Genomic DNA, 56,676 nt, shown 5'->3' on the forward strand with positions numbered 1-56,676 from the left:
TGCTGCGCGCCGAGGCCGACGCTCGCCGTGCCGAGCAGCGCCACGCGGCAGCCGCTTCGGACGCGCTCGGCACCGCCCTCGGGCTCCGCGACCGGGCCTTCGAGGAGGGGTTCCTCGAGCACGACGGAAGCCTGCCCTTCGACGACGTCGACGCCGTGACGCCGTTGCTCGCTCCCACCCAGGAGCGGCTCCGGGCGGTGGAGGCGCTGCTGCCGCTGGCCGAGGAGCGGCTTAGCCTGGAGCAGCGACTCTCCGAGCTGGAGGGTGAGAGCGTGTCCCTCGCCGATGCGCTCCGGCTCGCGGAGGCGGACGCAGCGCTGCTGCCCGAGCGCCGGGTGGCGCTGGCAGCCGCCATCGTCAGCGCTGCCGAACAGGGCGCCCAGGCCGCAGCGCTGACCGGCGAGGCCACCGCATGGGAGGCCCGGATCACGGCAGCCGAGCGGCTGATCCTGCGCAAGGCCGACCATGCCCGCGCCGAGGCCGCCGAGCGCACCGCCACCGAGGCGCTCTTCGCCGCCAAGGAGGTCTGGCTGGGCGCCCAGGAGTCGCGTCTGCACGGCATGGCCGCGGAGTTGGCTGCCGACCTCGCGGCCGGCCATGCCTGCCCCGTCTGCGGATCCGACGAGCATCCGCAGCATGCCGTCGCCGCCCCCGGCACCGCCACCTTGGCCGACGTGAAGGCGGCACGGAGCGCCGTCGACGACGCCGAGCTCGCCCGAACCACTGCGGAGAGCGAGCTGCGCAGCATCGGCGCCGAGGTCTCAGCCCTGACCCAGGCCGCCGGTGAGCAGAGCATCGAGGAGATGCGCACCGTCCTCGGCACTGTGGCGGCACGCCGGGTTGAGTCCGAGGCAGCGCTCGCCGAGCTGCCGGAGTTGCAGGCGGCACTCGAAGCGGTGGACGCCCAGCAGCGCGCAGCCGGCGAGCGCCTCGCCGCACTCCGCGAGGCCCAGGCCGCCACCGCCGCCACCCAGCGAGCCTTGAGCAGCCGCCGTGACGAGCTCGACTCCGCGCTCACCGAGCAGACCCTGGAGCGCCTCACCGCACACCAGCGGCTCGGTGAGGCGCTGCGCACCGCGCTCACCACCGTGGTCGGGCACCACCAACGACAGGCGGAGGCGCAGATCGCGCTCCGCGCCGCCCGTGCTGAGCTGTGGGAGGCACTGGCCGCACAGCAGTTCACCGACGCCGAGGCCGTCCGGTCGGCGGCACTCGACCTCGATCGGCTGCGCGCGCTGGAGCGGGCGATCTCCGAGCACGAGACGGCGCGCGCCGCAGCGGAGGCGACCCTGCAGCTGCCCGAGGTCCGGGCCGCGCTGGCCCAGCCGGAGCCCGACCTCGCCGCGCTCCTCGGCGCTGCCGAGCAGACGCAGGCCGCCGAGCAGGAGGCGATCCGCACCGACACCGCCGCCCGTCGTCGCACCGAGCGGGTCTCCCGCCTCGCTGCCGAGGTCCGCGCCGGCCTGCAGAAGCTGGCGCCACGCCGCGACGCCGCGCTCCTCGCCGCCGAGCTGGCGGCGCTCGTCGAGGGCAAGTCCGCCAACAACCACCTGAAGATGCGGCTCTCGGCCTACGTCCTGTCCTGGCGACTCGCCCAGGTGGTCGCGGCAGCCAACGAGCGCCTGGCGAGGATGAGCGACGGTCGCTACCTGCTGGAGCACACCGAGCAGCGTGGCGCGCAGGAGAGCCGTGGTGGTCTGAGCCTGGTCGTGCGCGACGCCTGGTCGGGCGAGGCGCGCGACCCGGCCACCCTCAGCGGCGGGGAGACGTTCATCGTCTCGCTGGCGCTCGCGCTCGGACTGGCCGACGTGGTGGCCGGGGAGGCGGGCGGCACCGAGCTCGACACCCTCTTCGTCGACGAGGGCTTCGGCAGCCTGGACTCCGAGACCCTCGACGACGTGATGGACACCCTCGACGCCCTGCGTGAAGGAGGCCGGGTGGTCGGGGTGGTCAGCCACGTCGATCAGATGCGCCAACGGATCCCCCGCCAGCTCCGGCTGACCAAGGGCCGCACCGGATCGCGCGTCGAGTCTCACTTCGCAGCCGTCTGATCTGAAAGAATCGCGGCGTGCCCCACGCCGCGGACCTCCTCCTCGCCCTCGGCACCGCGCTGCTGGTCTGCGGACTGCTCGCGCGCGTCGGCGGGCGCTACGGGCTGCCGACGATTCCGCTCTACATGCTGGCGGGCCTGGTCTTCGGTCCGAGCACGCCCGGCTTGGTGCTGGTCCCCCACCCGCACGACCTCGACCTGGTCGCGCGACTCGGCCTGGTCTTCCTGCTCTTCTACCTGGGGCTGGAGTTCACCCTGGAGAAGCTCACCAGCGGCGGACGGCGGCTGCTCACCGCGGCCAGCATCTACCTGGTGCTCAACGTCGGCGGCGGGCTGATCTACGGCTTCGCACTCGGCTGGGGCGTGGCGGACGCCTTCGTGATCGCCGGCATCGTCGGGATCTCCTCCACCGCGATCGTGACCAAGGTGATCGTCGAGAACCGGCGTCTGTCCAACCCGGAGACCAAGGTGATCTTGGGCATCGCGGTCCTCGAGGACATCTTCCTGGCCTTCTACCTGGCCCTGCTCCAGCCGGTGCTGGGCGGTGCCGACAACGCGGCGGATGCGGTGATCGGCATCGCCGGCGCGTTCACCTTCCTGGTCACGCTCTTCGCGATCGCCCGCTACGGCACCCGCCTGGTCTCCCGGCTGATCTCGGTGCCCGACGAGGAGATCGTGGTCGTCGTCTTCGTCGGCCTGGCGATCGCGATGGCCGGGCTGGCCGAGGTGCTGGGCGTCTCGGACGCGATCGGGGCGTTCATGGTAGGCCTGATCCTCGGCGCCACCACCCGCGCCGGCCGACTGCGCCAGCTCACCCATCCCCTGCGTGATGCCTTCGGCGCGATCTTCTTCTTCCACTTCGGGTTGAGCATCCTGCCCGAGGACATCCTCGGCGTGGCGCCCCAGGTGCTCGCGGCGGTGGTGATGACGGTGCTCCTCGCGACGACTGCCGGGGTGATCGCCGCGCGGCTGCACGGCTTCGGCCGCCAGGACGCGGCGGCGATCGGGTTCACCGTGCTCACCCGCGGCGAGTTCTCGCTGATCCTCGCCGCGCTGGCCACCGCTGCCGGCCTCGACCCCCGGATCGGCGCGCTGGCCGCCGGCTACGTGCTGCTGCTCGCGGTGATCGGCCCGATCGCGGCCGGGAAGCTGGAGTACAGCTCACGGTTGATCCCCAAGCGCCTGCTCGGCCGCCATGCCGACGCGGCCCCGCCGCCGTCGTTGGACCTCGACGTCGGCACCTCGAGCCTGTACCAGCTCGGCACCGAGCTGCTCCAGGTCCGGGTGACGCCTGGCTCGCAACTGCACGGGGTGCACATCGCCGAGCTCCGCCTGCCGCCGGGAACCACCCCCGCCCTGCTGGTGCGCGACGGCCAGACCAGCGCCCTGCAGCCGACCAGCCAGCTGCGGACCGGCGACGTCTTCTTGATCTTCACCCGACCCGAGCTGCAGGAGGAGGCCGAGCGGCGTCTGCGCGCCGTGCACCGCGCTGGCCGGCTGGCGGCGTGGAAGGGCGAGTCCGGCCGCTAGCCGAGCCGCTCGGTCACGCGCGGAACGCCGCCACCGCGGCGCGGGCGATCCCGTCGGCGTCCAGACCGTAGTGCCGGTAGAGGTCCAACGTCGGGTCCTTCGGCACCGTCTCGTCGGTGACCCCGTGGCGGGTCAGGCGATGCGGCAGTGCGGTCGTGGCCAGCACCCCGGCCACCGCGCGGCCCAGCCCGCCGTGCACCGAGTGCTCCTCGACGGTGAGGATCGCCGGGGTCCGGGCGGAGGCACGCAGCACCGCGGCGGCGTCGAGCGGCTTGATGGTGTGCATGTCCACCACGCCGGCCTCGATCCCCTGGGCCGCCAGCCGGTCGGCTGCGCGCAGGGCCGGTCCGACCATCGAGCCCGTGGCGATGATCGTGCCCTCGCGCCCTTCACGGTGCACGTGGGCTCGCCCGGCCACCAGCTCGACGCCGGGCGGGTAGACCGGTGCCGGCCAGTCGCCGCCGGTGCGCAGGTAGACCGGTCCGGGGTGGTCCTGGAGATCGCGCACCAGGGAGGCCAGGGCGCGCTCGTCGGCCGGCGCGAGAACGGTCATCGCGGGAACCCCGCGCATCACCGCCAGATCCTCCAACGCATGGTGGGAGCGGCCGGCGTAGCCGAGGGTGAGCCCGGCGTGGTGGCCGATCAGGCGGAGCGGAAGGTCTGCCGCCAGGGCGTCGGCCTGGTCTGTCTCGCAGACGCCGAGGGTCAGGCTGGCGGCGAAAGCCGCGACGTAGGGCAGGCGCCCGGCGCGGGCCAGCGCCGCGGCGGCCTCCAGGGCGTCCTGCTCGAAGGGCCCGCCGTGCACGCAGCTGGCGCCGGCGCGGCCGGCGAAGTGGTGCAGGCCCACCGCGTCGTGCAGGTCGGCGAACGCCACCGTGATCGGCCACCCGGCCTCACTGAGCGCGCCGAGCACGTCGCTCAGCGCGGCGCTGCCGGCCGCTTCGCGGGGTTCGTGCGGGTGCGGCAACGCCGCCGTGAACCCGCCGAGGTGGTGGTCGCGGTAGGTGTTCACGCAGTGCCGGACCGCGTATCGCTGGGTGGTCATCGGGTGCTCCTCTCGTGGTGCAGAACAGATGGGGGCTCGGTGGGCGTTGGGGTGCTGGGGATCCGGCGCGGCCACCAGAACCGGTCGCCCAGGATCTGGGCCGTCGCGGGCACCAGCAGCGTGCGGACCACCAGGGTGTCGAGCAGCACCCCGATGCAGATCACGGTGCCCAACTGGGCGAGCACCACCAGAGGCAGCACGCCGAGGGCGGCGAAGACGGCGGCCAGCAGGATGCCGGCACTGGTGATCACGCCCCCGGTGGCCGCGAGCGCGCGGATCATCCCCTTGCGCACCCCTGCCTGCTCGGTCTCCTCCCACGCGCGGGTGAGCAGGAAGATGCTGTAGTCGACGCCGAGCGCCACCAGGAAGAGGAAGGCGAAGAGGGCCACCGTGTTGTCCACGGCCGGGAAGTCGAAGACGCTGCGGAACAGGAGCCAGGACGCCCCCATGCTGGCGGCGTAGGTGCTGACCACGGCGGCGGCGAGGATCAGGCTTGCCACGACCGAGCGCAGCAGCAGGAGCAGGGCGATCCCGACCAGGACCAGGATCAGCGGCATCACCACGCGCTGGTCGCGCTGCGCGCCGTCCGCCTGGTCGATCGCCTCGGCCTCGTTGCCGATCACATAGGTGGTGGGCAGGTCCGCCAGCGCCTCGCGCAGCTCCTTGGTCGCCGTCTCGCTCTGGGCGCTGCCGGCCCGGGCGTCGAAGACGACCTCGATCCGGGTGGTGCCGTCGGTGGTCCCGAGCGGCCGTGCGGAGACGACGCGCTCGACCTGCTGGGCAGCCGCCGTCACCTCGGCAGGGTCCGCCTGGGTGACGATCGTGGTCGGGTTGGTGAGGCCGGCCGGGAACGACTCGCTGAGCCGGTCCGCCGCGGCGATCGCCTCGGGCTCGGTCACGAACAGGTCGGTCTTGTCCAGGCCGGTCTGCAGGCTGAGCGCGCCGGTGGCCAGCACTCCCAGGGCGAGGACGGTGCCGAGCGCCACCGTGCGTGGCCGAGCGCTGACCAGGGTGCCGATCCGGCGCCAGATGCTGGGGGCGTCCACCAGCTGGGTCTCGCCCACGCGAGGGCGCATCGGCCAGAAGATCCACCGGTCGAAGCAGACCAGGACCGCGGGGAGCACGACCAGGGCGAAGATCATCGCGACCACCACCCCGGCCGCGCAGGAGAGGCCGAGCCCGCGTGTGGTCGGCGTCAGTGAGAGCAGCAGGGTCAGCAGGCCCACGATCACCGTGGTCGCACTGGCCAGCACCGCCTCGGCCGTGCGGGGAAGGGCACGTGCCATCGCCTCGCGGCGGTCCGGGTGCGCCCGCAGCTCGTCGCGGTAGCGGGAGATCAACAGCAGCGCGTAGTTGGTCCCCGCCCCGAAGACCAGGACCGAGAGGATGCCCTGGGTCGTGCCGTCCCAGGGCAGGTCGACGGCGGCCAGCAGGTGGGTCGAGCCCACCGCCGCAACCCGGTCCGCGACCCCGACCACCAACAGCGGGATGATCCACAGCACCGGACTGCGGTAGGTGATCACCAGCAGCACCGCGACGACGAGCATGGTGACCAGGAGCAACCGCAGGTCGGCGCCCTCGAACACCTTGGAGATGTCGGCGCGGACCGCGGCCGGTCCGGTGACCTGCAGGGTGACACCGTCGAGCGCAAGCTCGTCCAGCTCGGTGCGCAGGTCGTAGACCACCTGATCGGGGTCGGTGACGCTTCGGTCGGGAACCGGCACGACTGCGACGGCGGCCGTGCCGTCCTCGCTGACGGTCAGCGGCCCCTGGTCGCCGGTGGCGATCGCGCCGAGGTCGAGCAGCGTCGGAGCCAGCTCGTCGAGGGTCGACGCTGGCAGCTGCTGATCGCTGGTGACGGCGACGATCGCGGTGCTCCCCTCTCGCTCCGGGAGGTGCTCCAGCAGCAGCGCGGCCTCTGCGCTCGCGGAGCCGTCGGGCAGGTTGTCCTGGGCGCGCGAATCGCGGTCCACCTCCCCCACCACGCCGAGCAGCAGCCCGCCCAGCATCAACGGCACCAGGGCGAAGAGCCAGGCGTAGCGACGCGACACGATCAGACGGGTGAGCACATCGGCGGGTCCGCGCGCGTGCCGACCGGCAACGGGCATGATCTCTCCTGGGTAGGTGGGGTGTGCCCTACGATATACGTAAGTAGGTTAGATATTAAGCAGGTGAGACACATTGAGTGAAGCCTCGGGGCTCCGCAACGCCCGGCTGTTGAGTCTGACGGTCGAGAAGGCGTGGCAGGCGCGCACCACCATCGGGCGTCATGCCCAGCTCGGTGGGCATGAGCTGAGCGCTCTGCAACTGCTCGCCGACCAGGTGATGGGGCCGGCCGAGCTGGCGCGGATCCTGACCGTCAGCACGGCGGCGGCGACCGGGATCGTCGACCGGCTCGCGGCACGCGACCTGGTCGAGCGTCGACCCGACGCGGAGGATCGGCGGCGCACCGCGATCCACCTCACCGCGCACGGCAGGGCCTCGCTGCTGCGCCACCTGACCCCGATGCTCGCCGCGATCCGCGGCCTGGAGGAAGGCTTCACCGAGGCCGAGTCCGCCGTCGTCACCCGCTACCTGGAGCGCGCGATCGACGCCTTCAGCCAGGTCGCGGAGCCGAACACGCCACCGGAATGAGGCGTTTTCTGTAACCTGTTCTAGGGCATGTCTCTCGAACGGTTGCCGTCGCGAGCGGCGTCCGAAGCGTGGCGTGGCAAGGCGGAGGAGGGAGGCGTGGCGGAGCCACGACGCCTGACGACAACGCAGTCCACGGCGCGCTTCGGGGGTCGCGTAGCAGGCAATCGCCGTTCGGGAGACGCGCCCTCGTTATCCGAATCGCTAGAGGAGATGTCGTGGGAGCCCCACTCCAGTTCGCCCGCCGTTTGATGGAGCTGCCCGCGGCACCGGTGCCGCCGGGAGAGATGATCGAGCTTCCCGGCCGTGGTGGGGCGACCTACGTGAGCGACAACCCGGGGCCGACGCCGGACGCACCGGTCGTCGTCCTGCTGCATGCCCTGGCGACCACCGGCCTGCTCACCTGGTACCCGGCGGTCGGCGAGCTCAGCAAGCGCTACCGGGTGATCACCCTCGACCAGCGCTCCCATGGTCGCGGCATCACCCAGGGCACCTTCAGTCTCTACGACTGCGCCGACGACGTCGCCGCACTGCTCGACGTCCTGGGACTGGAGAAGGCGCTGATCGCTGGCTACTCGATGGGCTCGATCGTGGCGCAGCGCGTCTGGCGCCAACACCGCGAGCGGGTCACCGGGCTGGTGCTCGCAGCCAGCACGGACCGGTTCATGACCACCACCACCGAGCGCCTCTTCCACCAGGCGACCGGCGCCGCGATGCTGGGCTTCCAGCGTCCGATCACCAACCGGATCGCCGACTTCGGCGCGCGCCGCACCGCTGCCGGCCTCGGGGGTGACGCCGACCTCTACGAGTGGGCACTGGAGGAGATGCGCCGCACCTCGCCGCTGGCGGTCGGCCAGGCGGTCGCCGCACTCGGCCGCCACCACTCCCGTCCGTGGGTGTCGCGCATCGACGTGCCGACCGCCGTCGTCATCCCGACCAAAGACCGAGTGATCCCGCCGCAGCGCCAGTTCGACCTGGCGGCCCGGATCCCCGGCGCGACCGTGCACGAGGTCGCCGCCGGACATGCCGCGGTGGTGCTGCAAGCAGACGAGTTCGTCCCCGTCTTCGCGCAGGCCCTCAACACCGTTCAGGCGCGCGTGCGCGCCTGAACGGTCGGGGTCACGCCCCGACGGTGCGCTCCTTCAGGTCGGCGAGCGCCGCCGGGAAGTACTGCACGAGCTGATGCGGGTCGGGCATCGACTCGCGGCACGCCATGATGCCCACGTTGATGTCGCCGGCGTGCGACATCACCGTCACGTTCACGCCGGCGCCATGGAAGACCGGCCCCAGCGGATAGAGGGCGTCGATCCTGGCCCCGTTGAAGTAGAGCGGCACCGGCGGCCCGGGCACGTTGGAGATGACCAGGTTGTGCACCACCGGGTGCCGCTCGGCCAGGCGCAGCCCGGCATAGGCGCGCACCGCCAGGCCGAAGGTCCGCGGGGCGGCGAACTCGGCCCAGTCCTGGAGCGCGTCGGCGCTGATCGCCTGGTGGTGCTCCTTGGCCTTGCGGTTCGCCTCCGACATCATCTTCAGCCGCTCGACCGGATCGGCGATGTCGGTGCCGAGCTTGGTGAACAGCGCCGAGACCTTGTTCGCTCCCCCGTTGCGAACAGAGGTCTCCCGCACCGAGACGGGGACCGTCGCCATCAGCGACACCTCCGGCAGCTCGCCGCGCTCCTCGAGGTAGCTGTGCAGCGCGCCGCCCGCGACGGTGAGCACCACGTCGTTGACGGTGGTCCCGGTGGCGGTCTTGATCGCCTTCACGTCGACCAGCGACATGTCCGCGAACCCGACGCTGCGGTGGCCGGTGATGGTGCCGTTGAACGAGGTGCGCGGTGCGGTGAAGGGCGCCGCCATCGCCTCGCCGCGGCGCGCGCGCTCCACGGTACGGGTGACCAGCTGGCCGGTGGGCGCCAGCAGCTTGGCCGCCTGCCAGGGCTTGGTGAGCGTCGAGACGACGGCACGCCCGACCAGCTCCAGATCGCCGGGGCGCCGCTGGGGCGTGCGCGGCTCCGCCTGGACCAGCGGCGGCGCATCGGCCTCGAGGCTGCACAGGTGCGAGATCAGGTTGGAGCCGGAGACGCCGTCGACGGTGGCGTGGTGCATCTTCGAGAAGACCACCACCTGGTCGTCGAGGTAGCCCTCGATCACGACCATCTCCCACAGCGGCCGGTTGCGGTCCATGGGCAGTCCTGCAAGATGGCCGGCCAGCTCGACGAGCTCGTCGTAGCCGCCGGGTGCGGGCAGCGCCATCCGGTGCACGTGGCGGTCGATGTCGAAGTGGTCGTCGTCCACCCAGACCGGGTGGTCGAGGCGCAGCGGGACCTTGCGCAGCTTGCGGGTGAAGTGCGCGACGTTGCCCACCCGCTCGTTGATCCGCTCCTTCATCTTGTCGAAGGAGTACCCGCCCGGCATGGTCGCCGGGTCCAGGACCAGCAGGGCGCAGACATGCATCAACTGCTCGGGAGTCTCCAGGTAGAGGAAGCTCGCATCGAGACCACTCAGGCGTTCCATGCGCGGGAGCATAGCGGAGAACTAGAACATGTTCTACTAGTGGAGATTGCAACGACTCCATTCCCGCGCCGCGGCTGGCTGGGGCCCCTACGATGACAGCGTGGGTTTCTTGCGACGCCAGATGATCACTGCCGCCCTGACCGCCAACGCCCTGCGCCCTGCGCGCGGTGTGAGATCCGGGATCCCGTCCTTCGCCGCCGGCTGGCTGACCACCGAGCTGGCCCCGCATCTGCTGACCGCCACCGCGGTGGACGCCGCGGTGAGCACCGCCCGGGGCCGGGGCAGTCGGCTGGGCTACCTGCTGGCCGGCGCCAGCGCGGTCGGGCTGGCGGCGCTGGTCCGGGAGAGCGGCCGGGCCCAGGGCCTGGTCGCCGGCGCGCTCGACGCGGACCTCGGCCCCGACTACCTGCAGGCACTCGAGACGCCGCCGTCCCCGGCCGACCTGGCCACCCCGTGGCGGCGCCTGGTCAACCCGTTCCGGATGCGCGAGCCCCGGGTGAAGGTGATCCGGGGCATCGCCTATGGACCGGCCGGACGGCGCAACGAGCTCGACCTGTACCTGCCGTCCGAAGGGCCGAGCACCGGAGCACCGGTGCTGCTCCAGGTGCACGGCGGCGCCTGGACGATCGGCAACAAGGAGCAGCAGGGCGTGCCCCTGATGCAGCACCTGGCAGCCAAGGGCTGGGTCTGCGTCGCGATCAACTACCGGCTCGCGCCGCGCGACCGCTTCCCCGCGCAGATCGTCGACGTGAAGCGGGCGATCGCCTGGATCCGGGAGAACATCGCCGACTACGGCGGCGATCCGGAGTACCTCGCCATCACCGGCGGCTCCGCCGGCGGCCATCTGACCGCGTTGGCGGCGCTCACCCCCGACGACCCCACCCTGCAGCCCGGCTGCGAGGACGCCGACACCACCGTCCAGGTCGCGGTGCCGCACTACGGCGTCTACGACATGGCCGGCGCGAGTGGGCTGAAGACCGCGATCGCGATGCGCGACGGCTTCCTCGCCAGGCGGGTCTTCCCGCGCAGCTGGGAGGACGACCCGGAGGCCTACGAGGCCGCCTCTCCCCTGCTGCGGATCACCCCGGACGCCCCCGACTTCTTCGTCATCCACGGCACCAACGACACACTGGTGTCCGTCGAGCAGGCGCGGCTCTTCGTCGAGCGGCTGCGGGAGACGTCGAAGCGCACCGTGGTCTTCGCCGAGCTACCGGGCACCCAGCACGCCTTCGACATCTTCCCGTCGATCCGCAGTGCGCACGTGGTGCGCGCCATCGACCGCTACCTGCACTGGCACTGGAACACCTGGCGCCAGCAGCGCTGAGGTCAGCGCGGCAGGCCGAGGATCCGCTCGCCTGCCACGTTGCGCAGCACCTGGGTGGTGCCGCCGGCGATCGACAGGCACCGGGTCAGCAGCGCCTCGTGCAGCGCGCCCTCTGCCTCCTCGCCGCCGAGCAGCACGGCGCCGCCCAGCAGCTGGACGACCAGGTCGGAGGCGTCCTGGCGGCTGCGCACGCCCAGCAGCTTGGAGACGCTCGACTCCGGGCCGGGGCCCTGCCCGGCCAGCGAGCGGAGCACCGTGCGCACCCCCAGCAGCGAGCAGACCGTAGCCAGCGCGACGGCATGGCCCACCTTGACCTGCTCGGTGAGCGAGGCGCCGTCGAGCAGTCCGACAGCCTGCTCGGTGCTGGCACCCAGGCGGTGGCCGGCCATCGCGACGCGCTCGTTGGCCAGGGTGGTGCGGGCCAGGCGCCAACCGCCGTCGACCTCGCCGACGACCATCTCGTCCGGCACGAAGACCTTGTCCAGGAAGACCTCGTTGAACAGCGCATCGCCGGTCATCTCGCGCAGCGGGCGGATGTCCAGGCCCTCACTGCGCATGTCGACGAGGAAGTAGGTGATCCCCTTGTGCTGCGGGGCCTCGGGGTTGGTCCGGGCCAGGCAGATGCCCCAGTGGGCGTCCTGCGCCAGCGAGGTCCAGACCTTCTGCCCGGTCAGCTCCCAGCCGCCGTCCACCTTGACGGCGCGGGTGCGCAGCGAGGCCAGGTCGGAGCCCGCCTCCGGCTCGGAGAAGAGCTGGCACCAGACGATCTCGCCGAGCAGGCTCGGGCGGACGAACTGCTCGCGCTGCGCGTCGTTGCCGTGCGCGATGATCGTCGGCACCGCCCATCCGGCGATCTTGAGGTCCGGGCGCGCCACGCCGGCCGCCGCCAGCTCCTGGTCGATCACGAGCTGCTCGACCGGCGAGGCGCCACGGCCCCACGGAGCGGGCCAGTGCGGCGTCAGCAGGCCGGACTCGACGAGCGCGGCTCGCTGGGCGTCGCCCTCGAGCGCCGCGACGCCGGCGACGGCTTCGGCGACGGCGGGGCGCACGGCTGCGTCCGCACCGTCGAAGTCGACGGCGACCTGGCGACGCACGCCACGACCGGCACGCTCGGCCAGCTGGACGGCGGCGGCGTCGCCGTCTCCGATCAGGGTGCGCAGGGTCATCGCCCGGCGCAGCCGCAGGTGCGCCTCGTGCTCGAAGGTGAAGCCGATGCCGCCGAGGACCTGGATGCAGTCGTGGGCGACTGAGACGGCGGCGTCGAAGACGGTGGCCGCCGCCGCATCGGTGCTGAAGGACCACTGCTCGTCGTCGCTGAGCGCGACCGAGGCGGCGTCCCAGGCAAGGGCGGTGATCGTCTCGACGCGCTCCAGCATCTCCGCGCAGAGGTGCTTGATCGCCTGGAAGGCGCCGATCTTGCGGCCGAACTGCTCGCGCACCCCGGCATAGTCGACGGCGGTGTCCAGGCACCAGCGGGCGATGCCGCTGGCCTCGGCCGCGGCGAGCGTGATCGCCATCCGGCGCACGGTCGCGGTGGCGAGCCCGGCCACCTGCTCGACGGCGTCGAGGTCGACCGCATCCAGGGTGGCAGTGCCGAAGCGGCGGCTCAGGTCGGGGCCGGCCTGGGTGGTCGTGGTGACGGCCGTAGCCGGCACCACGTACCAGGAGTCGTCGGTGGCGCCGAGCAGGAAGTGGGTCGCGCCCGGCGTGTCCCAGACCAGCGGCACGGTGCCGGAGAGCGATCCGGCATTGTTCAGCGTGGCGTCGAGGCCGACCGCGATCCGGGCCTCGCCGGCAGCCAGCTCCTGCGCTACCGAGGTGGAGCCGAGCAGGGTGGCGGCAAGCTGGGTGCCCAGGACGCCACCCGGGACCAGCGCGTACGCCATCGCCTCGAGCGCCACGGCGCTGTCGAGCACGGTGCCGTCACCGCCACCGGCGGACTCGGGCAGTGCGATCGCCTGCAGGCCCATCTCCGCAGCCGCGGCGTGCATCTCGTCGAAGGCCGCATCGGCGACGCCCTCGACGGCGCGGGCGGCCTCCGTCGGGTTCAGGCTGAGGCCCCATTTGCGCAGGCTCGCAGCCAGCTCGACGTGCTCTTCGGAGATGCCGATCGACACCGTGGACTCCTTATCGGGGCAGACCTGTAGAACGTGTTCCAATAGTGCCATGAACGTCGCCGCTGCACAGATGCCCTCCGACCTACTGGAACACGCCTTGGCAGCCAAGGGGTTCATGCCCGCGGACGAGGGTGACCTGTTGCACACCTATGCCCGCGCGCAGCTGCCGCTAGGCCCCGCGCTGGAGGTCGGCACCTACTGCGGGAAGTCGGCGATCTACCTCGGCGCCGCGGCCCGCGAGGTCGGCGGCACGGTCTTCACCGTCGACCACCACCGCGGCTCGGAGGAGAACCAGGCCGGGTGGGAGCATCACGACACCACGCTGGTGAACCCGGGCGACGGCCGGATGGACACCCTCGGCGTCTTCCGCCGCACCATCGCCGCCGCCGGCCTCGAGGACCAGGTGGTCGCCGTGGTGGGCACCTCCCCCACGGTCGGCGCGCATTGGCGCACGCCGCTCTCGCTGCTCTTCATCGACGGCGGCCACGGCGTCGAGCCGGCCCGCACCGACTTCGCGACCTGGCCGCGCTGGGTGGCTGCCGGTGGCGTGCTGGTGATCCACGACGTCTTCCCGGACCCGGCAGACGGCGGCCGCCCGCCGTACGAGGAGATCTATCTCCCCGCACTGGCGAGCGGCGCGTTCACCGAGATCGACGTGGTCGGCTCGATGCGGGTGCTGCGCCGTACCTCAGGAGAGGCTGGGGACCTCGTCGGCTGACGGGCAGTCGCAGGTCAGGCCGATCTCGGCGAAGGGCGCCGGCAGGGTGGCGCCCTTCATGATGTCGGCGCCACCGGTCAGCCCGGCCAGCTGGTCGTAGGCCAGGATCACCGCGGCGGCGGTGTAGCTGGAGTGCTCGACCGGCCAGTTGACGTCGTCGGGCCACACGTAGCCGGTCCAGTACCGGCCCTCGTCGGCGCGCAGGTGCTGCATGTCGGCGAAGAGTGCCAACGCCTGCTCCCGTCGTCCGGATGCGTCGAGCGCCATCACCAGCTCGCAGGTCTCCGCGCCGGTCACCCAGTCGTTCTTGCCGACGCAGCGGATGCCGAGGCCCTCGACCACGAAGCGGTCCCACTCGGCGTTGCCGAGCAGCTCGCGCGCCGCGTCGTCGCTCACGGCGCCGCCCAGCACCGGGTAGTACCAGTCCATCGACCACTCGGACTTGTCCAGGAACTCGCCGGCATGCTCGCGCACGGCGTGACCGAGACGTCCGCCGGCCAGCTCCCACTCCGGCTGCGGATCGCCGAGCAGCTCCGCGATCGCCACACCGGCCCGCAGGCTCTGGTAGATGCTGGAGGAGCAGGCCAGCAGGCCCTCCTCGTTGACCTTGCCCGGGCGTCCGTCGGTCCACTCCTGGGACCAGGCGATCCCTCCCCAGTCCAGCTGGAGGGAGACCACGAAGTCGAGGGCGCGGCGCACGGTCGGCCAGAAGCGCCGGACGAAGTCGAGGTCGCGCCGCACCAGCCAGTGGTGCCAGACGCCGACCGCGATGTAGGCCGACATGTTGGTCTCCGCGGAGTGGTCCTCGACCACGCCGCCGACGATCTTCATCGGCCAGGAGCCGTCGGCGCGCTGGGTGCTGCGGACCCACTCGTAGGCCCGCTCGGCGGCCGCGACCTCGCCGCCGACCAGCATCGCCATCGCGCCTTCGACGTGGTTCCAGACGTCGGTGTGCTCACCGGCGACCCACGGGATCGCGCCGTCGGCCTCCTGCATCGCGACGATGGAGGCGGCCGAGCGTGCGATGTCGGCCGGGCTCAGGACGTCCCGGACGTCGTCGACCGGCGCTGCGGGGCGCGAGCGTGGGGAGTCAGGCCGCATCAGGCTTGGTGAAGTACAGGACCATGCTCTTGCCGATCACCGGGTCGAGCACCTTGTCGGCCACCCGCAACGAGAGCGGGTTCTTCATGATCTGCCACTCCAGGAGCTTCTGGTAGCCCCGGGCCAGCGGGTGGTCGTTGTTCTCCACGCCGACCGCGCACTTGATCCACCAGTAGGGGGCGTGCAGGCCGTGCGCGTAGGACTTGCCGGTGAAGATCATCGCGTCGCCGTCGGTGCCGTCGTTGGGCCGGCCGGCCTTGGTGATCTTGTCGATCAGCTCGTGGTCGGTGTAGATCCGGATGTGGCCACCGGGCGCGTTGTGGTAGTCCGCAGAGAGCTTCCAGTTGATCACCTCGGGCAGCCAGCGCGGCACGGAGACCGCCAGCGTGCCGCCGGGGCGGAGCACCCGGACCATCTCCTTGATCGCGTCCACGTCGGCCCAGATGTGCTCCAGCACCTCCGCGCAGACGATCCGGTCGAACTCGCCGTCGGCGAACGGCAGCGAGAGCGCGTCGCCCTCCTTGACGTCGGCCTCGGCACCGGCCGGCACCTCGCCGGCCTCCTTCATCGCGGTGAAGAGGTCGCGGACGCCGGAGAGCTCGTCGGCGTCCTGGTCGAAGGCGATCACGTCGGCACCGCGGCGGTACATCTCGAAGGCGTGCCGGCCTGCGCCGCAGCCCATGTCGAGGACGCGCTCGCCCGGCCGCAGGCCGAGTCGGTCGAAGTCAACGGTCAGCATCAGTGCTCCTGGGTGTTCGTGGAGGCGGTCTTCGTGGACGCGGCTGCGTCGATGGTCTCGCGGTAGGCCTGGGCGACGGCGACCGCGACGGCGTGCCAGCTGAACCGCTCCAGCACCCGCTCCCGGCCGGCGCGACCCATCCGGGCCCGGCGCTCGGGGTCGTCGAGGAGGTCGGCGATGGCACTGCGCAGCTGCTCCACATTGCCCGGCTCGACCAGGTCGGCGCAGAGGCCGTCGGGACCGACCACCTCGGGGATGGCACCCGCCCTGCTGACCACCAGCGGGGTCTCGCAGGCCATCAGCTCGGCGGTGGGCAGCGAGAAGCCCTCGTAGAGCGAGGGGACGCACGCCAGCTCGGCCGAGCCCATGATCTCGACCAGCTCGGCGTCGCTGACACCGTGCACGAAGCGCACCGAGTCCTTGATCGCCAGCTTCTCGATCAGCTTCTCGGTACGGCCGCCCGGCTGCGGCTTGGTCACCATGACCAGCTCGATGTCACGCTCGGTGCGCAGCTTCGCGAACGCCTCCAGCAGCGTGTGCACGCCCTTGATCGCGGCGTCGGCGCTGGCCATCGCCACGATCCGGCCCGGAACCCGGGGCGCGGTCGGCGGCACGAACGCGTCGTCGACGCCCAGCGGGATCACCTGGATCACGCCGGGGGCCACCTGGAAGTCCGCCACGATGTCGCGGGCCGAGGACTCCGAGGGAGTGAGGATCCGGGTCGCCCGACGGGCGACCTTGCCCTGCATCCGCAGGAAGCCGTACCAGCGACGCAGGGTCAGCCTCTTGCGCCAGTTGGGCGCTGCGGCCAGGTCGACGCGGCGGTCGAAGGTGATCGGGTGGTGCAGCGTGGTGACCAGCGGGAAGCCGGCCTCCTGCAGGTCGACCATGCCGGTGCCGAGCACCTGGTTGTCATGGATGACGTCGAACTCGTCGCGGCGCTTCATCAGCAGCTTCGCGACCCGCTTGCTGAAGGTCTTCGGCTCCGGGAACCCGGCCACGCACATGGTGGCGAACTCCTCGACGTCGATCAGGTCGCGGAACTCACGCGGGTGCGGGACCCGGAACGGGTCGGGCTCGCGGTAGAGGTCCAGGCTGGGCACCTTGGTCAGGCCGACGCCGGGGTCGAGCTCGGGGTACGGCTGGCCGGAGAAGACCTCCACCTCGTGCCCCAGCGCGACCAGCTCACGGCTCAGATGGCGGATGTAGACACCCTGGCCACCGCAGTGCGGCTTGCTTCGATAGGACAGCAGCGCAACTCGCATGTCTGCGACCTTCCCTTCCTCCCCCGGGCCCGTGACCCAGGACACTGACGCATGACACGCCGTCCGGCTACCCACCAAAGTGGAACGTGTTCCTATTATGGACCACTAGCGGCTAGCCTAGGCAACAGCAGCAACGTGCGTCACCACTTCGTGATTGCACCAGGACATGTGACCTGCGCCACTCAGGCGCTCAGAGAAGGGAGGAGACCGAGATGAACGCGATCAACTCCCTGCCCGCTGACCAGGTCGGCTCCACGGCGCAGCGGGAGCGGCGACGCCGGATCCTTGCCGCCACGATCGAGCTGGCGACCCAGGGCGGCTTCGACGCCGTCCAGATGCGCGCGGTCTCCGAGCGTGCCGACGTCGCGCTCGGCACGCTGTACCGCTACTTCCCCTCGAAGATCCACCTGCTGGTCTCCGCGCTGGGCACCGAGTTCTCCAAGACGGCGACCTCGCTCGAGGGCCGGACCATCCCCGGCGACACGCCGGCCGAGCGGGTGCTCAACGTGCTGGGCCGCAACACCAAGGCGATGCAGCGCGACCCGCAGCTCACCGAGGCGCTGACCCGCGCGTTCATGTTCGCCGACGCCTCGGTCTCCAGCGAGATCCACAGCGTCGGCATGATGCTGACCGGCGTGCTGGTCCAGGCGATGAACGGCGACGACACCGTCGAGCCCAGCGAGGACCAGGTCGCCATCGCCAAGGTGATCGGCGACGTCTGGCTCTCGCTCCTGGTCGGCTGGGTCACCGGCCGCCACTCCGCGGACGACGTCAGCCGCTCGATGAGCGTCGCCGTCCACCTCCTCCTCCGCTAACCGAACCTGCAGTTGTTCACACCCGAACCTGCACTGGTTCGAAATCACTCGAGCCCGCAGTCGCGATAACGACTGCGGGTTCGGGTGTGAACAAGCGCAGGTTCGGGTGTGCCGCCGAAGGCGTGGGTGGCGGTGGCGCCGCCGTCGACGGCGATCTCGGCACCCGTGACGAAGCTGGACTCATCGCTGGCCAGGTAGACGTACAGCGGGGCGATGTCGCCGGGGTTGCCGACGCGCTTGAGCGCGACCTTGCTGGCGCCGTACTCCATGGCGGCGTCGCCGCCGTGGATGCGGGTCATCCCGGTGTCGATCATGCCCGGGTGGACCGAGTTCACCCGGATGCCCTTCGGGCCGAGCTCGAGCGCGGCCGCCTTGGTCATGCCGCGGATCGCGAACTTGGTCGCGGTGTAGCCCGCGCAGCTGGCCATGCCCGCCAGACCCTCGATCGAGGAGGCGTTGATGATGGAGCCGCCGCCGTTCTCGCGCATCACCTTCGCGACGGCCTTCATGCCGAGGAAGACGCCGAGCTGGTTCACCCGGAAGAGCAGCTCGTACTCCTCCTGGGGCTGCGTCTCGATCTCACCGAAGCGCAGGATGCCCGCGTTGTTGGCGAGCACGTTGACCGGCCCGAACTCCGCAACCGTGGTGGCGACGACGGCCTCCCACGACACGAGGTCGCTGACGTCGTGGCGCACGAAGAGCGCGCTCTCGCCGAGCTCGTCGGCGAGCTCCTTGCCCTGGATCTCTGCAACGTCGGCGATGACGACCTTCGCGCCCTCGCCCACGAACGCGCGCACGATCGCGGCGCCCTGTCCCTGCGCACCACCGGTAACGATGGCGACCTTGCCGGCCAGACGGCCCATGGTGGAACTTCCTCTCGTCAGACGGTCATCTGCATGATCGAGTCAGCAGCGAAGCACTTGTTCGGGTCGCGGTCGGCGAAGTAGCCGCCGAGCTGCTTGTCCAGGTCACCGAGCGACCAGGTATCGGCCGACGCGTCGAAGCGCTGCTCGACGACCGGGGCGGCGACCAGCGAGACCATGCCGCCGTAGACCACGAAGACCTGGCCGCTGATCCGCGACGCGGCCGGCGAGGCCAGGTAGGCCACGACCGGTGCGACGTGCTCGGGCGAGAACGGGTCCACGGTCTTCCCGGACTCGTCGGGGGCGAAGACCTGCTCGGTCATCGCGGTCCGTGCACGCGGGCAGATCGCGTTGGCGGTGACGCCGATCTTCGACAGGCCACGCGCGGCCGACAGGGTCAGCGCGGTGATGCCGGCCTTGGCGGCGGCGTAGTTGGCCTGACCCGGCGAACCGGAGAGGAACGCCTCCGAGGAGGTGTTGACCAGGCGGCCGTAGACCGGAGCACCGGTCTCCTTCGACTTGCCGCGCCAGTAGGCGGCGGCGTTGCGGGTCAGCAGGAAGTGACCACGCAGGTGGACCTTGATCACCAGGTCCCACTCCTCGTCGGAGAGGTTGAAGATCATCCGGTCGCGGGTGATGCCGGCGTTGTTGACCACGATGTCGAGGCCACCGAGCTCCAGCGCGGTGGAGACCATCGCGTCAGCGGTGCTGCGCTCCCCCACGTCGCCGGTCACGATCCGCACCTCGGCACCGAGGCTGCGCAGCTCGTCGGCTGCGTCGTCGGCTGCACCCGGCAGGTCGTTGAGCACGATGTTCGCGCCCGCACTGGCCAGGGCTCGCGCCTCGGCGCGTCCGAGGCCTGCTCCGGCGCCGGTCACCACGGCGACCTTGCCGCTGAGATCCAGATTCTCCTGGGTCATCTTGTCCTTCATCCCTCCACGATGGAGATCGCGGACTTCGGGCACGCCGCTGCGGCGCGCTGCACGCGATCACGGTTCTCGTCGGTGACGTCCTCGACCTTCACGACGAGGTAGTCGTCGTCGTCAAGCTCGAAGGCGTCCGGGGCCATCGCCTCGCACAACCCGTTGGACTCACACAGGTCGAAGTCAACCTTCACCTTCATGAATTCGTGCCTCTCTGCCCACTCACCGGGCTAATTCGTGGTCAGTCAGCTTCGCTGGAGTGACCGGGGAACACGTGCGCAGTGGGATCGATGACCACTGCTGCGTTGTTGACGGCGGTCGCCGCCTCGCCGAAGCCGACGGCGATCAGGCGCACCTTGCCGGGGTACTCGGTGATGTCACCGGCGGCGAAGACGCGCTCCAGGTTGGTGCGCATCGCGCTGTCGACGATGATGTGGCGCTTGTCGAGGGTGAGCCCCCACTCCTTCATCGGCCCGAGATCGGCGACGAAGCCGAGGGCCGCGATCACCGCCTGCGCCGGCAGCTCGCGCGTCTCGCCGCCGTCCAGGGCGAGCTCGACGGAGGTCACCGACGCGTCGCCGTGCACGGCGCTGAGCTGCGCCTTGGTGATGATCTCGACGCTCGAGGCCTGCACCTGGGCGACGGTGCGGGCGTGGGCGCGGAAGGCGTCGCGCCGGTGGACCAGGGTGACGCTGCGCGCGATCGGCTCGAGGTTCTGTGCCCAGTCGAACGCGGAGTCCCCGCCGCCGACGACCACCACGTCCTTGCCGCGGTAGGGCTCGAAGGAGGGCACGAAGAACTCGATGCCGCGGCCGACCCACTCCCCGCCCACCGGCAGCGGACGGGGTGCGAACTTGCCGATGCCGGCGGTGATCAGCACCGCCTTGGCCCGGACCACGGTGCCGTCGTCACACCCCACCTCGACGCCCTCGGCGTCGCTGACCAACGACGAGGCGGTGCGGCCGAGCAGGTACTCGGGCTTGGCCGTGTCGGCCTGGGTGACCAGGCCCTCGACCAGCTCGCGGCCCTTGACCGTGGGAAACCCGCCGACGTCCAGGATCGCCTTCTCCGGGTACATCGCGGTGATCTGGCCACCGAGCTCGGGAAGGGAGTCGATCACCGCAACCGACAACCCGCGGAACCCCGCGTAGTAGGCGGCGAACAGACCCGACGGTCCGGCACCGATGACAAGCAGATCAGTCTCGATCATCACGCGCTCCTGCCTTCTGCCACGCCCATTGTGGAACGTGTTCTAGTTTGGCACAGATCCGCGCCGTTGTGGCGCGGTCCGGGAGCTTCATCCTGCCTTGATCTCGTCGATCTTCCAGGCGTTATCGACACGGATCGCCGAGACGATCAGCCGGATCGGGTTGACCTCGGAGCTCGCGTTCGCGCCGGTCCCCTTGGCGACGAACTGGTTGGCGAACAGCAGGGCGGTCACCCGGTCGCTGGACGCGGAGATCACCGACTGTCCGACCGCCGTCATCTGGTACTCGGCGTTGTTGGCCTTGACCTTGCCCGCGGTCGCCGCGAACGTCTCCTGGTACTCCCCCTCGAGGAAGTCGTCGGTCATCAGCGCGGAGACGTCGTCGACATGGGTGTCGATGGTCTTGGCCGAGAAGGTGAAGATCTTGGTCACCGCCTTGGCGACCTCGTCCACCGACGAGGCCCACTCCACCGAGCCCACCGTCACCGGAAGCTCGCCCTCCTTCGGCAGCTCGAACTCGCCGGCACCGATGGTCGGCTCCCAGCGGTCGACGTCACCCTCGTCCGGCTCGCCCGCGAACCAGGTGACGGTGAGCGCGAGCAGCAGGACGACGGCAACGGCCAGCACGCTGCTGAGCACGACCGTGGTGCGCCGGTTGTCCAGCACGCCGGACTCCGTGGACTCACCGCGGGGCGCCCTGGGTGCCTTCGGAGGCTTGGGGGCCTTCGGGGGCTTCGTGGTCTCGACCTCGGCCGGCTCCTGCTCGGCCGTGGCCGGCGTCGGCCGCGCGCTCTGTCCCGCCACCCGGCGCACCGGACGCGGGCCGCTCGGCGTGGCACCGAGCCGACGGGGCTTCTTCGTGTCGCTCATCAGGGCACGAAGACCAGGTCGTTGGTCAGCCAGCGGCCGCCCTCCCAGACCAGCTTCAGCTGAAGTCGCTGGGCCTGGGCCTTCTTGCCGTTGCTGTCCTTGTTCTGCACGGTTCCCTCCATCGCGACCAGCACGGTCGCGTTGTCCTGGTCGGCAGCCACCACGCCAGCGGCGACGACGTCGCCGGTCTGCACCGTCTGGTACTTGGTGGTGAGCTTGACCAGGGCCTCCATGGTCTGCTTGTACTGCTCGGCGAAGTCGCCGGTCGCGCCGGCCAGAACCCGGTCGTTGTAGTCGTCGATCTCGCGGTAGTCCACGTTCATGAACGCCTTGGCCTGGTGGGTGCCGGCCAACAGCACGGCGCTGTGCAGGTCCTCACCGTCATGGTCGAGGAGGACACCCGCCGGGACGGCGTCGTCCGAGCCGGTCACGACGTTGCGAGCGCGGTCGACGACGCCGGTGGCGGACTGCTGCTGCAGGATCACCAGCAGCAGCGCCAGGCAGGCGGCGGCGACCACAAGCACGTAGAGCACGACGTTCAGCCGCGAGCGCGAGAGATTTGAGAAGTCAGGCATCTGTCAGTTCACCGGTCCTACCAGCATCCACTTCCACGAGTCGTCTCCGAGAACCGAGAGACTACGGGGCTGATTGATCCGCACGGGGTTGCCGTTCCGGTCGACGAGAGAGTCGCTGTAGCCGGTCGACGAGTCGTAGGTCCCGCGGTAGGCGCTGCCGCCCTTCCAGGCATGACGCGTGGGCGAGCGGTCCGACCCGCGCTGCAGCGCGTCGGCACGCTTGCACTGCGCCGGGAAGGTCGGGGTGTCGGTCAGATCGTGCGGCGAGCGCCATTCGCTGGCGGGCTTGTAGCCCGCACCCGTACAGGGCAACGGCGTCTGCGCCAGCTGGATGTTCGTGTGGCCCCAACCGTCGCCCGGGGTGCCGGTGAAGCCGGCTGCCACCGCCCGCGGGAACTCCACCAGGATCTGCTCGACGCCGGAGATGTTGGCCATGATCACGCCGTTCATGTCGATCATGTTGGCCAGCAGCACCGGGATGGTCGGCTGGAGGTCCTTGAGCAGTCCGTCGACCTCCTGCAACGCCGGCGGCGCCTGGCGCAGGGTGCGGCGGAGGTCCTTGTCGCTCTTCTTCAGGGACCCGGTGAGCGCGGCCAGGTCGTTGGCGAAGGAGGTGATGTTCTCGCCCTGCTTCTTCTGGGTGGCGAGCACCTTCTGTCCGGCGCGCAGCAGCCGGATCGTCTCGGCGGTGTGCGCAGTCGCCTCGTCGACGAACTGCACCCCGCCCTCGATCAGCTGGTTGAGCGGCGCATCGGTGTCGGCGAACATCGTGCCGACCTCCTCCAGCACCACCGAGGTGCTCTCCTTGTCGACCGAGCTGACGAACTCGTCGAGCTGGACCAGGAGGTCGTCCTCGCCGACCGGCAGCGAGGCGTTGTTGCCGGTGAAGCGGGTGCCCTCGGTGGCGTACGGGCCCGAGGAGCTGGGCGGCTCGAAGTCCAGGTACTGCTCGCCGACGGCGCTCAGGTTGTGCACGTAGATGGCGGAGTCCTTGGGCAGCTTGGTGCCCTCCTCGATCGCAAGCTCGAGGTCCAGGCCGTCCTCGGTCGGCGTCATCTTGGCGACCTTGCCGATCTTGACGCCGCGATAGGTCACCGAGGCGCCCTCGTAGAGACCGGCGGAGTCGGGCAGTGAGGCCTGCACGGTGAAGCCGCGCCCCAGCACCTTGTCCACCACGCCGAGATAGCTGGCGGTCACGTACACGATGCCGACGGCGCTGAGCACCACGAAGAGCATCAGCCGGATCTTCACTCCGCGGGTCATGACGGCAGCGTCCTTCCGTAGAGGTCAGTAGGAGCGGCGTCGGACTGCGACGGGTCCACCAGGCCCTGCTGGAGCTTGCCGACGCCGAGCAGGCCGTTGAGCACTCCCCCGGAGCTCCCGCGCGAGAGCGACTCCTGCTCGGAGCGGGAGAGCCCGAGCAGCGAGGTCAGGTCCGGCAGCGTGCGCACGATCAGGCAGACCGGGTTGTTGCGCAGACCGGCGCCCTCGCACAGCGCCTTGAGGTTCTTGACCAGGTCCAGGTCGGCGAGCACCGCCTGGCAGGCCTTGCCGAGCAGGTTGCCCGAGGCCAGGCACTTGCCGACCTTGTCCAGCACCTGGCCGGGGTTCAGCAGCGGCACGTCGCCGATGAAGTTCTCCAGGTTCACGTCGAGCTTGATCTGCGCGTTGGCGTAGTCGCCCTTCACGATCTCGCGTGCCTCGGCCGGGAACGGGAAGCTCAGCATCAGCGACAGCCCGCCCGGCAGCGCCTGGCCGGCATCGTTGAGATTGGCCAGGATCGGCTTGAGGTCGCCGAGGATCGCGACCAGGTCGTCCTTGGTGGCGCCGATCACCCGGGTCCCGACGCGGCCGAGCTTGTCGAGCTCGGTCAGCATCGCGACCAGGTTGTCCTGCTGCGAGCGCAGCACCTTCACCGCCGGAGCCATCGCGTCGATGGCGTCACCGATCGTCTCGCGCTCGGCGTTCAGCGTGGTGCTGAGCCGGTTCATCGCCTCCAGGGCGTTGATGATGTCAACCTTCTGGTCGTCGATCGTGCCGACCACCTCGTCGAGGGTCGAGAAGAGCTGCTTGAGGTCGTCCTGACGGCCGTCCATCACCGCGTTCAGCTCGTGGGTGATGGTGCCGAGCTGCGCGACTCCGCCACCGCTGAGCAGGAAGGAGAGTGCGCCGAGCACCTCCTCGACCTCAGGGTTGCGGCCGGTCTCGGAGAGCTCGATGTGCGCGCCGTCGCCGAGCCGCCCGACCGGCTCGGTGGCCGTCGGCGACTCCAGGGACACGTACTTCTCGCCGAGCAGGCTGGTCTGGCGGATCTCGGCGACCGCATTCGCGGGCAGCTCGATGTCGTCCCGCACCCGCATCTGCACCGACGCATGCCAGCCCTTGCGCTCGACGTCGAGCACCTCGCCGACGGTCACGTCGTCCACCATCACCGGCGACTTCGGGACGACGTTCATCACGTCCTCGAAGTCGGCGGTGATCTCGTAGGAGTGCTCCGCGTCGACGGGCGAGCCCGGCAGCGGCAGGTCGTAGGCGCCGTCGAAGTCACAGGCGCTCAGCGTGCCGGTGGCGACGACGAGTGCCGCGGCTCCGGCCAGGCCCTTCCACAGCTTGTTCCGCATCTCAGCTGCCTCCCATCAGGTCGGCCAGGGTGGCGGTGGTGTTCGCGTTGTACTCCTCGACGTCGGGACGCGCCTGCTTGCGGTTCGGCTTGGTCGGCTTCTCCCCGCCCGGGCCGCTGCGGCCGAGGACCGGCGAGGTCAGCGGGACCAGCAGGTTCTCGAAGAGGGTGCAGGCGGTGTTGGTCAACGCGTTGCTGATCTTGTCGCTCTGCGTGATCAGCGCGCACAGGAAGCGATCGAAGCGCGCGATGTTGCCGGCGAAGCTGAACCGGGAGTTCTGGCTGCCGGTGCGCACGTCGAAGCCCGCGTTCAGGTTGCCGATGGCGACCGGGCCCGCGTAGAGCGCCCGGTTGAGCTGCTCCTTCTCCGACGCCACCGCCTTGACCGCCTTGGTGAGGCGCTTGACGTTGGTGCTCAGGCCCTTGCGGTTGTCCGCGACGAAGGTCTTCACCGTGGTCACCGCGCCGGCTACCGCAGCGAGCGCGGCCTCCAGCTCCTGCCGCTCGTCGGCCAGGTCGGAGGAGACGCCGGCCAGGTCGGCGACGAACGCGTTGACCAGCTCGTCGTTGGCGGCCAGGGTCTCGGTGAACGAGGCCAGGTTGGTGACGGTCTCGAACAGGTCGCCGCTGCTGCTGCCGAAGGTCTCGGCGGCCTCGGCGAGGCTGCGGATCATCTTGTTGCCCTTGGCGCCCTTGCCCTCGAGCTGCTCGGCAGCCACCTCCAGCACCCGGTTCAGGGTGCCGTCCTTGTTGACGCCGTTCGGGCCGAGCGCCACCGAGAGGTCGCGCAGGCTGGAGTAGATGCGGTCCAGCTCGACCGGGACGCCGGTGTCCGGCAGGGCGATCTCCGCGCCGTCGGCAAGCGTAGGTCCGGACTCGTAGACCGGGGTGAGCTGGATGAAGCGGTCGGCGACCAGGGTGGGGGTGACGATCACGGCCTTGGCATCCGCCGGGATCTGGTAGTCGGCGTCGTACTCCATGGCGACCCGGACGGACTCGCCGTCCGGGGTGACCGAGGTGACCCGGCCGATCTTGACGCCGAGGATGCGGACCTCGGTCTCCGGGTAGATGCTGACCGCACGCGGGAAGTAGGCGGTGGCGGTCTTCGTCGGCTCCTCGCGGTCCAGGACGACGAAGGCGACCGCCACCAGGGCGAGCACCGCGACGGCGGCGAGGATCTTGGCGTTCACTTGGCGCAGCACGTTCAGCCTCCCGTCTGCAGGTCGGTGAACTCGCCGTTGGCGAGGTTCAACAGGTTGACCACGTAGGCGTCGAACCAGGGTCCGGTGCCGATCACATCGCCGAGGATGTCGGCGTACGGGCCGTAGGCGGCGATGGTGCGGCGCAGCTCCTTGTCCTTGCGGTTGAGCAGCGAGAGGACCTGGTCCAGCTCCTTCATCGCCGGCGCCATCTGGGCCTGGTTGTCGGTGGCGACGCCGCGCAGCTCATCGGCCATCACCCGGGCGCTGACCAGGAGCCGGTGCACGGCCTCCTTGCGGTTGCGCAGCTCGGCGAAGACGAGCTCGCCGCTGTGCATGATCTCGACCAGGTCGTCCTTGCGCTCGTCGAGCAGTCCGGTGAGATCGCTGGAGCTGGCCAGCAGCTTCTTCAGCTCCTCGTCACGTCCGGCCAGGGTCTGCGAGAGCCGGGTGATCCCGTCCATCGCACCCTCGAGCTCGGGGCCGGAGGCGTCGATGATCTCGGAGAGCGAGTCGAGCGCCGTGGTCAGGTCGTCGGTGTTGATCCGCTCGGTGGTGCCGGTGAGGTCCCCCAGCACGCCGACGATGTCATAGGCGGCCTCGGTGCGCTCGATCGGGATGGTGCCGTCCTTGGGGATCTGCCCCGGTCCGGCCGGGATCAGCTCCAGGTACTTCTCCCCCAGCAGGTTGAGCACCTTGACTGCGGCCCGCGACTCCTTGCCGAACTCGACGTCGCCGTCCACCTCGAACTCCACGACGACCTTGCCGTCGTCGACGCGCATCCCCTTGACGCTGCCGACGCGCATCCCGGCGACCTGCACCATGTTTCCCTTGCGCAGACCGGAGGCGTCACTGAACTCCGCCTCGTAGCTGGTGCCCTTCAGGCCCGGGAACTTGCCGAGGTTGAAGGCCGCCACGAAGGCGAGCAGGACGACGACGAGGCTGATCGCGCCGAGACGCTTGATCTGCCGATCGGTGTAGCCCAACATCACTGGCACCTCTTCGCCGTCGACTTGAGCGACACCTTGCTCAGCGCCTTCTGCAGCTCGTTGAGCACCGGGATGTCGGAGAGGATCGGCAGCTTGATGTTGAGTCCGACCGAGCAGAGGTAGTAGGCGTACCAGGAGCCCATGGTTCCGGTACGGGCCTGGTCCTCCATCGACTCGGGCAGGGTGTCCAGCAGATCCTCCAGGATCGCCTCGTTCTCGGGCCGGCTGAGCGTGGTGGCGACCTCGCGCAGCTCGCGGATGTCGTCCTTGAGCAGCGGACGGCCCTCCTTGAGCAGGTCGGCGATCACGTCGGTGAGGTCGGAGATGTTGTCGAGCGAGTTGCCGATCACCTTGCGGTCACGGGCGAGATCCTTCATCCAGCCCTTGAGGTCGACCACCATCGCCGACAGCTCGGTCGAACGCTCGTTGACCGTGTCGAGGGTCTGGCTGAGGTTCGTGATCACCTCACCGATCAGCTCGTCGCGATCGGCCAGAGTGTTGGTGAGCGAGGAGGTGTTCTCCAGCAGGCTGCGGATGGTGCCGCCCTCGCCCTGCATCACCCGGACGATGTTCATCGAGAGGTCGTTGACCTCCTCCGGCTGCAGCGCACTGAAGAGCGGCTTGAACCCGTTGAAGAGCACGTTGAGGTCCAGCGACGGCTCGGTCCGGTCGACCGGGATGGTCGCCTTCTCCTTGAGCCCTTCGGCGGCTGCGACATCGCTGCCCGGCTCGAGCGCGAGGTACCGCTCGCCGACCAGGTTCTTGAACCGGATCTCGGCGCGGGTGGCGGTGGTCATCGGCACGTCGGCCTTGACCCGGAAGGTCACCTTGGCCTGGCTGCGCTGGTAGTGCTCGACCTTCTTGACCTCGCCGACCGAGACGCCGGCGACGCGTACGTCGTCACCCTTCTCCAACGACGTCGCGCTGGTGAAGACGGCCTGGTAGATCCGGCCCTCGCCGAAGCCGAAGTTGCCCATGATGGCGGCCAGGAAGCCGGTCACCACCAGGCTGCAGACGGTGAAGATCGCCATCTTGATGGTGGCGTCACGGGTCACGCTCGCCCGGCTCATCCGGCCACCTCCGGTCCCTTGACCAGCGGGCCGTAGACGAGCGCTGAGAGTGCGCCGTAGTTGTCGATGGAGCGCCCGCTCTTGGCTGCCAGCACCGCGTTGACGGCGTACTGGTCGGCCTCGGTCCCGGTCATGTTGCTGGCCGAGCGCATGAACGACTCGCCACCGATGATGCTGAAGATGCTGGTCTTGTCGACGCTGTTGTTGTTGCCGTTGCGGATCTTGAACTCCCCGATCGGGAACTGCGGGTTCGGCAGTCCGTGGCAGAGCGGACCGCGGCCGATCTCGCCGTAGACCGGACGGTCCTCGGCCTTGTAGCCCTCCATCTGCAGCGAGCCGAGCTCGGCGTACTGCTTGACGCGCTGGCCCGAGAACATGTCCGCGAGGTAGGCGTCGTACTTGTCGAGGCCCTGGAAGAGACAGGGGAACTCGGGCGAGTAGACCGCCAGCAGGTCGAGGATCGGCTCACTCAGCTCGGTGGCGCGGATCAGGTTCTGCTCGTTGTCCACCAGGATCTTGCGCCCGGTCGCCGACACGCCCGTCAGGGTGACCAGGAAGGCCTCCAGGCTGTCCTTCTGGTCGACCAGGGTGTTGGCGGTGACGGTGAGGTTGCCAAGCGTGTCGAGCAGGTCCGGCGCGGCGTCGGCGTAGGTGCCGGCGACGTCGGCGAGCAGCGCGAGGTCCTTGCGCAGCGTGGGCAGCTCGCCCTTGATCGCACCGAGGTAGGTGCCGACCTTGTCCAGGGTGATGCCGAGTACCTCGCCCTTGCCGTCGAGGGCGCCGGCCAGTGCGCTGAGCGCGGCGTTGAGGCTGGCCGGGTCGATGGAGCGCAGCAGCGGGAAGAGGTCGGCGAGGATCTTGTTCAGCTCGACGTTGGTCTCCACCCGCGACGCCGGGATGACCTGGCCGTCCTGGATCTGGCCGCGCGGCGCGTCCGGACGCACCAGCGCCACGAACTTCTGGCCGAAGAGCGTCGTCGGCAGGATCTGGACGTCGACGTTCTCCGGGATCGCCTTGGCGGCCTCGGGCTCGATGCCGAGCTTGATCTCGGCCTCCTTGCCGTCCTGGGAGATCTCGCGAACCTGGCCCACCAGCACGCCGTTGATCCGCACGTCGCCGAACTTGGCGAGCTGCAGACCGGCGCGGTCGGCCTTGACGGTGACCATGGTGACCGGCTCGAAGACCTTCTGGTAGACCGCGATCGAGAACGCCAGCAGCCCGGCGAGCAGGGCGATGAAGAGCACGCCACAGATCAGCAGACGGCGGTGCTCCGCGGGGCTGCCGTGGTGCATGTTGATCAGCATCGTCAGATCACCCCGTGATCCGCACGGTCGTGGTGGAGCCCCAGATCGCGAAGCTGAGGAAGAAGTCGGCGACCACGACCCACACGATCGAGGTCCGGATCGCCCGGCCCACGGCGACGCCGACGCCGGCCGGGCCGCCGGAGGCGGAGTAGCCGTAGTAGCAGTGGATCAGGATGATCGAGACCGCCAGGAAGATCAGCTTGAAGAACGACCACAGGATGTCGATCGGCGGCAGGAACTGCAGGAAGTAGTGGTCGTAGGTGCCCGCGGACTGGCCGTACATCATCGTGGTGATCAGTCGCGGCGAGAGGTACGAGGCGGAGAGCGCCACTATGTAGAGCGGGATCACCGCGATGAAGGCGGCGATCATCCGGGTGGTGATCAGGAACGGGATCGACGGGATGCCCATCACCTCGAGGGCGTCGATCTCCTCGCTGATCCGCATCGCGCCGAGCCGCGCCGTGTAGCCGCAGCCGACCGTCGCAGCGAGCGCGATCGAGGAGATCAGCGGCGCGACCTCGCGGGTGTTGAAGTAGGCCGAGATGAACGCGCTGAACTTGGCGACGCCGATCTGGTTGAGCGAGGCGTAGCCCTGGATGCCGACCTCGGTCCCGGCGAAGAAGGCCAGGAAGGCGATCACACCGACGGTGCCGGCGATGACGCTCAGGCCGCCGACGCCCCAGGTGATCTCGGCCAGGGTGTTCCAGATCTCGCGGCGGTAGCGCTTGAGTGCACGCGGCGTCCACGAGAGCGCCTTGACGTAGAAGAGGAACTGGTCGCCGTACTCCTCCAGGCGATCACGCCTGGCCTTGACGAACGAAGAGCCCACTGCGGTGAGGGTAGCCATCACATCCCCGGGGGTGGCACGACTTGGAAGTAGACCAACGTGATCACGGCGTTGATCAGGAAGAGCAGCATGAAGGCGACGATCACCGACTCGTTGACGGCGCGGCCCACGCCGCTGGGGCCGCCGCCGGCGCTCAGGCCCTTGTAGGCGCCCACGATCGCCGCCAGCGCACCGAAGACCGCGGACTTGATCATCGCGATCCACAGGTCGGGCAGGGAGGCGAGCGCGGTGAAGCTGGAGAGGAAGGCGCCGGCGGAGCCGCCCTGGACGATCACCGTGAAGAAGTAGGCGCCGCTGATGCCGGCGGCGATGACCAGTCCGTTGATCAGGATGGCGACCACCACGCAGGCGACGACGCGCGGTGCGACCAGGCGCTCCAGCGGGTCGATGCCGAGCACCTCCATGGCGTCGATCTCCTCGCGGATCTTGCGCGCGCCGAGGTCGGAGCAGATCGCGGAGCCCGCGGCTCCGGCGATGATCAGGGCGGCCGCGATCGGTGCTGCCTCGCGGACGACGGCGAGCACCGCCGAGGCGCCGGCGAAGGACTGCGCGCCGAGCTGACCGGTGAGGTTTCCGACCTGGAGGGAGATCACCGCACCGAACGGGATCGAGACCAGCATCGCCGGGAGCAGGGTCACGCTGGTGATGAACCAGGCCTGCTCGATGAACTCGCGGAACTGGAACGGGCGCGTGAAGATCCGCTTGGTCACACCGATCACCATGGCGGTCATCTCGCCCGGTCCGCGGACCACAGAGGCAACGGAAAAGCCCATGCCCTCACCTCCCTCACCCTCAGAACCCACATACCGTCAGTCATGTGACTGGCGCCACGCAGATGTTAGAACGTGTTCTCGTTTTCCACAACGGAAAACGCCCTCTCCGTCCAAGAAAACGACGGAGAGGGCGGAAAGTGACGCGCGGGCAAGTTCGTGGTATCTAGCGGGTCGCCTCGATCATCTGGCGCAGCTCCTTCTTGAGCTCGGAGATCTCGTCGCGCAGCCGCGCCGCGACCTCGAACTGCAGCTCTGCGGCGGCGTTGTGCATCTGGGTGGTGAGCTCCTGGACCAGCTCGGCCAGATCGGACGACGGCATCCCGGCGACGTCCGGACCGGCCTGCTCCTTGAGCTTGCTCAGACCGGGCACCGGAGCGACCTTCTTGCCGCCCTTGCCCTTGCCCCAGGTGGCCAGCAGCTCCTCGGTGTTCTCGTCCTCACGGGCCAGCATGTCGGTGATGTCGGCGATCTTCTTGCGCAGCGGCTGCGGGTCGATGCCGTGCTCGGTGTTGTAGGCGATCTGCTTGGCCCGGCGGCGGTTGGTCTCGTCGAGTGCGGACTCCATCGACCGGGTGATCCTGTCGGCGTACATGATCACCTGGCCCGACACGTTGCGGGCGGCACGACCGATGGTCTGGATCAGGGACTTGTCGGAGCGCAGGAAGCCCTCCTTGTCGGCGTCCAGGATGGCGACCAGGGAGACCTCCGGCAGGTCGAGGCCCTCGCGGAGCAGGTTGATGCCGACCAGCACGTCGTACTCGCCCATCCGCAGCTCGCGGAGCAGCTCGATGCGGCGCAGCGTGTCGACCTCGGAGTGCAGGTACCGGGTGCGGATGCCGGCTTCGAGCAGGTAGTCGGTGAGGTCCTCGGACATCTTCTTGGTGAGCGTGGTGACCAGGACCCGCTCGTTGCGCTCGACCCGCTCGCGGATCTCGCCGATCAGGTCGTCGATCTGGCCCTTCGTCGGGCGCACCACGACCTCCGGGTCGACCAGGCCGGTCGGGCGGATGATCTGCTCGACCACGTCGCCCTGCACCTTGTCGAGCTCGTAGTCGCCCGGGGTCGCGGAGAGGTAGACGGTCTGATCGATCCGCTCCAGGAACTCCTCCCACCGCAACGGGCGGTTGTCCATCGCGCTGGGCAGCCGGAAGCCGTGGTCGACCAGGTTCCGCTTGCGGGACATGTCGCCCTCGTACATGCCGCCGATCTGCGGCACCGCGACGTGCGACTCGTCGACCACGAGGACGAAGTCCTCCGGGAAGTAGTCCAGCAGGGTGTTGGGAGCGCTGCCGCGGGAGCGGCCGTCCATGTGCATCGAGTAGTTCTCGATGCCCGAGCAGCTGCCCACCTGGCGCATCATCTCCACGTCGTAGGTGGTGCGCATCCGCAGCCGCTGCGCCTCCAGCAGCTTGCCCTGGCGCTCGAACTCATCGAGCCGCTCCGCGAGCTCCGCCTCGATGCCGGCGATGGCGCGCTCCATCCGCTCCGGGCCCGCGACGTAGTGGGTGGCCGGGAAGACGTGCAGCTCGGCGTCCTCGGTGAGCACCTCACCGGTCACCGGGTGCAGCGTCATCAACCGCTCGATCTCGTCGCCGAAGAACTCCACGCGGACCGCCAGCTCCTCGTAGACCGGGAAGATCTCCAGCGTGTCGCCGCGGACCCGGAAGGTGCCGCGGGTGAAGGAGAGGTCGTTGCGGGTGTACTGGATGTCGACCAGGCGACGCAGCACCTGGTCACGCTCGATCTCGTCGCCGACCCGCAGCCGGAGCATCCGGTCGACGTACTCCTGCGGAGTGCCCAGGCCGTAGATGCAGGAGACCGTGGAGACCACGATCACGTCCCGCCGAGTGAGCAGCGAGTTGGTGGCCGAGTGACGCAGCCGCTCGACCTCCTCGTTGATCGAGGAGTCCTTCTCGATGTAGGTGTCGGTCTGCGGGACGTACGCCTCGGGCTGGTAGTAGTCGTAGTAGCTGACGAAGTACTCGATGGCGTTGTTCGGGAAGAGCCCGCGCAGCTCGTTGGCGAACTGGGCGGCGAGCGTCTTGTTGGGCTGCAGCACCAGCATCGGGCGCTGCAGCTGCTCGGCGACCCAGGCGACCGTGGCGGTCTTTCCGGTACCGGTGGCACCGAGCAGGACGACGTCCTTGACGCCGTCCTTGAGCCGCTTGGAGATCTCAGCGATGGCAGCGGGCTGGTCGCCCGAGGGCTGGTACTCGGAGATGACGTCCAGAGGGGCCACGCGGCGCTCGAGATCGGTGACAGGTCGCATGTTGGCCAGCCTACGACTGTGGTCCGACACCACATGCTTGGATGGGCCCTGTGAGTAGCAGCCTGAACACCCGTGCCGGGATGCTCCGGTTCCTCCGCCGCGCCATCATCGCCTTCTTCGCGGTGCCGCTCTCGCTGGCTGCGGGGCTCACCCTGGTCGACAGCTACCGGCGTCGCAACCGCAAGCCGAAGCCGTTCCCGGTCGCCGAGCCCGAGACCGCGCACATCGGCGCCAGCGCGATCACCACCTACACCTACGGCCAGGACCTCTACGACGACATGCTCGCCGCGATCGCCGGCGCCCGTCGGCAGATCCTCTTCGAGACCTACATCTGGAAGGGCGACGAGGTCGGCGAGCAGTTCAAGGCGGCGCTGACCGAGGCCGCCGAGCGTGGCGTCGACGTGCACGTCATCTACGACTCCTTCGCCAACCTGGTGGTCAGCCCGCGGTTCAAGCGCTTCTCCCCCGCGATCAAGGTGCTCCGCTACCCGGTCTACGCCGCCGGCCTGCGCTTCTTCGACCTGCGCCGCTACGGTCGCGACCACCGCAAGCTGCTGGTCGTCGACGGCGAGGTCGGCTTCGTCGGCGGCTACAACATCGGCACCCCCTACGCCACCGAGTGGCGTGACACCCACGTCCGGATCACCGGTCCGGGCGTGTGGGACCTCAAGCGCGCCTTCGCGGACTTCTGGAACCTCAACCGACGCAAGCGGCTGCGGCGCAGCGAGCGCCCGCTGCTGCTCGACACCGCCTCCGACTGGGAGTCGCGGATCCGGCTGCACCGCAACGTGCCCCGGCTGTGGATGTTCCCGATCCGCGGCATGTACCTGGAGGCGATCAACCGGGCCACCCGCAACATCTGGCTCACCCACGCCTACTTCATCCCCGACCAGGACTTCGTGGACGCCGTCACCAGCGCCGCACGGCGCGGCGTCGACGTCCGACTGCTGCTGCCGCGCAAGTCCAACCACATCGTGGCCGACTGGATCTCCCGCGGCTACTTCGGCCAGCTGCTCGACGCCGGCGTCCGGATCTTCCGCTTCCGCGACGCGATGGTGCACGCCAAGACCGCGACCATCGACGGCAACTGGACGACGATCGGCACCGCCAACGTGGACCGGCTCAGCATGACCGGGAACTACGAGATCAACGTCGAGGTGATCGCGCCCCAGCTGGCCGAGGTGATGGAGCGGATCTTCGAGCTGGATCTCACCAACTGCGTCGAGCTGACCAGCGGAGAATGGGAATCGCGAGACATCTACCGCAGATTCACGGAGGCTGTTCTCTCACCGTTGCGTCCACTTCTCTAGGAGTCCGATGTTCCGCAGGCAGCGCACGCTACGAGGCAAGCACGTCTTCATCACCGGCGCTGCCAGCGGGATCGGCCGGGCCACCGCGCACCAGGCGGCGGAGGAGGGCGCCATCGTGCACCTGACCGACCTGCACGAGGCGCCGGTACAGGAGGTGGCCACGCAGATCCGCGCGGCAGGCGGTGAGGTCGGCCTGGTGGCCGCTGCCGACGTCAGCGATCTGGCAGCGGTCCAGGCCTTGGGGAAGGCGCTCGGCGAGGCCTACGGCTCGATGGACGTGGTCGCCAACATCGCGGGTATCTCCACCTGGGGCACGGTCTCCTCGTTGACGCCGGAGCACTGGCGTGCGCTGGTCGAGGTGAACCTGATGGGCCCGATCCACGTCATCGAGACGCTGGTGCCGCCGATGGTCGAGGCGGGCCGCGGCGGGCACCTGGTGAACGTCTCGTCTGCCGCCGGCATCATCGGCATGCCGTGGCATGCGGCCTACTCGGCCAGCAAGTTCGGCCTGCGCGGCGTCTCCGAGGTGCTCCGCTTCGATCTGCGCAAGCACGGGATCGGGGTCAGCCTGGTCTGCCCGGGCGGCGTGGACACCGGCCTGACCGACACCATCCAGATCGCCGGCGTGGACAAGGAGACGCCCTCCTTCGTCCGCGCGCACGCCCACTTCAAGAAGCGCGCGGTGACCCCGGAGGCCGCTGCCGACGCTCTGCTGGAGGGCGTGAAGCGCAACCGGTACTGGGTCTACACCTCGCGCGACATCCGGCTGATCCACTTCGTGCAGCGGCACTTCCACCCCGGCTACGTGCTGGCGATGCGGGTGATGAACTACGGCGCCAACCGCGCCCTGCCGGCGGTGGAGCGAGCCCGATGAGCCGGCCCCGGGTGACACCGGGTGCCCGCCGCGACACCGGGGTCCTGATCTCGCTCTTCGCGAAGGTCGCGGGCCGGGTCTCGCGCACCGAGCCGCCGGCCGTCTTCCTGACCCTGGGGCGCAGCCGCCGGATGTTCTGGGGCTGGCTGCACTTCGCCGGCACCCTGATGCCGGGCGGCAGGCTCGGCCGCCGTCGCACCGAGCTGGTGATCCTGCGGGTGGCGCACCGCCGCGACAACACCTACGAGTGGACCCAGCACGCCGGCCTGGCCCGCCGGGCCGGGCTGAGCGCCGCCGAGGTCGAGCAGGTCCGCGACGACGCCGCCAGCTGGCCCGCGCCCGAGGCACTGCTGCTCGAGGTCACCGACGAGCTGCTCGCCCACGACGACCTGAGCGACGCCACCTGGGCGCGCCTGCGCGCCACCTTCGACGAGCCCACCTGCATCGAGCTCCTGATGCTGATCGGCCACTACCGGATGCTGGCCACCACCCTCAGCACCCTGCGAGTCCAGCCCGATCGCCCCTCAATGTGACCTCAGCGCTCCAATTGGGGGCATTTTCGCGCGCTGAGGTCACATTGAGCTATTGGGTCAGGGGGCCGGGTGCGTGCTCGGCACTGCGCCAGGGCTCGCCGCTGCCGCAGCGACCGCTCAGCGCGGGCGCCTGGCGGTCGGTGTGCGTCGGGTTGCGCCGGGTGACGCCGTAGTCGCAGGTGCGCTGCCCGTTGAGGTTGGCCACCACGTTCATGTAGCCACCCCGCATCACGCTCGCGAAGCGGCCGATCCCGTACGGGGTGAGCGCTAGCGTCGCCTGCAGGTGCGGGCCGTGCAGCGCGAGCATCTTGGAGAGCTTGTTGATCTCCTCGAGGAACCCCGGCAGGTTGTCGTCCACCTTGGTCAACAGCGTGTTGACCGTCGCCAGGTCGCCCGGCAGCCGGGTCAGCATCCGGTGCACCGCCGGGTCCCAGGCCAGGTACCAGGTGCCGACCCGTGCCGCCAGCGTGGCGAAGCGGATCAGCACCGCTCGGTTGTCGGCGAAGATCTGCAACGTCGTGCGACCGTTGACCAGGACCCGCTCGATCTGCGGCATGGAGGTGTCGATGGTCTCCAGCAGCACCTCGGTGTTCTCCACCAGCCGATGCAGGTCCTCCCCGCTGCCCTCGAAGGCGGTGTTCACCTCGCGCAGCACCGTACGCACCTTCTCCGGGTCGACCTGACGCAACGCCCCCTGCAAGCCGCTGACCATCTTGGCGATCGAGACCGGCAGGTCGCCGGCCTGCGCCGCTACCCGGTCGCCGTCGGCGAGGTAGGGGCCACCGGCCGCCTCGGGCCGGAAGTCCAGGTACTGCTCGCCTACCGGCGAGAGGCTGCGCACCTTCGCCACCGAGTTGCGGGGCACCTTCTCCCCCGGGTCGAGCCGGACCGTGACCTCCACGCTCCCACTGCCGAGGTCGATCTTGGTGACCCGACCGACCTCGACCCCACGGTAGGTGGCGGCCGAGCCCTCGAAGAGTCCGCCGGTTCGCGGCATGGTCACCGTGATCTCCGGCCGCTCACGTCCCAGCGGGGCCTTGAGGACCCAGCTCATCAGCAGGGCGATGCAGAGGGCGAAGACCCCCGCCAGCACCACGGCCCCGGTCACCAGGGCCCGCAGCGAGGCGTGCGCGGCTGCCTTGTTCTTCATCGGCCCGCCTCCTGCTTGGCAGCGGTCAGAGCGTCCGCATCCAGCCGCAGGATCAGCAGCAGGTTCAGATAGTCGGTCGGCACGGCGTGGTCCAGGATCGGTGCCAGCTTGGTCACCTTCCGCAGCATCTCCTTGGCCTGCGCCTTGCTGGCGGTCAGCGTCGCGACCACCGGGCCGAGCTGGGTGAGGGTGGTGACCAGGTCTCCACGCAGCGCCCCGACGAGCTCGTCGACGTGACCGCTCATCCCCGCGACCTCGGTCAACAGCTCGGTCACCTTGCCGCTGTTGCGGCGCAGCACCTTCGCGGCCGGGCCGGCCAGGTCGATCGCGGCGTTGATCTCGTCCTCACGCTCGTTGAGCAGCCGCGAGGTGTCGGCCAGGGCGCGGAGCAGCCCGTCGAGGTCCGTACGGCCATCGTTCAGTGAGCGGACCAGGCGGTCGGCGCCACGGACGAACTCCTTGACCGTGCCGGTGCGGCCGTCCAGGGCCGTGTTGATCTCGTTGACGATGGTCTTGATCTGGCTGAGCGAGCCGCCGTTGACCAGCAGGGAGGCTGCGGCCAGGCCGTCCTCGACGGTCGGCGCGGCCCGGGTGTTCGCGGCGTCGATCACCGCGCCCTCGGTCAACGCCTGGTCGGCCTCGCCCCGCAGCACCTCGACGAAGAGCTCCCCCAGCGCCGTCGTCGGCCGGAGCCGGAAGGTGCTGTCCTCGGGCAGCGAGGTGGCGCCGTCGACGGCGAGCCGCACCTTCGCCTGGAAGCGCTCGGTGGTCACCTCCTCGACCCGGCCCACCTTGGCGCCGTCGATCTTGACGGCGGCACCCTCGGCCAGGTTCAGCGCGTCCGGGAAGAAGACGGTCACCTCATACCCGTCCTCGACGCCGGAAGAGACCGGGATGTTCTCGGCGTTCAGCATCGAGCACCCAGCCGTGACGAGCAGCAGGGCCAGAGCGATGCCCACCCCACGCCAGATCCTGCTCATCGTCCGCCACCTCCGAGCAGCGCCTCCAGCAGCTCCTGGAGGTCCAGGTCGGGTCCGATCGCATCACAGACCGCAGGCGGCAGCAGTCCGCAGAGGGCGTTGATCACCGTCGCCCCCGGAAGCGCATCCAGCATCGGAAGCTTCACATCGAGACGCCCCTTGTCGTTGACCGCACGGCCCAGGTTCTCCATCGCGACCGGCAGCACGCGCAGCGCCTCGGTGAACGAGTCCTCGTGCTTGCGGATCCGCTGGGAGAGGTCCTCGATCCGGTCGGCGGTGTCACCGAGATCGCTCTGGTTGCGCTTGGCGAAGACCCCGAGCAGTCGCACCGTCTCGGCGATGCTGTCAGCTGCGGCCTCCAGGTTGCCCTTCTCCGCGTCCACCAGCTCAGTCGCCTCGGCGACGTTCTTGATGAACGCGCGAGCGACGTCCTGGTTCTGCGCGATCTCCTGGGTGAGCAGGTCCAGATTGCCCAGCGCGGTGGTGAACGCGTCGCTGTGCTCGGCGAAGGCGCCCGTGCCGCTGACCAGGTTGCTCAGCGTCTCGCGGACCGTCTTCCCGTTGCCGTCGAAGAGCTCCGCGGTGTTGTCCAGGAGCCGCTTGATCGGCTTGCCGTCCTTGCCCTTGCCGTTGAGGCCCTCCGCGATCACGTCGAGCGCGCCGAGCACCTCGTCCCACTCCACCGGGGTCCGGGTGCGCGCCGCCGGGATCACCGCGCCGTCCGCCAGCTTCGGGCCGTCCGCGTAGACCGGCGTCAGCTCGACGTAGCGGTCGGTGGCCAGCGAGCGCGAGACCACCACCGCACCGGCGTCCTTCGGCACCTCGACGTCCTGATCCACCTCCAAGGTGACCTCGACGTGGCCGCCGACCGGCTTGATCTCGGTGACCTCGCCGACCTTCACCCCCAGCACCCCGACGTCGTTGCCGACGAAGAGGCCCGAGGAGTCATCGAGCTGGACGGTGACGGTGAAGGAGTCGTCGCCCATCAGCGAGCAGCCGCCGAGGGCCAGCAACCCGGCCAGCAGCGGGGCGCCGTAGCGGCACAGACGTCGCGTGATCACGTGCAGTTCCCTTCCTGCAGGCAGCGCAGACTGTCCGGTGTCGCCTCGGGCATGTACTGGTCGAGCCAGGTGCCGGAGCCGGTCGCATTGGCGAAGTAGCGGGCCATCGGACCGAGCAGGTCAGCGACCTCACCGAGCGTGCGGTGGTTCTTGGTGAGCACCTTGATGGTTCCGTTGATGCTCGCGAGCATCGGGCCGACCTTGCCCTTGTTCTCGGCCATCAGCCCGGAGAGCTCCTCGCCCACCGAGCGCAGGTCGCCGAGCAGGGCGTGCAGGTCGTCGCGGCGCTTGACCAGATTCGACAGCAGCACGTTCGACTGGCGCATGAGCACCGTGATGTCACCGGTGCTGTCGGCGAGCTGGTCGCTGAAGGTGCTGGTCGACTCCAGCAGCTGGCCTATCTCCTGCGAGCGCGAGGCGAGCACCTGGGACAGGTCGGAGATCCCTTGCAGCGCGGGCAGGAACTCCTCGCTGGTGACGTTCATCGTGTGCGCGACCTCGCTCAGCGCCTCGCTGATCAGGTCGACGTCGAGCTTCTCTGCCAGGGAGCCCGTCTCGTTGATCACGTCCTGGAGGTTGTACGGGACGCGGGTCTGCGCCAGCGGCACGGTGTCGTCGCGCAGCTCTCCGCTGCCCTGTGGGCTGACTAGGAGGAAGTGGGTGCCCAGCAGTGTGGCCACCTTCACCTCCGCCGTGGTCTCCTTGCCGAGCTGGACGTCGGAGTCGAGGGTGAACTCGATGCGGACCTTGCGGTCCTTGAGCTCGATCTTGCGGACCTCGCCGACCCCGACGCCGGCCACCTGGACCTCCTCGCCGACACGGAGTCCGGCGGTGTGCTCGAGCTCCGCGTAGTAGGTGTCCTGCCCGAAGGGGAAGGTGGAGGTGGCCGCGATCAGTCCGGCGAGCAACGCGACCACGGCAGCGCCGATGATCCCGATCCGCCGGTAGCTCTGCGGTGTCTTCTCGATCTTCATCGGCACGCCTTGGAGTGGGGACCGTCCGGGGATCCGATCCAGAGTGGACTGTCGCCGATCACCTGCAGACCGAGCGCGCAGTTGTAGACCTGGAGATGGCTTCCGTAGGACTGCGAGCGGACGAACGCGCCCAACAGCTCGGGCAGCACGTCGATCGACCGCTCGATCACCGGCGCACCGCGCAGGAACGTCTGTCCGAATGAGCTGATCGCGGCGATGTCGCGGGAGACCAGCGGTCGCAGGTCGTCGATCAGCTGCGTCGTCGAGGTCAGGTTGCCGCGGATGTCGCCCAGCGCGTCGAAGAACTCGTCACTGCCGTCGTTGAGCGAGCGCATCAGCTGGCGCAGCTCGACGACGGCGGTGTCGAACTCACTCGAGTTGGCGGCGAGGTTCTCGACGACCGGGGTCAGGTTGTCGACGACCTCGCCGAACACCTCGTCACGATCGGCGAGGAAGCCGGTCAGGTCGGCGGTCTCCGCGAGCAAGGACTCCACGGTGCCCGACTCGCCCTGCAGGACGCCGACGATGTTCTCGGCCAGGGAGTTCATGTCCTTCGGCGAGAGCACGTTGAAGAGCGGCTCGAAGCCGTTGAGCAACGCCGTCAAGTCGAAGCCCGGGCTGGTCCGGTCCAGGCCGATCACGTCACCGTCCTCGAGCCGCTCGCCGCCGGCGGCACCCGGCGTCAGCGCGAGGTACTTCTGGCCGAGCAGGTTCTGGTAGCGCATCGTCAGCTCGGTGGTGTCGGTGATCGGCTGCGAGGACTGGACGACGAACTCGACCCGGGCGATCCGGTTGTCCTTGACCTCGATGCCTTGCACCCGGCCCACCTTGACGCCGGAGATCCGGACGTCGTCTCCTGCACGCAGCCCACTCACGTTGGTGAACTCCGCCGACAGCGTGTGGGTGTCGCCCGGGACCCGGTTGGTCATCGTGTTGTAGAGCGCGATGAACAGCAGGATCGCGACCAGCGCGAAGAGCGCGAACTTGACCGCGATCGCCTTCAGACCGGCTTCCATTCCTCAGCACCCCTTCCCGCGGAGGCCGCCATAGGACGGGCAGTCCTGGCGTGTGTACTCCCGTTCGTCACGCAGGCGGACCAGCGCATCGACGCGCAGGTAGCGTCCGAAGCTCAGCGCCGGCGTGGCACCGTCGGCGAGGGCGATGACGGCGGCGAAGGTGCGCGGGATGTCGCCGCGGGCCAGGTACAGCGCGCTGACCACCCGGCGCAGGTAGGGAATGCCGAGCGCCAGCGCAGCCTGGTTGCGGGTGACCACGGAGTCGATCTCGCCGCTCGCCTCGACCAGGCCGGAGAGCACCTCGCGGAACTCCTCCTCCCGCTCGATCAGCATCTGCCCGGCCGCCATCGCGCCGTCGAGGGCCGTGAAGAGGTTGGGCGTCATCTGCGAGACCGTGCGGGCCACGGTCGTGGCCAGGCGCAGGTCCTCGCGGAAGATCGGCATCAGCGGGTCGATCCGAGCGACGGCGGAGTTCGCGGTATCGATCATCTCGCCGAGCTGCTCGCCCTTGCCGTCCAAGGTGGAGGCGAAGGTCTCCAGGGCCGTCGCCAGCTCGGCCGGCCCGAGCGCGTCGACGAGATCCTGGGTGTCCTCCAGCAGATCGCCCAGCTCGATCGTCGTCGAGGAGGTGTCCTGGGCCAGCACGGCGTCGGCGCGCACCTGCCCCTTCTCCTTCTTCGGCCGCAGCAGCTCCACGTAAGCAGCACCGAAGATGCTGATCGGCAGCACCCGCACGGTGACGTTGCTCGGGACCCGGTCGGCACGCTCCGGGTCCAGCGCCAGCGCGAGATCGACGCCCTCGTCGGTGCCCTCGATGCTGGTCACCTTGCCGACCACGACGCCGTCCAGCTTGACCTCGGCGCCGACCTCCAGCGCACCACCGGCGCTGTCGAGACGGGCCACCACCGGGACGACGGTGTCGAAGCGGCCGAAGGACTTGGCCAGGAGCAGCCCGATCACCACCAGGCACAGGAGCAGGATCACGCCGCCGCGCACGGCCTGGCTGCGGGGGCTCGGTGCGCCGCGCATCAGCCGGCCACCCGGAAGCCGGGGTCGGAGCCCCAGAAGACCAGGGTCATGATCATGTCCAGGATCACCACCGTGACGATGCTGGCGCGAATCGCGCGGCCGGTCGCCTCGCCGACGCCCTGAGGGCCGCTCCCGGCGCGGTAGCCGAACCAGCAGTGGATCAGGGAGACCGCGAGCGCGAAGACGAAGATCTTGACCAAGGAGTAGAAGACGTCACGGGCGTCGATGAACGAGTAGAAGTAGTGCTGGTAGGTGCCTTGCGACTGGTCGAAGAGGACGACCACCGCGAACTCCGAGGCGGCGTAGGCGCCGAGCAGCCCGATCAGGTACAGCGGCAGGATGGCGAGCATCGCGGCCAGCACCCGCGTGGTGACCAGGTAGCGCATCGGCTGCACCGCCATCACCTCGAGCGCATCGATCTCCTCCGAGATCCGCATCGAGCCGATCTGGGCGGTGAACCGGCAGCCGACCTGGCCGCCGAGGGCGAGCGCCGCCACCAGCGGGGCGAGCTCGCGGGTGTTGACGCCGGCCGAGACGAAGCCGGTCAGCGGCGCCAGCCCGAGCAGCTCGAGGCCGTTGAAGCCCTCGATGCCCAGCGACGTCCCTGCGGAGAGGGAGAGCAGGATCATCACGCCGACGGTGCCGCCACCGACCAGCAGCGCTCCGGTGCCCCAGCTGATGTCCGCGAGCTGGCGCAGCACCTCCTTGTAGTAGCGCTGCACGGTGAAGCGGATGCCGGCGAACGCCGTCCAGGTGAACCAGGCGAAGTCGCCGAAGCGTGCCAGGTTGTGGGTCAGGCCCGAGGTCGTCTTGGACATCGGCGTCACGCGATCCGACTCGGAGCGAGCATCACGTAGGCCTGGGTCAGTGCGACGTTGACCATCGCCAGGGCGATCACGCTGATCACCACGGCCTCGTTGACGGCGTCGGCCACGCCCTTCGGCCCGCCGCTGGCGTTGAGGCCCTTGTGGCAGGCGACGATGGTGGCGATGAAGCCGAAGATCAGCGCCTTGAAGCTGGCCAGGAAGAGGTCGGTCGGCTGGGCGAAGGAGACGAACGCCGCGATGTAGGTGCCCGAGCTCACCGCGCCGCCGCCCACGTTGAGCGTGTAGCCGGTGATGATCGAGGTGGCCGCGACCACGATGTTGAGGAAGAACGCCACCACCAGCGCGGCGGCCACGCGGGGCGCGACCAGCCGCTGGACCGGGTTGATCCCCATCACCTGGAGTGCGTCGACCTCCTCGCGGATGGTCCGCGCGCCGAGGTCGGAGGTGATCGCCGCGCCGACGGCGCCGGCGATCATGATCGAGGTGACCAGTGGCGCGCGCTGGCGCAGCACCCCGATGCCGTTGACCGCGCCGGAGAAGGACTCGGCGCCGATCTGGCCGGCCACGCCGCCGATCTGGATCGAGACGATGATCCCGAACGGGATCGCCACCAGGATCGTCGGCAGTACCGAGACCCGGCTCATGAACCAGGCCTGGAGCAGGAACTCGCTCCAGGAGAACCGGCGGGTGAGGATGTCGCGGATCGCGATGGTGATCGCCTCGACGCCGAGCACCATCATCGCGCCGGCTGTCTCCAACCCGGTGCGGCCGCGGCCGACGAGGTCGCTGGTGATCCGGGCTGGCAGGGACCTGCCGAGTCCAGGGGTCTGCGACGCCATGAAGTCTCGCTTCCAGTCGGGGCCGGACGGGAATGTGACACGCACTGTAAACGCAAGTTACGTGAGCGTGCTCACAATCGCCAATCCTTGGACCGACCGCGTGTCGGGCCCTGCCACCACAACGAGCATGCGTCGTTCGGGTGACGTCGCTCACGCCACGATCAACGCGGCAGGTGGCGTCGCGGCGCCATCCGCGGCCCACGCCGCGGGCGATGCAGACCTGCCAGCGCAAGCAGCACGACCACCCGCAGGCGATGTCCCGACCAGGGCTCCAACAGCTCGGCGAGCCGGGCATCGTCCACCGGCGAGCCGGTCAAGGCCCAGCCGACGTCCTTGGCCACGTGGTAGTCGCCGAAGCTCACCGCATCCGGGTCGCCGAGGGCCCGGCTGCGGACCTCGGCACTCGTCCAGACGCCGATCCCGGGCAGGCTGCGCAGGGCCCGGTCGAGCTCCGCACTCCCCCGGGCTGCGACCCGCTCCAGCGAGCCGGCCACCCGCGCCGCCTGGACCACCGGACGCGAGCGGGCGCCGTCGACCGGGAGCTTGAGCCACTCCCAGGACGCGATCGCGGCGATCTCCTCCGCGCTCGGCGGCAACCAGAGGTCGAGCTCGGCGACCGGCCCGGGCGCGGGGGTGCCGAACCGCCGCACCAGACGCCGATAGGCGCCGAACGCCTCCTGCCCGGTCACCTTCTGCTCAAGGATCGCCGGAACCAGCGCGTCGACGACGAGTCCGGTCCGCCCCAGTCGCCAGTGCGGATGGGCCCGCCAGGCCTGCTCCACCACCGGATGCCGCGCCTCGAAGCCCGTCCAGTCGTCCTCCGCGCCGAGCAGCGCCGGCACCGAGTCGAGCAGCCAGTCGGCACCCTCGCCCCAGGCCCGGGCGCTGACGACCCCACCCGGCGCGCGCTGTTCGAGACGCAGCGTGCCGGCCCCGACCGGCGTCCGCGCCGCACGCCACACGACCCCGTCGGCGTTGCGCAGGGTCGGATCGCCCGCGCCGCGTCGCAACGGCGCCAGCGCCGCGCCGATCACGCAGGGCCATGACGGCGTCCAGAGGCGTTCGGCGGGCGGGCTCACCCCTCCATGCTGCCAGCCGTAGTCAGCACGGCCGGCAGCCACGCGCGCCACGGGGTCGAACTGGCGTCAACACGGCGTGCAACACCGAGTTGCAAGATCGCTAGCATGGACCCATGAGCGAACCTGAGACCCCGCGCATCGACGGGCGCCGCTCGGCGGCCGCCACGCGTCGACGCAAGCGGGAGCGTGAGATCCTCGACGCCACCCGTGAGCTCTTCGACACCCGCAGTGTGCGCGACGTGCACATCGACGACATCGCCAAGGCGGTCGGCACGAACCGGGCGATCATCTACCGTCACTTCTCCGGCAAGGAGGAGCTGTTCGCGCTCACCCTGGTCGGGTACCTCGAGGAGCTGCACACCCAGATGGGCGCCCACACCGAGGAGTCGCCGCAGGAACGGCTGGCGCGGGTGGTGGAGACGTTCGTCGACTTCGGGGTGCAGTACCCGGCGTTCGTCGAGTGCGCCCAGGCGCTGATGCGGCAACCCGGGCCGCAGCTCTTCGACGAGATCAGCGAGTCGGCGCTGTTCCGCCTCGGACGCTCGATCGCGGCCTGCCTATCGTTGCTGAGCGGCATCCTCGACGAGGGCGTGGAGAGCGGGGTCTTCAAGATCACCGACACCGCGATGCTGGCCAACCACATGTACGCGACCGGGCTCGGCGCCCTCCAGCTAGCCCGGGTCGGGCTGTTCATCAAGGAGCTGGCACCTGGGATCCCGACCACCGAGAAGGTGTCGGTCTCCCAGGTGCGCAGCTACCTGGTCGATACCAGCCTGGCGCTGGCTCGCGGCTAGCTCAGGGGCGCTCGAGGATCGCCACGACGCCCTGACCACCGGCTGCGCAGATCGAGATCAGGCCACGGCCCGAGCCCTTCTCGGCGAGCAGCTTGGCCAGCACCGGCACGATCCGGCCACCGGTCGCAGCGAACGGGTGGGCGGCCGCCAACGACGAGCCGTTGACGTTCAGCTTCTCGCGGTCGATCGCACCGAGCGGCGCGTCCAGGCCGAGGCGCTCCTTGCAGAAGACCGGGGACTCCCAGGCCTTGAGCGTGGAGAGCACCTGGGAGGCGAAGGCCTCGTGGATCTCGTAGAAGTCGAAGTCCTGCAGGGTAAGGCCCTCGCGGGTCAGCATCTGCGCCACGGCGTAGGCGGGTGCCATCAGCAGGCCCTCGTCGCCGCCCACGTAGTCGACGGCGGCGGTCTCGTAGGCCGTCAGGTAGGCCAGCACCGGAAGACCACGCTCGGCGGCCCACTCCTCGGAGGCGAGCAGCACCACCGAGGCGCCGTCGCTGAGCGGCGTGGAGTTGCCGGCGGTCATCGTGGCCGCCTCGCCCTTGCCGAAGACCGGCTTGAGCTTGGCGAGCTTCTCGACGGTGGAGTCGGGACGCAGGTTGTTGTCCCGCTCGACGCCGCGGAACGGACTGATCAGGTCGTTCTGGAAGCCAGCCTCATAGGAGGCGGCCAGCTTCTGGTGGGAAGCGGCGGCCAGCTCGTCCTGCGCCTCGCGGGTGATCCCCCACTCCAGCGCGGTCAGCGCCTGGTGGTCGCCCATCGACAGGCCGGTGCGGGGCTCGGAGTTCTGCGGGATGGCGAGGCTGACGTCGCCGGGGCGGATCTTGGCCAGTGCGGCCAGGCGGGACTTGGTGTCGCGGGCCTGGTTGACCTTGATCAGCTTCTTGCGCAGCTTCTCGCCGACCGCGAGCGGAGCGTCCGACGTGGTGTCCGACCCGCCGGCCACGCCGACGTCGATCTGACCGAGGGCGATCTTGTTGGCCACCTGGATCACGGCCTGGAGGCCGGTGCCGCAGGCCTGCTGGATGTCGTAGGCAGGAGTGCGGGCCGAGAGCTTGCTGCCGAGCACGACCTCGCGCGCGAGGTTGAAGTCCCGGCTGTGCTTGAGGACGGCGCCGGCGGCGAACTCCCCGAGCTGCTCGCCCTCCAGGCCGAAGCGCGCCACCAGGCCGTCAAGGGCGGCGGTCAGCATCTCCTGGTTGGAGGCCTCCGCGTAGACGGTGTTGGAGCGCGCGAACGGAATCCGGTTGCCGCCGATGATCGCGACGCGGCGGGTGGTGGTCTGCATGATGGGCTCCTGGATCGGGTCGAAGCGGTTGCGTACGCCTATCCTTGCGGCGTTGTTACTGGTTGGTAAAGAATTGAGTCAGAGATCACGAAAAGTGGACTCCGAGTTACAACACTAGTTGCATAACATCAACGCGGCCGGCAGGCCGCATCCGTTCCAGCACCCGGCACAGCAGAGGACTTCCGATGACCGATCGTTACCAGGCCTTCACCAAGAACCCGATCGGCAAGATGCTGGTCAAGAACCTCGGCCTCCCGAACCCGACGCCGCTCGAGCGCTGGCAGGGCGGCTCCTCCCTTGTGAACGGAACCGTAGCCCTCGGCGGCAAGGCCCGGCTCAGCGACGCCGTCGCCAACGCGCTCGCCGGGCTCGGCATCAGCACGGACCTGGCCGCCACTGCGGAGGGTCGCTACAAGGGACTCGTCTTCGACGCCACCGGCCTCACCGAGAGTGCCGACCTGCTCGCGCTGCAGCAGTTCTTCACCCCGCTGCTGCGCAGCCTCGACCGCTGCGCCCGGGTGGTTGTGCTCGGCACTCCCCCGGAGCTGCTGAGCGGCGCCGAGCGGGTCGCGCAGCGCGCGCTGGAGGGCTTCACCCGGTCGCTGGGCAAGGAGATCGGCCGCGGAGCCACGGTGCAGCTGGTCTACGTGGCACCCGGTGCCGAGGCCTCGGTGACCTCGACCCTCGCCTTCCTGCTCTCGCCCAAGTCCGCCTACGTGTCGGGCCAGGTCGTGCGGATCGGCGTCACCGGCACCCAGGAGGCGCCGAGCGTCGACTGGCAGCAGCCGCTGGCCGGCAAGATCGCGATCGTGACCGGCGCGAGCCGCGGAATCGGCGAGCAGATCGCCCGGGTGCTGCACCGCGACGGCGCCACCATCCTCGGCATCGACGTCCCGCAGGCGGCCAGCGAGCTGCAGTCGGTGATGAAGGAGCTCGGCGGCGACAGCCTGACCCTCGACATCACCCACGCCGACGCCCCCCAGCGGATCGCGCACCACGTCGCGGAGAACCACGGCGGGGTGGACATCGTCGTGCACAACGCAGGCATCACCCGCGACAAGAAGCTCGCCAACATGGCCGAGGACCGTTGGTCCTCGGTGATCGCGGTCAACCTGACCGCGCCCGAGCGGATCACCCGCGCGCTGCTCGACGCAGGGGCGATCAACGCCAATGGCCGGATCGTCGGCGTCGCCTCGATCGCCGGGATCGCCGGCAACGTGGGCCAGACCAACTACGCCGCCTCCAAGGCCGGCGTGATCGGCTTCGTCGACTCCCTGGCCGAGGAGCTCACCGACGGCATCACCATCAACGCCGTGGCGCCGGGCTTCATCATCACCCAGATGACCGCCGCCGTGCCGTTCGCCACCCGTGAGGTCGGCCAGCGCCTCAACGCGATGAGCCAGGGCGGCCTGCCGGTCGACGTCGCCGAGACCATCGCCTGGTACGCCAGCCCCGCCTCCACCGCCGTCAACGGCAACGTGGTCCGGGTCTGCGGCCAGATGATGCTGGGCGCCTGAGATGGCCGAGACCCGCGTCCTGCAGGGCGCCGGTGCCGGTCTGGGCACCATGCTCAAGGCGGCGCTGCCCGCCGTTCCGGGCGTCAACCAGCTGCCCGGCGTCCGGAAGCAGGGTGGCGCGCTGCCGGAGCTGACGCTGCGCCGCGAGCAGGTCCGGATCGACGCCGGGCACGTCCGCGCCTACGCCGACGTCTGTGGCTTCGAGCACCGCGACGTGCTGCCACTGCCCTACCTGCACATGGTGGCGTTCCCGCTGCACATGGCGTTGATGACCGACCCGGCGTTCCCGTTCCCCGCGATCGGCACGGTGCACCTGGAGAACCGGATCGACCGGCTGGTGCCGCTGGCCGCCGATGCCGTGGTCGACGCGGAGGTGCGGGCCACCAACCTGCGTGCCCACGCCAAGGGCCGGATCTTCGACCTGGAGTCGAGGATCACCGCCGACGGCGAGACCGTGTGGTCGTCGGTCTCCACCTACCTGCGGCTCGGCCGCGGCGATGCGGAGAACGGCGAGCGGGGCACCGAGTTCGCGCCGGCACCGAGCGGCGCCGCGACCTGGCGGCTCGGTGCCGACCTCGGCCGGCGCTATGCGGCGGTCTCCGGTGACAGCAACCCGATCCACCTCTATCCGCTGACCGCCAAGGCGCTCGGCTTCCCGCGCCAGATCGCGCACGGCATGTGGACCAAGGCACGAGCGGTCGCGACCATCGAGAACCGGCTCCCGGACGCCGTCAGCGTGGCGGTGGGCTTCAAGAAGCCGATCCTGCTGCCCTCGACGGTGCGCTTCGGCTTCCGCTCGGGCAGCGAGGGTGTCGACTTCGGCGTCACCACCCTGAAGAACGGATCGCCGCACCTGCTCGGTCACACCCGAGCGCTGTGAGCGCGGTGGCTCAGGAGGTCTGACGCTTGCGGATCAGACCCTCCTGGGCCACGGTCGCGACCAGCTCGCCGTCCTGACTGAAGACCCGGGCCAGCACCAGACCGCGTCCGCCGCCGGCGGCCGGCGAGTGCTGGTCGTAGAGCCACCACTCGTCGGCGCGGAACGGGCGGTGGAACCAGATCGTGTGGTCGAGTGAGGCCACCTGCATGCCCCTGCTCGCCGTGGTCAGACCGTACGGCACCAGTGCCGCGCTGATCAGCGTCATGTCGCTGGCGTAGGTGAAGGCCGCGACGTGCTCGAGCGGGTCGTCGGAGAGCCGGCCCTCGGTCTTCACCCAGACCTGCGCCCGCGCCGGGCGGTCGCCGTCCTCGGAGACGCCGCCGACCTTGGTGTTGCCCAGGTAGCGGACGTCGAGCGCCGCCCACTCCTCCTCCCACTCGCCGAGCCCCTCGGTGGCGCCGCGGGAGCGCAGCACGTCGGGGAGGCTGAAGCCCTCCTCGGGCGGCCGGACGGCGGGCATCGTGTCCTGGTGCTCGAGACCCTCCTCGGGGACCTGGAAGTTCGCGGTGAGCATGTAGATCGGGCGGCCGTGCTGACGGCCCACCACGCGCCGGGTCGCGAAGGAGCGTCCGTCGCGCAGGTTCTCCACGTCGTAGATGATCGGCACGGCCGTGTCACCGGGGCGCAGGAAGTACGAGTGCAGCGAGTGCACGGTCTTGCCGGGGGTGGTGCGCGCCGCGGCGATCATCGCCTGGGCAGCGACCTGCCCGCCGAAGACGCGTTGCAGGGACGTGGACGGCTGACGGCCGCGGAACAGATTGACGTCGAGGTCCTCGATGTCGAGCAGCTCCTGCAGCTCACGGGTCGAACTGGGCAAGCCGGTGCCTCTCTATTCCTGGTTCTCGGGGCCGTCGAGGCCGGCGAGGAAGCGTTCGAACTCGGCGCCGATCTCGTCACCGCTGGGGAGATCCTCCTTGTCCGCAAGGAGGTTGAGGCCCGCGGACTCCGCATGCTGGAAGCGGTCGTACTGCGCCTCCAGCCCGGCGACGATCTCGCCGACCTCCGGATTGTCGCCGAGGTAGGTCTGGAACTTCTTGTGGTCGATCTTGGCGTCCACCAGGAGCGCGTAGGTGTTGAGGTTGAGACCGATCTCGTTGTCGATCTCACGCCCCAGCGCGATCGCGCCGTCGTTGAAGTCGAACTGCGCCAGGTAGTGCGGCACGTGCAGCACCAGGCCCTGCACCGGGATGCCGCGCTCCCCCAGCCGGATCGCCAGCATCGCGTGCACCGAGGCCGGCACCCGCAGCTCGCCCTTCCACATCGACAGGCCAGAGCGCAGCCCCTCCATGTTGGCGTGCCGGGTGACCATCAGCGGCCGCGTGTGCGGGGCGGCCATCGGCACCGAGTCGAGGGTGAGCACCTTGCTGACCCCGAGCGCCCCGATCAGCTCGCCCACCGCCTCGGCGAACGCCTCCCAGCGCATGTCCGGCTCCGGGCCGGTCATCAGCAGGAACGGCTCGTGGTCGCTGTCGTCCATCAACCGCACCACGATCCGCGGCGCCTCGTAGTCACGGTAGTGGTCCACCTCGAAGGTGATCGCCGGCCGCCGCGCGCGGTAGTCGTGGAAGGAGTCGATGTCGAAGGTGGCCACTACCGGGCCCGGGTCCTGGTCGACGAGATGGTCGGTCAACAGCGTGGCAGCGCGCCCCGCGTCGAGGAACCCATCGAGACCGATCACCAACGGCAGCGCATCATCCGGGTCCAGATCATCCGCCACGTCGTCGACGATGTGTACGTACCTCACACCGACTCACCCTCCTCCGCAGGCCCCGTGGCCTGCGCCGCGATAACCCTCACCGGGATGTCTTTGTTCCCGCCAGGCGACTGTGACGAACGCTATAGGCGAAGTAGACGACGATGCCCAGCGCCATCCAGATCCCGAAGCGCAGCCAGGTGCCCGCCGTCAGGTTGAGCATCAGGTAGAGGCAAAGCAGGACCGAGAGGGTCGCGACCACGCCGACGGCCGGTGTCCGGAAGGCACGGGGCAGATCGGGCCGGGTCCGCCGCAGCACGACCACGCCGATGCTGACCAGCACGAAGGCGAACAGCGTGCCGATGGAGACCAGGTGACCCAGCGTCTCGAAGCCGACGAAGCCACTCATCCCGGCGACCACCAGGCCCGCGCCGATGGTGGCGACGTAGGGCGTGCGGTAGGTCGGGTGGACCTTCGCCAGTGGTGCCGGCAGCAGACCGTCGCGGGCCATCGCGAAGGCGACGCGCGTCTGGCCCATCAACAGGATCAGCACCACCACGGTCAACCCGATGCAGGCGCCGACCGAGATCACGTCGCCCATCCAGGGCAGGCCCACCGACTCGAAGGCGGTGGCCAGGGGTGCCGCATCGGCCGGGTCGATGTCGGTGTAGTTCTGCATCCCGGTGACCACCAGGCTGACCGCCATGTAGAGACCGGTGACGATCGCCAGCGACCCGAGGATGCCGATCGGCACGTTGCGCTGCGGGTTGTAGGTCTCCTCCGCGGTGGTGGCGACGATGTCGAAGCCGAGGAAGGCGAAGAAGACCACGGCGGCTCCGGCCACGATCCCACCGACGCCGTAGACGGCCGGCTCCATCCCGAACAGCGAGGTGATCAGCGGTTGGTTCCAGAAGCTGTCGTCGCCGCTCGGCGCAGGCTGAGCGTCGGGGATGAACGGCGTGTAGTTGCCGAAGTCGATGTAGCGGGCGCCGACCAGGACGACCAGTCCGACGACGGCGAGCTTGATCGCCACGACGACCTGGTTGATCCGGCTGGAGAGCTTGATGCCGAGGACCAGGACCCAGGTGACCAGCAGCGCGATCAGCACGGCCGGCAGGTTGATCCAGCCGTTCTCCGCCGAGGCGAGGGAGGCAGGGACCTCCAGTGCCGTGCCCTCCAGCAGGTTCTGCAGGTAGCCGGAGAAGCCCACGCTGAGGGCGGAGGCGCCGACGGTGAACTCCAGGACGAGGTCCCAGCCGATGATCCAGGCGATCAGCTCGCCGAGGGTGGCGTAGCTGAAGGTGTAGGCGCTGCCGGCCACCGGGAGGGTCGAGGCGAACTCGGCATAGCAGAGTGCGGCCAGCGCGCAGGCGGCACCGGCCACCAGGAACGACAGGGCGATGGCGGGACCGGCGTTCTTGGCCGCCACCTGCCCGGTGTAGACGAAGATTCCGGCGCCGATGATGACGCCGACTCCGAAGATGATCAGGTCCCAGGGGCCGAGGTTGCGGCGCAGCTGGTGCTCGGGATCCTCGGTGTCCGCCAGCGACTGCTCCACGGACTTGGTGCGCAGGAACTCCATGGCATCCGAACCTAGCCGAAGCTACCCGAAGATCGACGTGATTCTGGTGCCCGTGGCGCGGGCCAGTTCGATTTCACCGATTCCGAGGACTCGGCGGATCACCTCGTCCTGATCGCTGCTGTGCGTGCCGTCCCCAGCACGCATCGCGTCGAAGAGCCGCCACAGCGTCGGCTCCCCGTAGGTGTCGGCGATGTACTCGCAGGCGAACCAGGCCACGCCGTAGTTGGCCGAGGACTCGATGCCGTTGAACTCGGGGTCGGCCGGCAGCGCGTCCAGGCCATGCGCGGCGGCGTCGACGGCGTCGCGGGAGATCAACCGGTCCTGCGGGGCGATCGGTCGCGCCGCGACGTACTCGGCGATGCCCTCGGAGAGCCAGGTGGGCACCCGGTCGTCGAGGCGGCCGAGCGCGACATGGACCAGCTCATGACGGATCAGCCGGCGGCGGGCGTCGTCGTGGCGGCTCACCATCCGCGGGTGCAACAGGAACCGGGTCCCGACGTAGGTCTCGGAGCCCGGAGAGACCGGCACCGGGAAGGCCACGCCGTCGAGCCGGTCCGGCTCCCCGCCCGGCAGATCCGCCAGGCCGGAGAGGAAGTCGGTGCCGGAGAGCCCGTAGACGACGACCCCGGTGCTCCACGGGACGGGCAGCTCGGGGCGGACCGCGGCGACGGCGTCCTCGACGTCCTCGACGATCCGGGCGCCGTCACCGGCGCTCTCGGTGTCGAAGATGCCCAGGACGTCGTCTCCGGGCACCACCTCGATCCGCTCGCTGTCCCACGGCTGCGGGTTGACCCCGTGCTCGGCCTCCCAGTCGGGGTCGTGGGTGGCGGCGAGGCGGAGCACGCCGTCGGCCTCGCGCCGGAACACGAACCGGGCGGGCACCCGCACCGGCCGCTCGTCGTAGCCGGCCAGCTGGATCAGCAGGGTGAGCTCGACCGGGATGCCGCGGGTGCCGAACTCGTCGACTTCCTCGGCACCGATGGAGGTGTTGTCGAGGCGGTAGCCGAACGTGGCCAGGGGCAGGTCCTGAAGGTTCGCGAAGTAGAGTCGCTCCGCGCGGCGCAGCGACGGGTCGTCGACGAGGCCCGCCACGAACGCGGACTCGTTGCCCCGCTTGATCGCCCGCACGCGAGCGCGCAGGGCCTTGCCGATCTCGGTCGACAACTCCTGCGCATGCTGACCGGTGACCTCGTCGGCCGGGTCGCTCCCAAGACCACAACCGGTGCCCAACCCGGCGATCAGGGCCAGGCTGGCGGCGACTCCCTCCCAGCGCCGCCTAGCGCCCCCGGTCCGCATCTACCAACGCCTGGAGATCGGTGGTGGCACTGAGATCGGCCACCATCTCGCGAGCCAGGGACTCTGCGCCCAGGCCGATCCGCTCCAGGATCACGCCGCGCTTGGCGTGGTCCAAGAACTCCTGGGGGATCCCTCGGATGTGCAACGGGGTGTGCACGCCGGCTTCGTTGAGGGTCTGCAGCAGCACGGACCCGCAGCCGCCCACGACTCCGTTGTCCTCGAGGCTCCAGACCCGCTTGTGCCGTCGGGCGAGCTCGATCACGGCCGGGCTCACCGGCTTCACCCAGCGCGGGTCCACGACCGTGACGCCGATGCCCTGGCTCCGCAGGGTGGCGGCCACCTCGACCGCGGTGCCTGCCATCGCACCGACCGCGACGATGAGCAGGTCCTCGGCACCCGCACGGACCAGGATGTCGACGCCGTCGAGGTGATCGACAGCGGGGATCTCGGCCGGCGGCGGGCCCTTCGGGAAGCGGACCACGGTGGGAGCGTCGTCCACCTGGACGGCCTCGTCGAGCAGCTCGTTGAGGCGTGGCACGTCACGCGGAGCCGCCAACCGGAGACCGGGCACGACCTGCAGCAGGGACATGTCCCACATGCCGTTGTGCGAGGCGCCGTCGTCACCGGTGATGCCGGAGCGGTCCAGGACGAAGGTGACGCCGCACTTGTGCAGGGCGACGTCCATCAGCACCTGGTCGAAGGCCCGGTTCAAGAAGGTGGCGTAGACCGCGAAGACGGGGTGCAGCCCGCCCATCGCCAGGCCGGCGGCCGAGGTGACCGCGTGCTGCTCGGCGATCCCCACGTCGAAGGTGCGCTGCGGGAACCGGGCCGCGAAGGCGTCCAGGCCGACCGGGTGCATCATCGCCGCGGTGATCGCGACGACGTCGGGACGTCGGTTGCCCAGCTCGACCATCGCCTCGGAGAAGTGGTCGGTCCAGATCTTGCCCTTGGGCTTCTCCGCGCCGGTCTGCACGTCGAACGGCCCTGGTGCATGGAACTGGTCGGCCTCGTGCCGCAGTGCGGGGTCGTAGCCCTGGCCCTTGCGGGTGATCGCGTGAACGATCACCGGGCCGCCGAACCGCTTGGCCTGGCCGAGTGCCTGCTCCATCGCCGCGCGATCGTGCCCGTCCACCGGACCGACGTACTTGAGGCCGAGATCCTCGAAGAGCCCCTGCGGGGCGAGGGCGTCCTTCATCCCCTTCTTGACCGCGTGCAGCGCCTCGTAGGCGGCCGGACCGACCCCGGGCACCGCGTTCAGCCGCCGCTTCACCTGCTCCAGCACGACCTCGTAGCGCGGGTTGGTGCGCAGCGAGGTGAGCGCGGTGGCCAGGCCGCCGATGGTCGGGGTGTAGGAGCGCTCGTTGTCGTTGACCACGATCACCAGGCGGCTGGACTTGGCGATCGCGATGTTGTTGAGGGCCTCCCAGGCCATGCCACCGGTCAGCGCGCCGTCGCCGATCACGGCGACGACATGGCGATCCTCGCCCTTGATCGCGTAGGCCTTGGCGAGGCCGTCGGCGTAGGACAGTGCCGTGGAGGCATGGGAGTTCTCCACGATGTCGTGCTCGGACTCGGCCTGGCTGGGGTAGCCCGACAGGCCCCCCTCGCGGCGCAGTGTGCCGAACTGCGCCGCTCGGCCGGTGAGCAACTTGTGCACGTAGGTCTGGTGGCCGGTGTCGAAGACGAGCCGGTCGCGGGGCGAGTCGAAGACGCGGTGGATGGCCATGGTGAGCTCCACGACGCCCAGGTTCGGCCCGAGGTGGCCGGAGTTGGTCGCCACCGTCCGGATCATCACGTCGCGGATCTCAGCGGCCAGCTCGTCGAGCTGCTCGGGGCTGAGATCGCGCAGGTCACGCGGCGCCGTGATCGACTCCAGGTAGCCCATGCAGAGAGTCCTCCACGTCTGATCCACGACCGCTCTTGCGGTCACCTGTCGAGTCTAGAGGATGATCTCCACTACCCGAGTGCATGGACGGCGATGGCCGGCTCGTGCAGGCTGCCCATCCAGACCTGGCCGCGATGCTCACGGACGCCGGTGACCATGTGGAAGTGCGGCGAGGCGAGGTCGAGGTCGTGGACCAGCGTGCCGGCGTCATCGAACGCCTGCACCCGGATCGTCCGCTTCGGGGCGGGCTGCACCGCCTCGGGAAGTCGGGTCACCGCGCGACGCAGCCACAGTGGCGCGCGCTGGAGGCGCTCCACCAGCGGGTCGACGGGCGAGGCGATGGTGACCCAGATCAGGCCGTCACTGCCGCGGGCGATGTTGTCGGGATAGCCGGGCAGGCCCTCAACCAGGTAATCGGTCTCGCCGCGGCGGGAGCCGGTGAGCCAGTGCCGCACGACGGTGCGTGCGCCGGTCTCGGCGACCGCCACGTAGCTCTCATCGGCGGCGAGAGCGACGCCGTTGGCGAAGGCGAGGCCGTCGAGCACGACCGAGACCACGCCGTCCGGGGCACGGCGCAGGAGGCGGCCGGTCCGGGTGTTCTGGACGAAGTCGTCCTTCCAGCGCTCGATCCCGTAGCGGGTTGAGGAGTCGGAG

Annotated in this window: 51 protein-coding genes (1 of these 51 running past the window's edge); 13 read left to right on the top strand and 38 right to left on the bottom strand. The window is 69.7% G+C overall.

What is annotated here, in order from left to right:
* Both ABD151_RS02360 and ABD151_RS02365 read left to right on the top strand, forming a co-directional pair.
* Positions 1-2,051, top strand: a 2,051-nt coding sequence (locus ABD151_RS02360; protein WP_343990941.1) for an SbcC/MukB-like Walker B domain-containing protein, incomplete at its 5' end; no start/stop codon positions are given.
* 17 nt (positions 2,052-2,068) lie between these two features.
* The gene (locus tag ABD151_RS02365) at positions 2,069-3,580 is read left to right on the top strand and encodes a cation:proton antiporter (RefSeq protein WP_343990943.1); all 1,512 of its coding nucleotides are present in this window, start codon (positions 2,069-2,071) and stop codon (positions 3,578-3,580) included.
* 13 nt (positions 3,581-3,593) lie between these two features.
* On the opposite strand, the gene ABD151_RS02370 is transcribed toward ABD151_RS02365, so the two are convergent.
* Together ABD151_RS02370 and ABD151_RS02375 are read right to left on the bottom strand one after the other, a co-directional pair.
* Complete coding sequence (locus ABD151_RS02370) at positions 3,594-4,625, bottom strand: transketolase family protein (protein ID WP_343990945.1); 1,032 nt, start codon at positions 4,623-4,625, stop codon at positions 3,594-3,596.
* Positions 4,622-6,733 carry an MMPL family transporter gene (locus ABD151_RS02375; RefSeq protein ID WP_343990947.1) on the bottom strand — a complete coding sequence of 704 codons (2,112 nt, stop codon included), beginning with the start codon at positions 6,731-6,733 and terminating at the stop codon, positions 4,622-4,624. The genes ABD151_RS02370 and ABD151_RS02375 overlap by 4 nt, the downstream gene beginning before the upstream one ends.
* Positions 6,734-6,806: 73 nt before the next feature.
* Here ABD151_RS02375 and ABD151_RS02380 point away from each other — a divergent pair, with 73 nt between their 5' ends.
* Both ABD151_RS02380 and ABD151_RS02385 read left to right on the top strand, forming a co-directional pair.
* Positions 6,807-7,259, top strand: coding sequence for a MarR family winged helix-turn-helix transcriptional regulator (locus ABD151_RS02380; RefSeq protein ID WP_343990949.1), 453 nt, complete (start codon positions 6,807-6,809; stop codon positions 7,257-7,259).
* Positions 7,260-7,474: 215 nt separating this feature from the next.
* Positions 7,475-8,365, top strand: a complete 891-nt coding sequence (locus tag ABD151_RS02385; protein ID WP_343990951.1) for an alpha/beta fold hydrolase — start codon at positions 7,475-7,477, stop codon at positions 8,363-8,365.
* Positions 8,366-8,375: 10 nt separating this feature from the next.
* Here the strand turns inward: ABD151_RS02385 and ABD151_RS02390 are convergent, their stop codons facing one another.
* Complete coding sequence (locus ABD151_RS02390; protein WP_343990953.1) at positions 8,376-9,770, bottom strand: WS/DGAT/MGAT family O-acyltransferase; 1,395 nt, start codon at positions 9,768-9,770, stop codon at positions 8,376-8,378.
* 100 nt (positions 9,771-9,870) lie between these two features.
* Between ABD151_RS02390 and ABD151_RS02395 the strand changes: the two genes are divergently transcribed.
* The gene (locus ABD151_RS02395) at positions 9,871-11,094 is read left to right on the top strand and encodes an alpha/beta hydrolase fold domain-containing protein (RefSeq protein ID WP_343990955.1); all 1,224 of its coding nucleotides are present in this window, start codon (positions 9,871-9,873) and stop codon (positions 11,092-11,094) included.
* Positions 11,095-11,096: 2 nt separating this feature from the next.
* On the opposite strand, the gene ABD151_RS02400 is transcribed toward ABD151_RS02395, so the two are convergent.
* On the bottom strand, positions 11,097-13,211 hold the full coding sequence (locus ABD151_RS02400) for an acyl-CoA dehydrogenase family protein (RefSeq protein ID WP_343990957.1): 2,115 nt from the start codon (positions 13,209-13,211) through the stop codon (positions 11,097-11,099).
* Positions 13,212-13,260: 49 nt separating this feature from the next.
* Between ABD151_RS02400 and ABD151_RS02405 the strand changes: the two genes are divergently transcribed.
* Complete coding sequence (locus tag ABD151_RS02405) at positions 13,261-13,929, top strand: class I SAM-dependent methyltransferase (protein WP_343990959.1); 669 nt, start codon at positions 13,261-13,263, stop codon at positions 13,927-13,929.
* Here the strand turns inward: ABD151_RS02405 and ABD151_RS02410 are convergent.
* From ABD151_RS02410 to ABD151_RS02420, 3 genes are read right to left on the bottom strand one after another with little or no spacing between them, the layout of a single operon-like run.
* The gene (locus tag ABD151_RS02410) at positions 13,900-15,030 is read right to left on the bottom strand and encodes a glucosidase family protein (RefSeq protein WP_343990961.1); all 1,131 of its coding nucleotides are present in this window, start codon (positions 15,028-15,030) and stop codon (positions 13,900-13,902) included. The two genes, ABD151_RS02405 and ABD151_RS02410, sit on opposite strands and share 30 nt — an antisense overlap.
* A complete protein-coding gene (locus tag ABD151_RS02415) occupies positions 15,020-15,769 on the bottom strand; it encodes a methyltransferase domain-containing protein (protein WP_343990963.1) in 750 nt (249 codons plus the stop codon). The genes ABD151_RS02410 and ABD151_RS02415 overlap by 11 nt, the downstream gene beginning before the upstream one ends.
* On the bottom strand, positions 15,769-17,034 hold the full coding sequence (locus ABD151_RS02420; protein WP_343990965.1) for a glycosyltransferase family 4 protein: 1,266 nt from the start codon (positions 17,032-17,034) through the stop codon (positions 15,769-15,771). The genes ABD151_RS02415 and ABD151_RS02420 overlap by 1 nt, the downstream gene beginning before the upstream one ends.
* Before the next feature lie 212 nt (positions 17,035-17,246).
* On the opposite strand from ABD151_RS02420, the gene ABD151_RS02425 reads away from it, so the two are divergent.
* Positions 17,247-17,849, top strand: a complete 603-nt coding sequence (locus ABD151_RS02425) for a TetR family transcriptional regulator (protein ID WP_343990967.1) — start codon at positions 17,247-17,249, stop codon at positions 17,847-17,849.
* A 44-nt stretch (positions 17,850-17,893) separates the two neighbouring features.
* Here ABD151_RS02425 and ABD151_RS02430 read toward each other — a convergent pair whose 3' ends face one another.
* The 15 genes from ABD151_RS02430 to uvrB all read right to left on the bottom strand — a co-directional run bounded on the left by ABD151_RS02430 (position 17,894) and on the right by uvrB (position 33,358).
* Positions 17,894-18,712 (bottom strand): glucose 1-dehydrogenase, encoded by an 819-nt coding sequence (locus ABD151_RS02430; protein ID WP_343990969.1) that lies wholly within the window; start codon positions 18,710-18,712, stop codon positions 17,894-17,896.
* Positions 18,713-18,729: 17 nt separating this feature from the next.
* Positions 18,730-19,644, bottom strand: a complete 915-nt coding sequence (locus tag ABD151_RS02435; protein ID WP_343990971.1) for a 3-oxoacyl-ACP reductase — start codon at positions 19,642-19,644, stop codon at positions 18,730-18,732.
* The gene (locus ABD151_RS02440; RefSeq protein ID WP_343990973.1) at positions 19,641-19,835 is read right to left on the bottom strand and encodes a ferredoxin; all 195 of its coding nucleotides are present in this window, start codon (positions 19,833-19,835) and stop codon (positions 19,641-19,643) included. The genes ABD151_RS02435 and ABD151_RS02440 overlap by 4 nt, the downstream gene beginning before the upstream one ends.
* Before the next feature lie 41 nt (positions 19,836-19,876).
* The gene (locus ABD151_RS02445; RefSeq protein ID WP_343990975.1) at positions 19,877-20,845 is read right to left on the bottom strand and encodes an NAD(P)/FAD-dependent oxidoreductase; all 969 of its coding nucleotides are present in this window, start codon (positions 20,843-20,845) and stop codon (positions 19,877-19,879) included.
* Between the two features lie 87 nt (positions 20,846-20,932).
* On the bottom strand, positions 20,933-21,712 hold the full coding sequence (locus ABD151_RS02450; protein WP_343990977.1) for a hypothetical protein: 780 nt from the start codon (positions 21,710-21,712) through the stop codon (positions 20,933-20,935).
* Positions 21,712-22,287: a hypothetical protein gene (locus ABD151_RS02455; protein WP_343990979.1), complete on the bottom strand. Its 576-nt coding sequence runs from the start codon at positions 22,285-22,287 to the stop codon at positions 21,712-21,714. The genes ABD151_RS02450 and ABD151_RS02455 overlap by 1 nt, the downstream gene beginning before the upstream one ends.
* Positions 22,288-22,290: 3 nt before the next feature.
* Entirely contained in the window at positions 22,291-23,550 is a 1,260-nt protein-coding gene (locus tag ABD151_RS02460) for an MlaD family protein (protein ID WP_343990980.1), read from the bottom strand.
* On the bottom strand, positions 23,547-24,908 hold the full coding sequence (locus ABD151_RS02465; protein WP_343990982.1) for an MCE family protein: 1,362 nt from the start codon (positions 24,906-24,908) through the stop codon (positions 23,547-23,549). The genes ABD151_RS02460 and ABD151_RS02465 overlap by 4 nt, the downstream gene beginning before the upstream one ends.
* Position 24,909: 1 nt before the next feature.
* Complete coding sequence (locus tag ABD151_RS02470) at positions 24,910-26,109, bottom strand: MCE family protein (RefSeq protein ID WP_343990984.1); 1,200 nt, start codon at positions 26,107-26,109, stop codon at positions 24,910-24,912.
* A 2-nt stretch (positions 26,110-26,111) separates the two neighbouring features.
* Positions 26,112-27,095: an MCE family protein gene (locus ABD151_RS02475; protein ID WP_343990986.1), complete on the bottom strand. Its 984-nt coding sequence runs from the start codon at positions 27,093-27,095 to the stop codon at positions 26,112-26,114.
* Positions 27,095-28,165, bottom strand: a complete 1,071-nt coding sequence (locus ABD151_RS02480; protein ID WP_343990987.1) for an MCE family protein — start codon at positions 28,163-28,165, stop codon at positions 27,095-27,097. The genes ABD151_RS02475 and ABD151_RS02480 overlap by 1 nt, the downstream gene beginning before the upstream one ends.
* A complete protein-coding gene (locus tag ABD151_RS02485; RefSeq protein WP_343990989.1) occupies positions 28,162-29,469 on the bottom strand; it encodes an MCE family protein in 1,308 nt (435 codons plus the stop codon). The genes ABD151_RS02480 and ABD151_RS02485 overlap by 4 nt, the downstream gene beginning before the upstream one ends.
* Before the next feature lie 7 nt (positions 29,470-29,476).
* Positions 29,477-30,316, bottom strand: coding sequence for an MlaE family ABC transporter permease (locus ABD151_RS02490; RefSeq protein WP_343990991.1), 840 nt, complete (start codon positions 30,314-30,316; stop codon positions 29,477-29,479).
* Positions 30,316-31,089 (bottom strand): MlaE family ABC transporter permease, encoded by a 774-nt coding sequence (locus ABD151_RS02495; RefSeq protein WP_415629836.1) that lies wholly within the window; start codon positions 31,087-31,089, stop codon positions 30,316-30,318. Before ABD151_RS02495 ends, ABD151_RS02490 begins: the two co-directional genes overlap by 1 nt.
* 163 nt (positions 31,090-31,252) lie before the next feature.
* Positions 31,253-33,358 carry an excinuclease ABC subunit UvrB gene (uvrB, locus tag ABD151_RS02500; protein ID WP_343990993.1) on the bottom strand — a complete coding sequence of 702 codons (2,106 nt, stop codon included), beginning with the start codon at positions 33,356-33,358 and terminating at the stop codon, positions 31,253-31,255.
* An 80-nt stretch (positions 33,359-33,438) separates the two neighbouring features.
* Between uvrB and ABD151_RS02505 the strand changes: the two genes are divergently transcribed.
* The 3 genes from ABD151_RS02505 to ABD151_RS02515 are packed head-to-tail and all read left to right on the top strand — an operon-like array spanning position 33,439 to position 36,075.
* Positions 33,439-34,668, top strand: a complete 1,230-nt coding sequence (locus ABD151_RS02505; protein ID WP_415629858.1) for a phospholipase D-like domain-containing protein — start codon at positions 33,439-33,441, stop codon at positions 34,666-34,668.
* Between the two features lie 7 nt (positions 34,669-34,675).
* The gene (locus tag ABD151_RS02510; protein ID WP_343990997.1) at positions 34,676-35,542 is read left to right on the top strand and encodes an SDR family oxidoreductase; all 867 of its coding nucleotides are present in this window, start codon (positions 34,676-34,678) and stop codon (positions 35,540-35,542) included.
* A complete protein-coding gene (locus ABD151_RS02515; RefSeq protein ID WP_343990999.1) occupies positions 35,539-36,075 on the top strand; it encodes a carboxymuconolactone decarboxylase family protein in 537 nt (178 codons plus the stop codon). The genes ABD151_RS02510 and ABD151_RS02515 overlap by 4 nt, the downstream gene beginning before the upstream one ends.
* Before the next feature lie 49 nt (positions 36,076-36,124).
* Here the strand turns inward: ABD151_RS02515 and ABD151_RS02520 are convergent, their stop codons facing one another.
* The 9 genes from ABD151_RS02520 to ABD151_RS02560 all read right to left on the bottom strand — a co-directional run bounded on the left by ABD151_RS02520 (position 36,125) and on the right by ABD151_RS02560 (position 45,030).
* Entirely contained in the window at positions 36,125-37,225 is a 1,101-nt protein-coding gene (locus tag ABD151_RS02520; protein WP_343991001.1) for an MlaD family protein, read from the bottom strand.
* Positions 37,222-38,205: an MCE family protein gene (locus ABD151_RS02525; protein ID WP_343991003.1), complete on the bottom strand. Its 984-nt coding sequence runs from the start codon at positions 38,203-38,205 to the stop codon at positions 37,222-37,224. Before ABD151_RS02525 ends, ABD151_RS02520 begins: the two co-directional genes overlap by 4 nt.
* Positions 38,202-39,266 carry an MCE family protein gene (locus tag ABD151_RS02530; RefSeq protein WP_343991005.1) on the bottom strand — a complete coding sequence of 355 codons (1,065 nt, stop codon included), beginning with the start codon at positions 39,264-39,266 and terminating at the stop codon, positions 38,202-38,204. The genes ABD151_RS02525 and ABD151_RS02530 overlap by 4 nt, the downstream gene beginning before the upstream one ends.
* Positions 39,263-40,240 carry an MCE family protein gene (locus ABD151_RS02535; protein ID WP_343991007.1) on the bottom strand — a complete coding sequence of 326 codons (978 nt, stop codon included), beginning with the start codon at positions 40,238-40,240 and terminating at the stop codon, positions 39,263-39,265. Before ABD151_RS02535 ends, ABD151_RS02530 begins: the two co-directional genes overlap by 4 nt.
* On the bottom strand, positions 40,237-41,256 hold the full coding sequence (locus tag ABD151_RS02540; protein WP_343991009.1) for an MlaD family protein: 1,020 nt from the start codon (positions 41,254-41,256) through the stop codon (positions 40,237-40,239). Before ABD151_RS02540 ends, ABD151_RS02535 begins: the two co-directional genes overlap by 4 nt.
* Before the next feature lie 3 nt (positions 41,257-41,259).
* A complete protein-coding gene (locus ABD151_RS02545; RefSeq protein ID WP_343991011.1) occupies positions 41,260-42,285 on the bottom strand; it encodes an MCE family protein in 1,026 nt (341 codons plus the stop codon).
* Positions 42,285-43,103 carry an MlaE family ABC transporter permease gene (locus tag ABD151_RS02550; RefSeq protein WP_343991013.1) on the bottom strand — a complete coding sequence of 273 codons (819 nt, stop codon included), beginning with the start codon at positions 43,101-43,103 and terminating at the stop codon, positions 42,285-42,287. Before ABD151_RS02550 ends, ABD151_RS02545 begins: the two co-directional genes overlap by 1 nt.
* A 5-nt stretch (positions 43,104-43,108) precedes the next feature.
* A complete protein-coding gene (locus ABD151_RS02555; protein WP_343991015.1) occupies positions 43,109-43,951 on the bottom strand; it encodes an MlaE family ABC transporter permease in 843 nt (280 codons plus the stop codon).
* Between the two features lie 161 nt (positions 43,952-44,112).
* Positions 44,113-45,030, bottom strand: a complete 918-nt coding sequence (locus ABD151_RS02560; RefSeq protein ID WP_343991017.1) for a DNA-3-methyladenine glycosylase family protein — start codon at positions 45,028-45,030, stop codon at positions 44,113-44,115.
* 113 nt (positions 45,031-45,143) lie between these two features.
* On the opposite strand from ABD151_RS02560, the gene ABD151_RS02565 reads away from it, so the two are divergent.
* Positions 45,144-45,824 carry a TetR/AcrR family transcriptional regulator gene (locus tag ABD151_RS02565; protein ID WP_343991019.1) on the top strand — a complete coding sequence of 227 codons (681 nt, stop codon included), beginning with the start codon at positions 45,144-45,146 and terminating at the stop codon, positions 45,822-45,824.
* A gap of 1 nt (position 45,825) precedes the next feature.
* On the opposite strand, the gene ABD151_RS02570 is transcribed toward ABD151_RS02565, so the two are convergent.
* A complete protein-coding gene (locus tag ABD151_RS02570) occupies positions 45,826-47,109 on the bottom strand; it encodes an acetyl-CoA C-acetyltransferase (protein WP_343991021.1) in 1,284 nt (427 codons plus the stop codon).
* A 185-nt stretch (positions 47,110-47,294) separates the two neighbouring features.
* On the opposite strand from ABD151_RS02570, the gene ABD151_RS02575 reads away from it, so the two are divergent.
* Both ABD151_RS02575 and ABD151_RS02580 read left to right on the top strand, forming a co-directional pair.
* On the top strand, positions 47,295-48,626 hold the full coding sequence (locus ABD151_RS02575; RefSeq protein ID WP_343991023.1) for a 3-oxoacyl-ACP reductase: 1,332 nt from the start codon (positions 47,295-47,297) through the stop codon (positions 48,624-48,626).
* A gap of 1 nt (position 48,627) precedes the next feature.
* Positions 48,628-49,506 (top strand): MaoC family dehydratase, encoded by an 879-nt coding sequence (locus ABD151_RS02580; protein ID WP_343991025.1) that lies wholly within the window; start codon positions 48,628-48,630, stop codon positions 49,504-49,506.
* 10 nt (positions 49,507-49,516) lie between these two features.
* Here ABD151_RS02580 and ABD151_RS02585 read toward each other — a convergent pair whose 3' ends face one another.
* From ABD151_RS02585 to ABD151_RS02610, 6 genes are all read right to left on the bottom strand, one after another.
* Complete coding sequence (locus ABD151_RS02585) at positions 49,517-50,383, bottom strand: acyl-CoA thioesterase (RefSeq protein ID WP_343991027.1); 867 nt, start codon at positions 50,381-50,383, stop codon at positions 49,517-49,519.
* Between the two features lie 12 nt (positions 50,384-50,395).
* Complete coding sequence (locus tag ABD151_RS02590) at positions 50,396-51,310, bottom strand: PAC2 family protein (RefSeq protein WP_343991029.1); 915 nt, start codon at positions 51,308-51,310, stop codon at positions 50,396-50,398.
* 49 nt (positions 51,311-51,359) lie between these two features.
* Positions 51,360-52,841 (bottom strand): amino acid permease, encoded by a 1,482-nt coding sequence (locus ABD151_RS02595; protein WP_343991031.1) that lies wholly within the window; start codon positions 52,839-52,841, stop codon positions 51,360-51,362.
* A 21-nt stretch (positions 52,842-52,862) separates the two neighbouring features.
* Entirely contained in the window at positions 52,863-54,137 is a 1,275-nt protein-coding gene (locus ABD151_RS02600; RefSeq protein ID WP_343991033.1) for a hypothetical protein, read from the bottom strand.
* Positions 54,118-56,022: a 1-deoxy-D-xylulose-5-phosphate synthase gene (gene dxs, locus ABD151_RS02605; protein WP_343991035.1), complete on the bottom strand. Its 1,905-nt coding sequence runs from the start codon at positions 56,020-56,022 to the stop codon at positions 54,118-54,120. Before dxs ends, ABD151_RS02600 begins: the two co-directional genes overlap by 20 nt.
* A gap of 71 nt (positions 56,023-56,093) precedes the next feature.
* Positions 56,094-56,676 carry the 3' portion of an SMP-30/gluconolactonase/LRE family protein gene (locus tag ABD151_RS02610; RefSeq protein ID WP_343991037.1) on the bottom strand. The gene runs 344 nt beyond the window's last position, so only the last 583 of its 927 coding nucleotides appear in the window; its start codon lies beyond the right edge, outside the window; it ends in the stop codon at positions 56,094-56,096.

This window comes from Nocardioides dubius, assembly GCF_039528155.1.
Taxonomy (GTDB): Bacteria; Actinomycetota; Actinomycetes; order Propionibacteriales; family Nocardioidaceae; genus Nocardioides; species Nocardioides dubius.

Coding starts and splice junctions, on each gene's coding strand:
- ABD151_RS02370 (WP_343990945.1), bottom strand. CDS start 4,625: ATGACCACCCAGCGATACGCGGTCCGGCACTGCGTGAACACCTACCGC.
- ABD151_RS02375 (WP_343990947.1), bottom strand. CDS start 6,733: ATGCCCGTTGCCGGTCGGCACGCGCGCGGACCCGCCGATGTGCTCACC.
- ABD151_RS02390 (WP_343990953.1), bottom strand. CDS start 9,770: ATGGAACGCCTGAGTGGTCTCGATGCGAGCTTCCTCTACCTGGAGACT.
- ABD151_RS02405 (WP_343990959.1), top strand. CDS start 13,261: ATGAACGTCGCCGCTGCACAGATGCCCTCCGACCTACTGGAACACGCC.
- ABD151_RS02410 (WP_343990961.1), bottom strand. CDS start 15,030: ATGCGGCCTGACTCCCCACGCTCGCGCCCCGCAGCGCCGGTCGACGAC.
- ABD151_RS02415 (WP_343990963.1), bottom strand. CDS start 15,769: ATGCTGACCGTTGACTTCGACCGACTCGGCCTGCGGCCGGGCGAGCGC.
- ABD151_RS02420 (WP_343990965.1), bottom strand. CDS start 17,034: ATGCGAGTTGCGCTGCTGTCCTATCGAAGCAAGCCGCACTGCGGTGGC.
- ABD151_RS02425 (WP_343990967.1), top strand. CDS start 17,247: ATGAACGCGATCAACTCCCTGCCCGCTGACCAGGTCGGCTCCACGGCG.
- ABD151_RS02430 (WP_343990969.1), bottom strand. CDS start 18,712: ATGGGCCGTCTGGCCGGCAAGGTCGCCATCGTTACCGGTGGTGCGCAG.
- ABD151_RS02435 (WP_343990971.1), bottom strand. CDS start 19,644: ATGAAGGACAAGATGACCCAGGAGAATCTGGATCTCAGCGGCAAGGTC.
- ABD151_RS02440 (WP_343990973.1), bottom strand. CDS start 19,835: ATGAAGGTGAAGGTTGACTTCGACCTGTGTGAGTCCAACGGGTTGTGC.
- ABD151_RS02445 (WP_343990975.1), bottom strand. CDS start 20,845: ATGATCGAGACTGATCTGCTTGTCATCGGTGCCGGACCGTCGGGTCTG.
- ABD151_RS02450 (WP_343990977.1), bottom strand. CDS start 21,712: ATGAGCGACACGAAGAAGCCCCGTCGGCTCGGTGCCACGCCGAGCGGC.
- ABD151_RS02455 (WP_343990979.1), bottom strand. CDS start 22,287: ATGCCTGACTTCTCAAATCTCTCGCGCTCGCGGCTGAACGTCGTGCTC.
- ABD151_RS02460 (WP_343990980.1), bottom strand. CDS start 23,550: ATGACCCGCGGAGTGAAGATCCGGCTGATGCTCTTCGTGGTGCTCAGC.
- ABD151_RS02465 (WP_343990982.1), bottom strand. CDS start 24,908: ATGCGGAACAAGCTGTGGAAGGGCCTGGCCGGAGCCGCGGCACTCGTC.
- ABD151_RS02475 (WP_343990986.1), bottom strand. CDS start 27,095: ATGTTGGGCTACACCGATCGGCAGATCAAGCGTCTCGGCGCGATCAGC.
- ABD151_RS02480 (WP_343990987.1), bottom strand. CDS start 28,165: ATGAGCCGGGCGAGCGTGACCCGTGACGCCACCATCAAGATGGCGATC.
- ABD151_RS02485 (WP_343990989.1), bottom strand. CDS start 29,469: ATGCTGATCAACATGCACCACGGCAGCCCCGCGGAGCACCGCCGTCTG.
- ABD151_RS02490 (WP_343990991.1), bottom strand. CDS start 30,316: ATGGCTACCCTCACCGCAGTGGGCTCTTCGTTCGTCAAGGCCAGGCGT.
- ABD151_RS02495 (WP_415629836.1), bottom strand. CDS start 31,089: ATGGGCTTTTCCGTTGCCTCTGTGGTCCGCGGACCGGGCGAGATGACC.
- uvrB (WP_343990993.1), bottom strand. CDS start 33,358: ATGCGACCTGTCACCGATCTCGAGCGCCGCGTGGCCCCTCTGGACGTC.
- ABD151_RS02505 (WP_415629858.1), top strand. CDS start 33,439: ATGCTCCGGTTCCTCCGCCGCGCCATCATCGCCTTCTTCGCGGTGCCG.
- ABD151_RS02510 (WP_343990997.1), top strand. CDS start 34,676: ATGTTCCGCAGGCAGCGCACGCTACGAGGCAAGCACGTCTTCATCACC.
- ABD151_RS02515 (WP_343990999.1), top strand. CDS start 35,539: ATGAGCCGGCCCCGGGTGACACCGGGTGCCCGCCGCGACACCGGGGTC.
- ABD151_RS02520 (WP_343991001.1), bottom strand. CDS start 37,225: ATGAAGAACAAGGCAGCCGCGCACGCCTCGCTGCGGGCCCTGGTGACC.
- ABD151_RS02525 (WP_343991003.1), bottom strand. CDS start 38,205: ATGAGCAGGATCTGGCGTGGGGTGGGCATCGCTCTGGCCCTGCTGCTC.
- ABD151_RS02535 (WP_343991007.1), bottom strand. CDS start 40,240: ATGAAGATCGAGAAGACACCGCAGAGCTACCGGCGGATCGGGATCATC.
- ABD151_RS02540 (WP_343991009.1), bottom strand. CDS start 41,256: ATGGAAGCCGGTCTGAAGGCGATCGCGGTCAAGTTCGCGCTCTTCGCG.
- ABD151_RS02545 (WP_343991011.1), bottom strand. CDS start 42,285: ATGCGCGGCGCACCGAGCCCCCGCAGCCAGGCCGTGCGCGGCGGCGTG.
- ABD151_RS02550 (WP_343991013.1), bottom strand. CDS start 43,103: ATGTCCAAGACGACCTCGGGCCTGACCCACAACCTGGCACGCTTCGGC.
- ABD151_RS02555 (WP_343991015.1), bottom strand. CDS start 43,951: ATGGCGTCGCAGACCCCTGGACTCGGCAGGTCCCTGCCAGCCCGGATC.
- ABD151_RS02565 (WP_343991019.1), top strand. CDS start 45,144: ATGAGCGAACCTGAGACCCCGCGCATCGACGGGCGCCGCTCGGCGGCC.
- ABD151_RS02570 (WP_343991021.1), bottom strand. CDS start 47,109: ATGCAGACCACCACCCGCCGCGTCGCGATCATCGGCGGCAACCGGATT.
- ABD151_RS02575 (WP_343991023.1), top strand. CDS start 47,295: ATGACCGATCGTTACCAGGCCTTCACCAAGAACCCGATCGGCAAGATG.
- ABD151_RS02580 (WP_343991025.1), top strand. CDS start 48,628: ATGGCCGAGACCCGCGTCCTGCAGGGCGCCGGTGCCGGTCTGGGCACC.
- ABD151_RS02595 (WP_343991031.1), bottom strand. CDS start 52,841: ATGGAGTTCCTGCGCACCAAGTCCGTGGAGCAGTCGCTGGCGGACACC.
- ABD151_RS02600 (WP_343991033.1), bottom strand. CDS start 54,137: ATGCGGACCGGGGGCGCTAGGCGGCGCTGGGAGGGAGTCGCCGCCAGC.
- dxs (WP_343991035.1), bottom strand. CDS start 56,022: ATGGGCTACCTGGAGTCGATCACGGCGCCGCGTGACCTGCGCGATCTC.